This window comes from Streptantibioticus ferralitis (assembly GCF_029223525.1).
Lineage (GTDB): Bacteria > Actinomycetota > Actinomycetes > Streptomycetales > Streptomycetaceae > Streptantibioticus_A > Streptantibioticus_A ferralitis.
Map to the genome: position 1 here is coordinate 343509 of NZ_JARHTQ010000004.1, position 53726 is coordinate 397234.

General features: G+C 68.9%; 57 protein-coding genes and 3 pseudogenes (1 of these 60 only partly in view). 28 read left to right on the plus strand and 32 right to left on the minus strand.

The window, feature by feature from the left end; translation table 11 throughout:
- The 4 genes from P2L57_RS08815 to P2L57_RS08830 all read right to left on the minus strand — a co-directional run.
- Nucleotides 1-652 carry the 5' portion of a MerR family transcriptional regulator gene (locus P2L57_RS08815; protein WP_275810971.1) on the minus strand. The gene continues 53 nt to the left of window position 1, outside the view, so the window shows 652 of its 705 coding nt (coding positions 1-652); the start codon lies at nucleotides 650-652; its stop codon lies off the left edge, out of view.
- 89 nt (nucleotides 653-741) lie between these two features.
- Nucleotides 742-2322, minus strand: coding sequence for an acetolactate synthase large subunit (locus tag P2L57_RS08820; protein ID WP_275810974.1), 1581 nt, complete (start codon nucleotides 2320-2322; stop codon nucleotides 742-744).
- A gap of 101 nt (nucleotides 2323-2423) precedes the next feature.
- The gene (locus P2L57_RS08825) at nucleotides 2424-3467 is read right to left on the minus strand and encodes a fatty acid desaturase family protein (protein ID WP_275810977.1); all 1044 of its coding nucleotides are present in this window, start codon (nucleotides 3465-3467) and stop codon (nucleotides 2424-2426) included.
- Between the two features lie 159 nt (nucleotides 3468-3626).
- On the minus strand, nucleotides 3627-4289 hold the full coding sequence (locus tag P2L57_RS08830; RefSeq protein ID WP_275810980.1) for a nitroreductase family protein: 663 nt from the start codon (nucleotides 4287-4289) through the stop codon (nucleotides 3627-3629).
- Between the two features lie 326 nt (nucleotides 4290-4615).
- Here P2L57_RS08830 and P2L57_RS08835 point away from each other — a divergent pair, with 326 nt between their 5' ends.
- From P2L57_RS08835 to P2L57_RS08845, 3 genes are all read left to right on the plus strand, one after another.
- Nucleotides 4616-6223: an ABC-F family ATP-binding cassette domain-containing protein gene (locus P2L57_RS08835; protein ID WP_275810983.1), complete on the plus strand. Its 1608-nt coding sequence runs from the start codon at nucleotides 4616-4618 to the stop codon at nucleotides 6221-6223.
- A 69-nt stretch (nucleotides 6224-6292) separates the two neighbouring features.
- Complete coding sequence (locus tag P2L57_RS08840; protein WP_275810986.1) at nucleotides 6293-7207, plus strand: pseudouridine-5'-phosphate glycosidase; 915 nt, start codon at nucleotides 6293-6295, stop codon at nucleotides 7205-7207.
- Nucleotides 7204-8151 (plus strand): carbohydrate kinase family protein, encoded by a 948-nt coding sequence (locus P2L57_RS08845; protein WP_275810989.1) that lies wholly within the window; start codon nucleotides 7204-7206, stop codon nucleotides 8149-8151. Before P2L57_RS08840 ends, P2L57_RS08845 begins: the two co-directional genes overlap by 4 nt.
- On the opposite strand, the gene P2L57_RS08850 is transcribed toward P2L57_RS08845, so the two are convergent.
- The 3 genes from P2L57_RS08850 to P2L57_RS08860 all read right to left on the minus strand — a co-directional run bounded on the left by P2L57_RS08850 (nucleotide 8098) and on the right by P2L57_RS08860 (nucleotide 12245).
- Nucleotides 8098-9330: a phosphodiester glycosidase family protein gene (locus tag P2L57_RS08850; RefSeq protein WP_275810992.1), complete on the minus strand. Its 1233-nt coding sequence runs from the start codon at nucleotides 9328-9330 to the stop codon at nucleotides 8098-8100. The two genes, P2L57_RS08845 and P2L57_RS08850, sit on opposite strands and share 54 nt — an antisense overlap.
- Before the next feature lie 302 nt (nucleotides 9331-9632).
- Nucleotides 9633-10673, minus strand: a complete 1041-nt coding sequence (locus P2L57_RS08855; protein WP_275810995.1) for a family 2 encapsulin nanocompartment cargo protein polyprenyl transferase — start codon at nucleotides 10671-10673, stop codon at nucleotides 9633-9635.
- A 129-nt stretch (nucleotides 10674-10802) separates the two neighbouring features.
- Nucleotides 10803-12245: a family 2B encapsulin nanocompartment shell protein gene (locus P2L57_RS08860; protein ID WP_275810997.1), complete on the minus strand. Its 1443-nt coding sequence runs from the start codon at nucleotides 12243-12245 to the stop codon at nucleotides 10803-10805.
- A gap of 223 nt (nucleotides 12246-12468) precedes the next feature.
- On the opposite strand from P2L57_RS08860, the gene P2L57_RS08865 reads away from it, so the two are divergent.
- Complete coding sequence (locus tag P2L57_RS08865) at nucleotides 12469-13527, plus strand: asparaginase (RefSeq protein ID WP_303656112.1); 1059 nt, start codon at nucleotides 12469-12471, stop codon at nucleotides 13525-13527.
- A 14-nt stretch (nucleotides 13528-13541) separates the two neighbouring features.
- Here P2L57_RS08865 and P2L57_RS08870 read toward each other — a convergent pair whose 3' ends face one another.
- Entirely contained in the window at nucleotides 13542-13793 is a 252-nt protein-coding gene (locus P2L57_RS08870) for a hypothetical protein (RefSeq protein ID WP_275811003.1), read from the minus strand.
- A gap of 244 nt (nucleotides 13794-14037) precedes the next feature.
- Here P2L57_RS08870 and P2L57_RS08875 point away from each other — a divergent pair, with 244 nt between their 5' ends.
- The gene (locus P2L57_RS08875) at nucleotides 14038-14832 is read left to right on the plus strand and encodes an NlpC/P60 family protein (RefSeq protein ID WP_275811006.1); all 795 of its coding nucleotides are present in this window, start codon (nucleotides 14038-14040) and stop codon (nucleotides 14830-14832) included.
- A gap of 192 nt (nucleotides 14833-15024) precedes the next feature.
- On the opposite strand, the gene P2L57_RS08880 is transcribed toward P2L57_RS08875, so the two are convergent.
- On the minus strand, nucleotides 15025-15474 hold the full coding sequence (locus P2L57_RS08880) for a MarR family winged helix-turn-helix transcriptional regulator (RefSeq protein ID WP_275811008.1): 450 nt from the start codon (nucleotides 15472-15474) through the stop codon (nucleotides 15025-15027).
- A 125-nt stretch (nucleotides 15475-15599) separates the two neighbouring features.
- Here P2L57_RS08880 and P2L57_RS08885 point away from each other — a divergent pair, with 125 nt between their 5' ends.
- Nucleotides 15600-16496, plus strand: a complete 897-nt coding sequence (locus P2L57_RS08885; RefSeq protein WP_275811011.1) for an alpha/beta hydrolase — start codon at nucleotides 15600-15602, stop codon at nucleotides 16494-16496.
- A gap of 234 nt (nucleotides 16497-16730) precedes the next feature.
- A complete protein-coding gene (locus P2L57_RS08890; RefSeq protein WP_275811013.1) occupies nucleotides 16731-17816 on the plus strand; it encodes a hypothetical protein in 1086 nt (361 codons plus the stop codon).
- 247 nt (nucleotides 17817-18063) lie between these two features.
- Here the strand turns inward: P2L57_RS08890 and P2L57_RS08895 are convergent, their stop codons facing one another.
- Complete coding sequence (locus tag P2L57_RS08895; RefSeq protein ID WP_275811015.1) at nucleotides 18064-19059, minus strand: GIY-YIG nuclease family protein; 996 nt, start codon at nucleotides 19057-19059, stop codon at nucleotides 18064-18066.
- 305 nt (nucleotides 19060-19364) lie between these two features.
- Nucleotides 19365-19817 (minus strand): ATP-binding protein, encoded by a 453-nt coding sequence (locus P2L57_RS08900; protein WP_275811018.1) that lies wholly within the window; start codon nucleotides 19815-19817, stop codon nucleotides 19365-19367.
- Between the two features lie 157 nt (nucleotides 19818-19974).
- Here P2L57_RS08900 and P2L57_RS08905 point away from each other — a divergent pair, with 157 nt between their 5' ends.
- Both P2L57_RS08905 and P2L57_RS08910 read left to right on the plus strand, forming a co-directional pair.
- Entirely contained in the window at nucleotides 19975-20823 is an 849-nt protein-coding gene (locus P2L57_RS08905) for a helix-turn-helix domain-containing protein (protein WP_275811021.1), read from the plus strand.
- Nucleotides 20820-21026: a DUF397 domain-containing protein gene (locus P2L57_RS08910; RefSeq protein WP_275811024.1), complete on the plus strand. Its 207-nt coding sequence runs from the start codon at nucleotides 20820-20822 to the stop codon at nucleotides 21024-21026. The genes P2L57_RS08905 and P2L57_RS08910 overlap by 4 nt, the downstream gene beginning before the upstream one ends.
- Nucleotides 21027-21059: 33 nt before the next feature.
- On the opposite strand, the gene P2L57_RS08915 is transcribed toward P2L57_RS08910, so the two are convergent.
- Nucleotides 21060-21701, minus strand: coding sequence for a hypothetical protein (locus tag P2L57_RS08915; protein WP_275811027.1), 642 nt, complete (start codon nucleotides 21699-21701; stop codon nucleotides 21060-21062).
- Between the two features lie 821 nt (nucleotides 21702-22522).
- Here P2L57_RS08915 and P2L57_RS08920 point away from each other — a divergent pair.
- Nucleotides 22523-24367: a spherulation-specific family 4 protein gene (locus tag P2L57_RS08920; protein ID WP_275811030.1), complete on the plus strand. Its 1845-nt coding sequence runs from the start codon at nucleotides 22523-22525 to the stop codon at nucleotides 24365-24367.
- 265 nt (nucleotides 24368-24632) lie between these two features.
- Here P2L57_RS08920 and pdxR read toward each other — a convergent pair whose 3' ends face one another.
- A complete protein-coding gene (gene pdxR, locus P2L57_RS08925) occupies nucleotides 24633-26042 on the minus strand; it encodes a MocR-like pyridoxine biosynthesis transcription factor PdxR (protein ID WP_275811033.1) in 1410 nt (469 codons plus the stop codon).
- An 86-nt stretch (nucleotides 26043-26128) separates the two neighbouring features.
- Between pdxR and P2L57_RS08930 the strand changes: the two genes are divergently transcribed.
- Nucleotides 26129-26884, plus strand: a complete 756-nt coding sequence (locus tag P2L57_RS08930; RefSeq protein ID WP_275811036.1) for a metallophosphoesterase — start codon at nucleotides 26129-26131, stop codon at nucleotides 26882-26884.
- Between the two features lie 229 nt (nucleotides 26885-27113).
- Here the strand turns inward: P2L57_RS08930 and P2L57_RS08935 are convergent, their stop codons facing one another.
- From P2L57_RS08935 to P2L57_RS08955, 5 genes are all read right to left on the minus strand, one after another.
- The gene (locus P2L57_RS08935; protein ID WP_275811039.1) at nucleotides 27114-28226 is read right to left on the minus strand and encodes an ABC transporter substrate-binding protein; all 1113 of its coding nucleotides are present in this window, start codon (nucleotides 28224-28226) and stop codon (nucleotides 27114-27116) included.
- Between the two features lie 595 nt (nucleotides 28227-28821).
- On the minus strand, nucleotides 28822-29196 hold the full coding sequence (locus P2L57_RS40640; protein ID WP_372515660.1) for an HAD-IA family hydrolase: 375 nt from the start codon (nucleotides 29194-29196) through the stop codon (nucleotides 28822-28824).
- A gap of 3 nt (nucleotides 29197-29199) precedes the next feature.
- Nucleotides 29200-29481 (minus strand): hypothetical protein, encoded by a 282-nt coding sequence (locus P2L57_RS08945; RefSeq protein WP_275811045.1) that lies wholly within the window; start codon nucleotides 29479-29481, stop codon nucleotides 29200-29202.
- Nucleotides 29482-29534: 53 nt separating this feature from the next.
- Nucleotides 29535-30083: a carbonic anhydrase gene (locus P2L57_RS08950; RefSeq protein WP_275811048.1), complete on the minus strand. Its 549-nt coding sequence runs from the start codon at nucleotides 30081-30083 to the stop codon at nucleotides 29535-29537.
- A 14-nt stretch (nucleotides 30084-30097) separates the two neighbouring features.
- Nucleotides 30098-30841 carry an alpha/beta fold hydrolase gene (locus P2L57_RS08955; protein ID WP_275811051.1) on the minus strand — a complete coding sequence of 248 codons (744 nt, stop codon included), beginning with the start codon at nucleotides 30839-30841 and terminating at the stop codon, nucleotides 30098-30100.
- 65 nt (nucleotides 30842-30906) lie between these two features.
- Here P2L57_RS08955 and P2L57_RS08960 point away from each other — a divergent pair, with 65 nt between their 5' ends.
- Nucleotides 30907-31470, plus strand: coding sequence for a TetR/AcrR family transcriptional regulator (locus P2L57_RS08960; RefSeq protein WP_275811054.1), 564 nt, complete (start codon nucleotides 30907-30909; stop codon nucleotides 31468-31470).
- A gap of 374 nt (nucleotides 31471-31844) precedes the next feature.
- Here the strand turns inward: P2L57_RS08960 and P2L57_RS08965 are convergent, their stop codons facing one another.
- Nucleotides 31845-33101 carry a DUF3500 domain-containing protein gene (locus tag P2L57_RS08965; protein WP_275811057.1) on the minus strand — a complete coding sequence of 419 codons (1257 nt, stop codon included), beginning with the start codon at nucleotides 33099-33101 and terminating at the stop codon, nucleotides 31845-31847.
- Between the two features lie 232 nt (nucleotides 33102-33333).
- Between P2L57_RS08965 and P2L57_RS08970 the strand changes: the two genes are divergently transcribed.
- Entirely contained in the window at nucleotides 33334-34113 is a 780-nt protein-coding gene (locus P2L57_RS08970; protein ID WP_275811060.1) for a hypothetical protein, read from the plus strand.
- Nucleotides 34114-34133: 20 nt separating this feature from the next.
- Here P2L57_RS08970 and P2L57_RS08975 read toward each other — a convergent pair whose 3' ends face one another.
- Complete coding sequence (locus P2L57_RS08975) at nucleotides 34134-34430, minus strand: transposase (RefSeq protein WP_308292445.1); 297 nt, start codon at nucleotides 34428-34430, stop codon at nucleotides 34134-34136.
- A gap of 469 nt (nucleotides 34431-34899) precedes the next feature.
- Nucleotides 34900-35547 (minus strand): NAD(P)-dependent oxidoreductase, encoded by a 648-nt coding sequence (locus P2L57_RS08980; protein ID WP_275811063.1) that lies wholly within the window; start codon nucleotides 35545-35547, stop codon nucleotides 34900-34902.
- 88 nt (nucleotides 35548-35635) lie between these two features.
- On the opposite strand from P2L57_RS08980, the gene P2L57_RS08985 reads away from it, so the two are divergent.
- The gene (locus tag P2L57_RS08985; protein ID WP_275811066.1) at nucleotides 35636-36052 is read left to right on the plus strand and encodes a winged helix-turn-helix transcriptional regulator; all 417 of its coding nucleotides are present in this window, start codon (nucleotides 35636-35638) and stop codon (nucleotides 36050-36052) included.
- On the opposite strand, the gene P2L57_RS40645 is transcribed toward P2L57_RS08985, so the two are convergent.
- The 3 genes from P2L57_RS40645 to P2L57_RS08990 form a co-directional block, all read right to left on the minus strand.
- A complete protein-coding gene (locus tag P2L57_RS40645; RefSeq protein WP_372515658.1) occupies nucleotides 35948-36430 on the minus strand; it encodes a helix-turn-helix domain-containing protein in 483 nt (160 codons plus the stop codon). The two genes, P2L57_RS08985 and P2L57_RS40645, sit on opposite strands and share 105 nt — an antisense overlap.
- On the minus strand, nucleotides 36348-36581 hold the full coding sequence (locus P2L57_RS40650; RefSeq protein WP_372515659.1) for a helix-turn-helix domain-containing protein: 234 nt from the start codon (nucleotides 36579-36581) through the stop codon (nucleotides 36348-36350). The genes P2L57_RS40645 and P2L57_RS40650 overlap by 83 nt, the downstream gene beginning before the upstream one ends.
- An 80-nt stretch (nucleotides 36582-36661) precedes the next feature.
- Nucleotides 36662-37270 carry a TetR/AcrR family transcriptional regulator gene (locus P2L57_RS08990; RefSeq protein ID WP_275811069.1) on the minus strand — a complete coding sequence of 203 codons (609 nt, stop codon included), beginning with the start codon at nucleotides 37268-37270 and terminating at the stop codon, nucleotides 36662-36664.
- Nucleotides 37271-37409: 139 nt separating this feature from the next.
- Here P2L57_RS08990 and P2L57_RS08995 point away from each other — a divergent pair, with 139 nt between their 5' ends.
- Both P2L57_RS08995 and P2L57_RS09000 read left to right on the plus strand, forming a co-directional pair.
- Nucleotides 37410-37898: a nuclear transport factor 2 family protein gene (locus tag P2L57_RS08995; protein WP_275811072.1), complete on the plus strand. Its 489-nt coding sequence runs from the start codon at nucleotides 37410-37412 to the stop codon at nucleotides 37896-37898.
- Nucleotides 37899-37923: 25 nt separating this feature from the next.
- Nucleotides 37924-38874 (plus strand): quinone oxidoreductase family protein, encoded by a 951-nt coding sequence (locus P2L57_RS09000; protein ID WP_275811075.1) that lies wholly within the window; start codon nucleotides 37924-37926, stop codon nucleotides 38872-38874.
- Here the strand turns inward: P2L57_RS09000 and P2L57_RS09005 are convergent, their stop codons facing one another.
- The gene (locus P2L57_RS09005) at nucleotides 38875-39456 is read right to left on the minus strand and encodes a TetR/AcrR family transcriptional regulator (protein WP_275811079.1); all 582 of its coding nucleotides are present in this window, start codon (nucleotides 39454-39456) and stop codon (nucleotides 38875-38877) included.
- A gap of 67 nt (nucleotides 39457-39523) precedes the next feature.
- On the opposite strand from P2L57_RS09005, the gene P2L57_RS09010 reads away from it, so the two are divergent.
- Entirely contained in the window at nucleotides 39524-39925 is a 402-nt protein-coding gene (locus tag P2L57_RS09010) for a nuclear transport factor 2 family protein (protein WP_275811082.1), read from the plus strand.
- A complete protein-coding gene (locus P2L57_RS09015) occupies nucleotides 39925-40767 on the plus strand; it encodes an alpha/beta hydrolase family protein (RefSeq protein WP_275811085.1) in 843 nt (280 codons plus the stop codon). The genes P2L57_RS09010 and P2L57_RS09015 overlap by 1 nt, the downstream gene beginning before the upstream one ends.
- A gap of 186 nt (nucleotides 40768-40953) precedes the next feature.
- On the opposite strand, the gene P2L57_RS09020 is transcribed toward P2L57_RS09015, so the two are convergent.
- Nucleotides 40954-41682 carry a TetR/AcrR family transcriptional regulator gene (locus P2L57_RS09020; protein WP_275811087.1) on the minus strand — a complete coding sequence of 243 codons (729 nt, stop codon included), beginning with the start codon at nucleotides 41680-41682 and terminating at the stop codon, nucleotides 40954-40956.
- Between the two features lie 89 nt (nucleotides 41683-41771).
- Here P2L57_RS09020 and P2L57_RS09025 point away from each other — a divergent pair, with 89 nt between their 5' ends.
- Nucleotides 41772-42632, plus strand: coding sequence for an SDR family oxidoreductase (locus tag P2L57_RS09025; protein ID WP_275811090.1), 861 nt, complete (start codon nucleotides 41772-41774; stop codon nucleotides 42630-42632).
- A gap of 494 nt (nucleotides 42633-43126) precedes the next feature.
- Here P2L57_RS09025 and P2L57_RS09035 read toward each other — a convergent pair whose 3' ends face one another.
- Nucleotides 43127-43570, minus strand: a complete 444-nt coding sequence (locus tag P2L57_RS09035) for a MarR family winged helix-turn-helix transcriptional regulator (protein WP_275811093.1) — start codon at nucleotides 43568-43570, stop codon at nucleotides 43127-43129.
- 104 nt (nucleotides 43571-43674) lie between these two features.
- Between P2L57_RS09035 and P2L57_RS09040 the strand changes: the two genes are divergently transcribed.
- The 6 genes and pseudogenes from P2L57_RS09040 (at nucleotide 43675) to P2L57_RS40655 (ending at nucleotide 47695) form a co-directional block, all read left to right on the plus strand.
- Complete coding sequence (locus P2L57_RS09040; RefSeq protein ID WP_275811096.1) at nucleotides 43675-44067, plus strand: nuclear transport factor 2 family protein; 393 nt, start codon at nucleotides 43675-43677, stop codon at nucleotides 44065-44067.
- Between the two features lie 437 nt (nucleotides 44068-44504).
- Nucleotides 44505-45338: an alpha/beta fold hydrolase gene (locus P2L57_RS09045; protein WP_275811100.1), complete on the plus strand. Its 834-nt coding sequence runs from the start codon at nucleotides 44505-44507 to the stop codon at nucleotides 45336-45338.
- A gap of 42 nt (nucleotides 45339-45380) precedes the next feature.
- Nucleotides 45381-45770: a DUF6537 domain-containing protein gene (locus P2L57_RS09050; protein ID WP_308292446.1), complete on the plus strand. Its 390-nt coding sequence runs from the start codon at nucleotides 45381-45383 to the stop codon at nucleotides 45768-45770.
- A gap of 88 nt (nucleotides 45771-45858) precedes the next feature.
- Nucleotides 45859-46572, plus strand: coding sequence for a GntR family transcriptional regulator (locus P2L57_RS09055; protein WP_275811107.1), 714 nt, complete (start codon nucleotides 45859-45861; stop codon nucleotides 46570-46572).
- Between the two features lie 351 nt (nucleotides 46573-46923).
- Nucleotides 46924-47229: pseudogene (locus P2L57_RS41105) on the plus strand (transposase); the annotation flags it as partial.
- Nucleotides 47183-47695 carry a transposase gene (locus tag P2L57_RS40655; protein WP_425574897.1) on the plus strand — a complete coding sequence of 171 codons (513 nt, stop codon included), beginning with the start codon at nucleotides 47183-47185 and terminating at the stop codon, nucleotides 47693-47695. The pseudogene P2L57_RS41105 and the gene P2L57_RS40655, both read left to right, overlap by 47 nt.
- Nucleotides 47696-47771: 76 nt before the next feature.
- On the opposite strand, the gene P2L57_RS09070 is transcribed toward P2L57_RS40655, so the two are convergent.
- Complete coding sequence (locus P2L57_RS09070; RefSeq protein ID WP_275811111.1) at nucleotides 47772-49244, minus strand: FAD-dependent monooxygenase; 1473 nt, start codon at nucleotides 49242-49244, stop codon at nucleotides 47772-47774.
- Nucleotides 49245-49368: 124 nt separating this feature from the next.
- On the opposite strand from P2L57_RS09070, the gene P2L57_RS09075 reads away from it, so the two are divergent.
- On the plus strand, nucleotides 49369-50052 hold the full coding sequence (locus P2L57_RS09075; protein ID WP_275811183.1) for a TetR/AcrR family transcriptional regulator C-terminal domain-containing protein: 684 nt from the start codon (nucleotides 49369-49371) through the stop codon (nucleotides 50050-50052).
- Between the two features lie 722 nt (nucleotides 50053-50774).
- Here the strand turns inward: P2L57_RS09075 and P2L57_RS09080 are convergent.
- Nucleotides 50775-51311: a hypothetical protein gene (locus tag P2L57_RS09080; protein ID WP_275811113.1), complete on the minus strand. Its 537-nt coding sequence runs from the start codon at nucleotides 51309-51311 to the stop codon at nucleotides 50775-50777.
- A 230-nt stretch (nucleotides 51312-51541) separates the two neighbouring features.
- On the opposite strand from P2L57_RS09080, the gene P2L57_RS09085 reads away from it, so the two are divergent.
- Nucleotides 51542-52201: a DUF1707 SHOCT-like domain-containing protein gene (locus P2L57_RS09085; protein ID WP_275811116.1), complete on the plus strand. Its 660-nt coding sequence runs from the start codon at nucleotides 51542-51544 to the stop codon at nucleotides 52199-52201.
- Nucleotides 52202-52214: 13 nt separating this feature from the next.
- On the opposite strand, the pseudogene P2L57_RS40660 reads toward P2L57_RS09085, so the two are convergent.
- Nucleotides 52215-52333: pseudogene (locus P2L57_RS40660) on the minus strand (peptide-methionine (S)-S-oxide reductase MsrA); the annotation flags it as partial.
- A gap of 133 nt (nucleotides 52334-52466) precedes the next feature.
- Here P2L57_RS40660 and P2L57_RS09090 point away from each other — a divergent pair.
- Nucleotides 52467-52986, plus strand: a pseudogene (locus P2L57_RS09090) (HAD domain-containing protein).
- Between the two features lie 13 nt (nucleotides 52987-52999).
- Here P2L57_RS09090 and P2L57_RS09095 read toward each other — a convergent pair.
- The gene (locus P2L57_RS09095) at nucleotides 53000-53314 is read right to left on the minus strand and encodes a C40 family peptidase (protein WP_275811119.1); all 315 of its coding nucleotides are present in this window, start codon (nucleotides 53312-53314) and stop codon (nucleotides 53000-53002) included.
- A gap of 33 nt (nucleotides 53315-53347) precedes the next feature.
- Complete coding sequence (locus tag P2L57_RS09100; RefSeq protein WP_275811122.1) at nucleotides 53348-53587, minus strand: hypothetical protein; 240 nt, start codon at nucleotides 53585-53587, stop codon at nucleotides 53348-53350.
- Nucleotides 53588-53726: the final 139 nt, after the last annotated feature.

Sequence of the window (53726 nt, forward strand, 5' to 3'; positions counted from 1 at the left end):
GCTGGAAAGCGGTGACCAGCGCCTGAACGACCAGGGGCTGCATGTGCGCGGAAAGCGACTTCACATCGCGCAAATTCTCCTGGTCCCACACCTCGTCCCGGAAGATCCGGCTCAGTTCCCGTGCCGCGGCACGGGAATGCCGCAGCATGACCTCCCGCGCCGCCAGGATCGCCTCCAGCGCGATCGGCACGTCCAGCAGCCGAACGCCCAGCTGCAGAAGGCCAGGATCCACCTCGAAGACGTCCGGGTCATCGGTGCGCCGCAGTACGTTCATCGCCGCCAGCCGATCCACGTCCTGCTCCAACAGCGCCCGGCCGACCCGCCGCTCCAACTGCTCACGCGTCGTCTCCTGTGCTCCCTCCGGCAGCCAGGAGGCGACGAGCGCGCGGTGAATGGCGAGGTCATGGGCGGTGATGTCGGTGGGAAGCTGTTCCAGATACCGTTCGATGGCGGCCAGCGTCAGACCCTGGTGCTGTAGTTCCTCGATCAGCGCGAGCCGGGCCAGATGCTCGGGACCGTAGTGCCCGACCCGGCGCGGCCCCAGCACCGGGGGCGGCAGCAGCCCCTTGGTGCTGTAGAAGCGGACGGTCCGCACGGTCACCCCGGCCCGCGCGGCCAGCTCGTCCACGGTGAGGCTCGGTGACGGAGTCATCGGCCGGCCCTCGCTCTCTGTTCGGCGACCTCTGCGATCTGGTGAGACAGTATTGCTGTCTCAGCGAGGTTGCGAAACAGTTCGCATGTTCACACCAGCGGGGGCACGACCGCCTCGATCAGATGCGGGCCGGGCTCGGCGAGCGCGCGGCCCAGCGCCGCGCCGAACTCCTCGGCGGTCACCGCGCGTTCACCGGGGACGCCCATGCCACGGGAGATGCTGACGAAGTCCAGCCCCGGCCGGGACAGGTCCAGCAGTTCCCGGGCCTTGGGGCCGGGCTCACCGGCGCCCACCCGCCGCAGCTCCATGTTCAAGATCGCATACGAGCCGTTGCTCAGCACCACCGTCGTCACATCGAGGCCCTGGTGCGCCTGGGTCCACAGCGCCGAGATGGTGTACATCGCGCTGCCGTCCGACTCCAGGCACACCACCGGGCGGTCCGGGCAGGCCACGGCCGCACCGGTGGCCACCGGCAGCCCCTGCCCGATCGCCCCGCCGGTCAGGGTCAGCCAGTCGTGCGGCGGCGCGCCCGCGGTGGCACCCGGCAGCCATGGCCCCGAGGTGTTCGACTCGTCCACCACGATCGCCCGTTCCGGCAGCAGCGCGCCGACCGTGTACGCCATGGTCTCGGCGGTCAGCGGCCCGGACGGCGCCGACGGCCGCCCCGGCGGGGCCAGTTGGGGCGCGGTGCCCGCGGCCGTGCGTTCCGCCAGGTCCGTCAGCGCGCGGGTCAGGTCCTCCGGGCCGCGTGCCAGGATGTGCACCTGGCAGCCCTCGGGCACCAGGTCGCCCGCCACACCGGGATAGGCGAAGAACGACACCGGCGAGGCGGCCCCGGCCAGCACCAGATGCCGTACCCCCGCCAGTTGACCGGCGACCGCTTCCGCCAGATACGCCAGCCGCTCCACCTCGGGCACTCCCGCCCCGCGCTCCAGCCGGGCCGGGAACGTCTCGCACAGCAGCTTCGCACCGGTCGCCGCCGCGATCCGGCTGGCCGCCCGCAGCCCTTCGCCCCGGGTGGCCGCGCCTCCGATCAACAGCGCCGCGGGCTCACCCGAACGCAGGACGGCGGCGGTCTGCGCCACCACCTCGCCCGCCACCGGGGCGGGCTCGACCACGTCGACGGATCCGGACAGGCCGGTCCCCGCGGCTGGCAGATCGCTCCATGACACATCGGTCCAGGACATGTCAGCGGGCAGGATCAGCGTCGCGATCCGCCCGGGTGGGCTCAGCGCGGCGGCGACCGCGTCTGCCGCGTCGGCGGCCAGATCATCCACCGCGGCGGTTCGCCGCAGCCAGCCGGACACCGTCGCGGCCACCGAGTCGATGTCCGACTCCAGCGGCGCGTCCAGCCGTTTGTGGTACGTGGCGTTGTCGCCCACCACGTTGACCAGCGGGGTCGACGCGCGGCGCGCGTTGTGCAGATTGGCCAGACCGTTGCCGAGACCCGGGCCGAGGTGCAGCAGGGTCACCGCGGGACGGCCCGCCATCCGCCCGTACCCGTCCGCGGCCCCCGTCACCACGCCCTCGAACAGACACAGCACCGCGCGCATCTCGGGGACCTGGTCCAACGCCGCCACCAGGTGCATTTCGGAGGTCCCGGGATTCGCGAAGCAGACGTCCACTCCGGCGTCGGCGAGGCTGCGGATCAGGGACTGCGCGCCGTTCATCCTGGTCCTCCTGCGGTGCTGGGCGCTTGCGTCAACGTCGTGGCTCCGACGCTATCGGCTGGCCGGGGGCCGGGTGAGCAGGGACGCGATCCACCACCCCGTCACCTGGAGCGCAAGGGGGCACCAACGGCGTGCATGTGCCGAAGAGCCTGCGTGTACGACTCGACGAGCCCCGCCTCGGCGTAGGGCACCCCGAGGCGCCGGCAGTGCTCGCGCACCAGCGGCTGCACGAGCCGCAGATGCGGGCGCGGCATGCTGGGGAACAGATGGTGCTCGACCTGGTAGTTGAGCCCGCCGAGGAACCAGTCCGTGATCCGGCCGCCGCGTACGTCGCGCGAGGTCAGCACCTGGCGTCGCAGGTGACCCCACCGCTCGCCGTCCCCCTCGGGCATCTCCATGCCCTTGTGGTTCGGTGCGAACGAGCAGCCCAGATGAAGACCGAACAGCGCGTGGTGCAGCACGGCGAAGACCACCGCGGTCCCCACCGGCATCGCGGCCAGCAGCAGTGCCATGTATCCGGCCAGATGCGCGGCCAGCAGCGCCGCCTCAACGGCCCGGTCACGCGGGGGCCGCCGCTTCAGGTCCTGGACCGTCGCCACCTTCAGCGCGAAGCCCTCCAGCAGCAGCATCGGAAAGAACAGCCAGGCCTGATGCTTCGTCAGGAATCGGGCGAACCCCTGCCGTTCCACCGCCTGCGCCCGGGTCCACACCAGCGCGCCGACCTCGACATCGGGGTCCTTGCCCACATGGTTGGGGTGGGCGTGGTGCCGGTTGTGCTTCTCGTTCCACCAGCCGTAGCCCATCCCCAGCAGAAGGTCGCCGTGGATCAGCCCAAGGGCCCGGTTGACCGCGCGGCTGCGGGCGATCTGCTGATGGCCCGCGTCATGCCCGATGAACGCGGTGCGGCCACTGAAGACCGCCAGCGGTACGGCGAGCAGCAGCACCCACCAGGAGCCGCCGAACTCCAGCACGCCCGCCCAAATGCCGACCAGCGCCAGGGAGTTGGCGGCCAGCGTCCGGATGTAGTAGCCGGTGCGGCGGTCCAGCAGGCCGCGCTCCTTGACCAGCCGCAGCAGCGGCGCGAACTCACTGGCCCTGGCTCGGGTCGGGCTGGGCGACTCGGCGAGCGTGCTGGTCGGCGGCATACAGGACTCCAGTCGGGGGTCGGGAAGCTGACCCCTTGAACCTAGGAACCCGCCGCCTTCCCAACCATGGAGTCACCACCCGGCCCGCCCGGGGGAGCCCACCCCTCGGATACGGGGGACACCCCCCGTACGCCGCCGGGATCCGCCCGCCCGACCAGGTCAGAGCCGCACCAGAACCTGTTCGAGCGCCTTGCGGCGGATGTCGGGCACCTGCGCGCCGTCCGCCGGATAGCCCACCGGGATCACATACGAGGCCCGCTCCTGCGGTGGCCGGTCGCACACCTCGTTGAGGAACCGCATCGGGCTCGGTGTGTGGGTGAGCGTCGCCAGCCCCGCCTGGTGGAGCGAGGCCAGCAGCAGCCCGACCGCGATCCCCACCGACTCCTTCGTGTAGTACGGGCGCGGGGACGCGGGCCCCTTGTGCACCTCGAACACCACGATCACCGCGGGGGCCTGCTCCAGGAACGGCTTGTGCCAGTCGGTGCCCAGCGGCGCCAGGGCGTCAAGCCACTCCGGCGAGGCGCGGCGGGTGTAGAACTCGCGCTCCTCGGCCTCCGCCGCCTCACGCAGCCGCCGTTTGCGCTCCGCGTCGGTCAGCACCACGAAGCGCCACGGCTGCACGTTCGCGCCGCTGGGGGCGGTGGCGGCGGTACGTACCGCCCACTCCACCACCCCGTCGGGGATCGGCCGGGAGGAGAAGTCACGTACCGTGCGGCGGCGCGCCATCACCTCGTGGAACGCCCTGCTGCGCGGTTCCGCCTCGTCGGCGGGGACGGTCATCGGATGCAGCGGCACCGTGGGGTAAGCGGAGTCGTCGGCCATGGCCGACAGCACAGCACACGGGATGCGGCCGCGGAAGGCCGCCGCAGCGGCACCCGTACCGCCGGAAAACGCTCTTGCCGCCCCTGGGGGCCTTGCGTACCGTTGTGCCTGGCCCTGTTGTCGTCGATCGGAGAAGGCCGTTGCTCTACTGAGGTCCTAGCAGACACCGCGCCCGCGTACTTCCCGCGTGGCCGTGTGCGACCTCAGCAGTGAGCCGCCTTCCGCATCCCGGGGCGTTTTCCTTCCCTCCCGCATGAGCGTTGCCGCATGCCGCGGTGTCTCCACGTGTTGCCCACCCGCATTCTTCTGAGCAACCGGAGGCCCTTTTGTCTACCGCGTCCCCTTCCATCACCACCGCCGACCTGGGCTTCTCATGGCCGGACGGAACGGCCGTCTTCGACGGCTTCCAGATCGCCGTCGGCCCCGGCCGCACCGGTCTGGTGGGCCTCAACGGCTCCGGCAAGTCCACCCTGTTGCGGCTGATCGCGGGCGAACTCCAGCCCTCGCGGGGTGCGCTGCGGATCACCGGCGAGGTGGGCTACCTGCCGCAGAACCTCGCCCTCGACACCACCTCGCGGGTGGACGAGGCGCTGGGCATCCACCGGGTACGGGCCGCCCTGCACGCCATCGAGCGGGGCGACCCGAGCGAGCGGCACTTCACCGCGGTCGGCGACGACTGGGATGTCGAGGAGCGCGCCCGCGCCACCCTCGACCAACTGGGACTCGGTGGTATCAGTCTCGACCGGACCGTCGGCGAGGTGTCCGGCGGGGAATCGGTACTGCTGCGGCTCGCCGCGCTGCTGCTGCGCCGACCGGACGTACTGCTGCTCGACGAGCCGACCAACAACCTGGACCTGGCTGCCCGGCACCGGCTCTACGACGCCGTCACCGCCTGGCGCGGCGTGCTGGTCGTGGTCAGCCACGACCGGGAACTGCTGGAGCGCGTCGACCAGATCGCCGACCTGCGCGACGGAGAGGTCCGCTGGTACGGCGGCAAATTCTCCGCCTACGAGGCGGCACTCGCCGTGGAGCAGGAGGCCGCCGAACGCATGGTCCGGGTCGCCGAGTCCGATCTGCGCAGGCAGAAGCGCGAACTGGCCGAAACCCAGGTGAAGTTGGCCCGCCGGGTCCGCTTCGGGCAGAAGATGTACGACACCAAGCGCGAGCCGCGCATCGTGATGAACGCGCGCAAGCGGGAGGCCCAGGTCTCCGCGGGCAAGTACCGCATCATGCAGACCGAGAAGGTGGCCGAGGCCAAGGCACGCCTGGACGACGCCGTCTGCGCGGTACGGGACGACGACGAGATCCGCGTCGACCTGCCGCATACCGCGGTACCGCCCGGCCGCACCGTACTGACCCTGCGCGAGGCGGAACTGGTGCACGGTGCGCGGGCCCATCTGGAGATCCACGGCCCGGAGCGCGTCGCGCTGGTCGGGCGCAACGGGTCCGGAAAGTCCACCCTGTTGCGCACCATCGCCGGTCAACTCGCCCCGGCAGCAGGCGAGGTACGGGCCCAGGTGCCGGTGCGGCATCTGCCGCAGCGGCTCGATGTGCTGGATGACGCGCTCACCCTCGCGGAGAACGTCGCGCGGTACGCGCCGAAGGCGGGGAACAACGTGATCCGGGCCCGCCTGGCGCGGTTCCTGTTCCGCGGCGCCCGCGCCGACCAGCCCGTCGGCACCCTGTCCGGCGGCGAGCGGTTCCGGGCGACCTTCGCGGCGCTGATGCTCGCCGACCCCGCGCCGCAGCTGCTCCTGCTGGACGAGCCGACCAACAACCTGGACATCGCCAGCGTCCGGCAACTGACCAGGGCGCTGGAGTCCTACGAGGGCGCGCTGATCGTCGCCAGCCACGATGTGCCGTTTCTGCGCGGTATCGGTGTCACCCGCTGGCTCCAGCTGGACGGTGAGCTGACCGAAATCGATCCGTTGTGATCGGCACGGCGGGTTTGCCGCGGCCGAGCGCGTGCCAGACATGGGGGAGTCGAACGCAGGAGGCCGCGCATGTCCGTAATCGAACTGTCCGCCGAGGTCCGGGCCGCCGTGCAGCGAGGGGCGCCGGTGGTCGCCCTGGAATCGACGATCATCGCCCACGGCCTGCCCCGGCCCCGCAACCTACGGGTCGCGGGTGAGCTGGAGGCGATCGTACGGGCGGGCGGAGCGGTCCCGGCGACCATCGCCGTCCTCGACGGCGTCCCCCATGTCGGGCTCGACGCCGCCCAGTTGGAGCGCGTCGCCAACGACGCCGCGATGCGCAAGCTGGGCCACCGCGACCTGGCACCCGCCATCGCGGCCCGGGCCAGCGGCGCGACCACCGTCTCCGCGACGGCGTTCCTCGCCGCCCGAGCGGGCCTGCGGGTGTTCGCCACCGGTGGGCTCGGCGGCGTGCACCGCGACTGGACCACCACCCAGGACGAGTCAGCCGACCTCCGGCTGCTGGCCCGCACCCGGATCACCACGGTGTGCGCGGGCGTGAAGTCCATTCTCGACATTCCCGCCACACTGCAGCGCCTGGAGACCCTGGGAGTGGGCGTGATCGGCTACCGCACCGCCACCTTCCCCGGCTTCTACCTGCACAGTTCGGGCCAGCCCATTGACTGGACGGTCCGCGAACCGGCCGAAGTCGCGGCCGTGATGCGGGCCCAGGACGCACTCGACGGCCCGGAGTCCGCCCTGATCGTCGCCAATCCGGTGCCGGAGGACGAGCAACTCGACCCGCAACTGCACGACCGGGTGCTCGCCGAAGCGCTGCATGCCGCGGCCCGCGAAGGCATCACCGGCCAGGCCATCACCCCCTACCTGCTGGACCACCTGGTACGGCACACCGGAGGCGCCTCGCTGGAGGCCAACCTCGCCGCGGTGCGCGGCAATGTGCGGCTGGCCACCGCCATCGCCGCCGAATGGGCGCGTGCCGTATGACCGCCGGGCCGGGACTGCTGGTCATTGGCGAGGTCGTCACCGACATCGTGGCCCGGCACACCGGACCGCTCGCCCCGGACACCGACACACCCGCCCGTATCGCGGTACGGCCGGGCGGCGCCGGGGCCAACGCGGCGGCCTGGGCGGCGCACTGCGGCGCGGACGTCGCACTGCTGGCCCGGGTGGGCGCCGACGACGCCGCATGGCACCGCACCGCACTGCTGGCCGACGGGGTACGGCCGCGACTGCGCACCGACCACCGCCTGCCTACCGCAGTGGTGATCGCCCTGGTGGACACGGCCGCCGAACGCACTCTGGTCACCGACAGCGGAGCCGCCGTCCACCTCGGCCCCGACGACTGGGACGACCAGCTGCTGGACGGCGTCGGCCACCTCCACCTCTCCGGCTACCTGCTCTTCACCGCAACCGGCCGACGGCTCGCCGCACTCGCCATGTCCCGAGCCCGGGAACGGGGAGCGACCGTGAGCGTCGATCCCGCATCCACCGGCTTCATGACACGGACCGGAGTGACCGTCCTACGCGACGCCACCCGCGGCGCCGATCTGCTGCTGCCCAACGCGGCCGAGGCTCAGCTGCTGACCGGCAACCCCGAACCCGCCGACGCGGCCCGGAAGTTGAGCGAGGACCACCGGACGGTCGTGGTGACGCTCGGCGCGCAAGGCGCGCTTGTCGCGCGACGAGGCGCGCCCGCCGTCCGCATACCCGCGGTCCCGAGTGACGCGGTCGACACCACCGGCGCCGGTGATGCCTTCACCGGTGGCTTCCTGGCGGCACTGCTGCGCGGTGCGGAACCGGCGGAGGCGGCCGCCGCCGGGTGCCGTACCGGCGCGCAGGCCGTCGCCACGGTGGGGGCGCGCCCGCCCGGTCGGCTACCGGGAGAACAGTCCGATGCCCTCGGGCACTGGACGCTCGGCCCCACCTGACGGATGGTTGCGCACGGTCACCCGGTGGCTGCCGGGCGACCGTGCGACCAGCGTCGAGGAGCCGCCGCCGTCGAGGTCCACCGCCGAGTCGGCACCGAGCTGCCGCATCAGGCTCGCCAACTCCGCGATGGTCAGCCCGGCCCCGCGCTCCGCGCTGCCGTCCAGGGCCAGCAGATACAGCCGATGCCCCTGCGGACCAAAACCGGCCGCGGTCCGGGTGGCCGCGGTCACCCCGTCCAGACCGCCGAGCGGCGCACCCCCGCGCAGCACCGGAAAGCCGCCGACCGCGAATCGCAGCGAGCCGTCGCCCGACAGTCCCGAACTCATCCGCAACTGGGCCCCCGGACGCAGCCGCCGCAGCGCCCGCGCCCCACCTTCCCGCCCCACCAGTACGAAGCCATCACGCGATACCGCCCCGGCACCCGGTCGGTTGGACACCGCGGTCACCCGGTCCCGGCGTACCGTCACCTCGTAGGTGTCGCGACTGCACGGAGCGGACCGCAACTGGTCGCTGCCGCACACCGCTCGTTCGCGGGACGTCCTGCCCCACAGCGAGGTGTAGGCGCCGACTCCGCCCACCGGCACCGCGTACTGGTTCAACCCTCGCAGCGGAATCGTTCCGCCGGAGGTGGACACCGAACCGGTGAGTGTCAGCCGGTCCAGCCTCGCCACCCGGTCGTAGCCCACGCCGATCACATCCCGCGTCGAGGTCCCCGGCGGCGGGGCGGGGCCGAAGCGCTGGCCGTACGGCACCGCAGCCTTGAACGGCACACCGTCCGCGATCGCCGGGCCGACCGCCGCACCGGTGGAGACCACACCGGGGTGCTGCGCCTCGTCGATGTCGAAGAAGTCCCCGTTGACCCCGGCGACCGCGCCCTGCGCGTCGGCCATCCGGGAGACCGGCTCCCGGGCCGCCACCACACCCGGCGTCAGCAGGTCGACCGAGACATGACGATTGGTCAGGTCAGCGACCAGCAGATGCCCGTACACCGTGCCGTGCGAGGCATGCACCGAAAACTCCTCGTACCGCACCCCGGGGGCGATCACCCCCTGTGCACCGGCCCGCAGACTGACCGCCGGAGAGGCCTGAGCCGTGCCCACCCCCGCCTCCGCCACCAACGCGCCGCACGCGGCGAGCACCGCCAAAGCCAGTCGGAGTCTTCGTGGTCGGTGTCTCATGATGCCCCCTGAGGTCGTCTTCGCTGCCGCTTCCGGGGTCGATTCTGACGCTGATTGAATGATTGGCTGACTCATGGCATGTCACCACGCTCTCGGACAACGCCCGGGGTACAGACACTGTCTGTTCGAGGAATTCCCCACCGACGACCTACGGTTGGCGGCTGTTGGGAGGTCAGAGTTCGAACACCGCACGACATGGACGCGACACGGCAGTGGCGATCACGCCGTCTGCGACATCTCGGCGGTACGGCCGCCGGTTGGGCGGTGGGGGAGGGGTCCTGCGCAGCCGCTCGGGGGCACCTCTAGTGGTTCCGCCGGGTCACCAACTCGGCCAGGGCGAGCAGGTCTCCGGCGGCCACACCATCGGGGACGACTCCCGACAGATGGTCGATCGCTCCCGCCATCCGGTCGCACGCCTGCATCTGGGCCCAGTCGCGGCCGCCCGCCCGCTCGATGGCCTCCGCGGCACGCTGCAGCTCATCCGCTGACAGTGGGTCATCGCAACCGTAGACACGAGCCAGCTCGGCACCCGCCGACGTCCCCGAACGCAGCGCCGCCACCACGGGCAGCGATTTCTTACGGGCCGCCAAGTCCGCCCCGACCGGTTTGCCGGTGACGGCCGAATCCCCCCAGATGCCGATCAGATCGTCGATCAGCTGGAACGCCAATCCCGCCTGGCGGCCGAAGGCGTCCAGCGCATCGGCCGTCGCGTCATCGGCCCCGGCGTACAACGCGCCCAGCGCACAGGCGCAACCCAGCAGTGCCCCGGTCTTGGCCTCGGCCATGGCCAGGCATTCCTCCAGCGAGACATCCGTACGCTGTTCGAACTCCCAGTCGGCATGCTGGCCGTCGCACAGCTCGATGACGCACTCGGACAGCCGGGTCGCGGCCCGACCGGCCGCCGGATGCGGATCCTCGGTCAGCAGTCGTAGGGCCAGGGCCTGAAGGGCGTCACCGGCAAGGATGGCATCCTCGGTGCCGAACACCACCCAGGCCGACGGCCGGTGGCGGCGGGTGGGGTCGCGGTCGATCACATCGTCGTGCAGCAAGGTGAAGTTGTGCACCAGCTCCACCGCCGCGGCCGCCGTCGCCACCCGCCCGGCCGTGCCGCCGAGGGCATGTGCCGCGGCCAGTACGAGCGCGGGACGAATCGCCTTTCCCGCATCGCCGTACGCCGGGGATCCATCGGCGTTCAGCCAGCCGAAGTGGTATCCGGCGATGCGCCGCATCGAGTCGGGCAGCGAGTCAACCGCCGCACGTAAGGCGGGGTCCACCGTGAGCCGGGTACGGGCCAGAACCGCCGCGGCCTCATGGCCTTCGCGGTCGAGCGTAGACGTTCCCATGGTTGCCACACCTCGATTTCGTCAGTGAGCGGACTTCGTCAGTGAGCGATTTCGTCAGTGAGCGCTGGGACGGAACGGGTTGGACCGGCTGGGCGCGGGCGGTACGCCCAGCGGTCCACCCGATTGCTCTCAACTGTGGGCGCGAGCCACCTCAACGTTCTCCAGGATGCCGATCGCGTCCGGCACCAGGACCGCGGCCGAGTAGTAGGCACTCACCAGGTACGAGATGATGGCCTTCTCGTTGATGCCCATGAAGCGCACGGACAGCCCTGGCTCGAATTCGTCCGGCAGCCCGGTCTGGTGCAGTCCGATGACGCCTTGGTTGTCTTCGCCGAGCCGCAGCACAATGATCGAGCTGGTGTGACCGCCGTTGATCGGAATCTTGTTGCACGGCAGGAACGGCAGACCGCGCCAGGACGGCACGGCATTACCGTGGAAATCGATGCTGTGCGGATAGAGGCCACGCCGGTTGCATTCCCGGCCGAATGCGGCGATGGTTTGCGGATGCGCCAGCAGGAACTGGGAGTTGCGGCGTCGGCTGATCAGCTCATCGAGGTCGTCCGGGGTCGGAGGGCCGGAGTGGGCGTGAATCCGCTGGCTGTAGTCGGTGTTGTACAGCAGCCCGAAGTCACGGTTGTTGATGAGTTCGTGCTCCTGGCGTTCACGGAGCGCTTCGATCGTGAGCCGCAACTGGTGCTCGACCTGGTTCATCGGCTGGTTGTACAGATCGGCGACCCGGCTGTGCACGCGCAGCACGGTCTGCGCGACGCTCAACTCGTACTCCCGTGGGGAGATTTCGTAGTCGACGAAGGTGCCGGGCAGGTCGGGCTCGCCCTCATGGCCGGAGGCCAGATGAATAGCGGCCTCACCGTGCTTGTTCTGCGCCAGCTGGGTGCCGCTGAGGAACCGCTGGATCTGCTCCCGCAGCGAGTCCGACTGGTCGACGACCGCCTGGAAGGCTTCCCGCGGCAGCCCGAGCAGCGTCACCGCGGTGGCGGCCTTGGCGGTGAAGTCCCAGGTGCTGTCCGACTGCGCCAGCACCTGGTTGCCGAAGTGGTCGCCGTCCGCAAGCACACCGAGCACGGCCTGCTCGCCGTACTTGCCAGTGCCGATCTGGTTCACCTTGCCGTGCACGACCAGATAGGCATGGTCAGCGGCGGCGCCCGCCTCCGAGATGACCTGCCCCGGGGTGAACTCGCGCTGCACGAACCGATCCGCCAGCGCGTTCAGCACATCGATGTCGTCGTAACCGCGCAGCACCGGCAACTCGCCGAGTTCTTCGGGGATTACCCGGACCTCCGACCCGGTTTGGATGAACGTCACCCGTCCATCACCGACCGTATAGGTGAGCCTTCTGTTCACCCGGTATGTGCCGCCGGACACTTGAACCCACGGAAGGATGCGCAGCAGCCAACGTGAGGTAATGCCCTGCATTTGTGGCGCGGACTTGGTCGTGGTCGCCAAGTTCCGGGCTGCCGCGGTTCCGAGGCTCAACCGAGCCTGTCCATTCGGCGCAGGAGCCCCGCTGGATTCCCCACCTGATTCCACGCCAAGGCCAGCATCGACCGACATCGAAAGTCCCTCCCCTGACTCATGTGGTCTGCAAAACAATGGTGACGGCCGCCGGAGAGGATTGTCATCACACGTTCAGGTGAAACGACGGTACAGTTGCACGATTCATCATGTGCCCCTCGCAGCGCCCTGGTCAGGGCAGACACGCATCACGACCGGCCGGACGGATACGGATGTGAAGTGCAGCGACACCAGTGGTAGGAAGAACAGCGGTATGCGCGCGATGGACGAGACCGGAGCCGAGGCGATCGATGTGAATGCGGAATCGACGGAACCGCGCGACCGGAGCGTCGCGGTCTTCTCTCTCGGCGGCACCATCGCCATGACCACGGATCCCGCGACCGGCGCCGCGCTACCCGCCCTGTCCGCCCGCCAACTACTGGAATCCGTCCCCGGTTTGGCCGCTCTCAGTGTGTCATTGCGCGTCCACGACGTCCGCAACCTGCCCGGAGCCTCGCTGTCGCTGGCCGACCTGGACGCCCTGCACAGTGCCATCGCGGCGGAGACGGCGGGCGGCACGGACGGCATCGTCGTCGTCCAGGGCACCGACACCATCGAGGAGACCGCCTTCTACCTGGATCTGCTCCACCGCGGCGACATCCCCGTCGTCGTCACCGGCGCGATGCGCAACCCCACGCAGCCCGGCCCCGACGGCCCGGCCAACCTGCACGCCGCCATCCTCGCCGCGTCCTCCCCACTGCTGCGGGGTGCCGGATGCGTGGTCGTGCTCGGCGACGAGATCCACGCGGCACGCACGGTCACCAAGAGCCACACCACCAGTCCCGCCGCGTTCACCTCGCCGGGATCCGGCCCGCTCGGCCTGGTGGCCGAAGGCCAGGTGTGGCTGCACCACGGCCTCCCGTACCGCACCGCGCTGCGGCCCGCCGACGAGGAGGTACGCGACGGTGTGCGGGTCCTGCTGCACACCGTCACCCTCGCAGACGACGGCCTCCTGCTGGACCTGCTGCTGGACGGCACCGAAGACCGCTGCCACGGGCTGGTCGTCGCCGGGTTCGGTGTGGGCCACGTACCGCAAGGCCTGGTGCCGTCGCTGGAGCGACTGGCGGCACGCATCCCCGTCGTCCTCACCTCCCGCACCGGCGCGGGCCCGGTCCTGGCCGGTACCTACGGCTTCCCGGGCTCCGAGCGCGACCTGCTGTCCCGGGGCCTGATCCGCGGCGGCGACCTCTCCCCGTACAAGGCCCGGCTGCTGCTGCACCGGCTGTTGGCGACCGGTCGCCAACTCCCGGACATCGCCGCCGCGTTCGGCCGTCGGGGCTGAAGCGCCCTTAGCGGTCAGTGCCACGCGGGGCGGTCGTCGATGACGATGACCGTGCGCTCGGCCTGGCCGTCCGCCCACTCCTGGGGCCGGGGCCGCACCGTGTCCACCACCTCCGCGATGCGTTGGTAGAGCTTGCCGGCCAGCGCCCAGTTGCCGAGATCGCCCTCACGTTCCCGCAGCATCACCGAATGGAGCGCGGCGAGGATCGCGATCAGGGTACGGCCGGACACCGCCACCCGTGCCTCGCCGTCCTGGGCCGCCGTCACCTCGCCGGGCACCCGGAAGTGCGGGTCGCCCGCCGCCTGCCAGGACTTGGCGGGCGGAGCGTTCAGGGCGTCGATCGGAGCGCTGGCCTGGACCGGGTGCGGTCCTGCCGGGGTGAGCGGCCGTCGAGTGCCACGGGTCCGGGTGACGTCGGGTCAGCGGTCCGGTCAGCCGCGTCTCCAGGGTGATTCGCCACGCCACTTCTGACCAATTACCACATTTCTCCGCTTTTTCGGGATAGTAACCATGCCTGTGCCCCCCAGCGTCTGCAAGTTCCTCGTACTGTCCGTCACCGTTGCAGCGGGCGCGGACGTCGCACTGAGTGGCCCCGCCACTCATGCCGCCACGCCCGACCAGTCGGCAGCCGCCAAGCCTTCGGCCGTAGCCAAGGCGAAGCCCCAGGCGCACAGCACTCGGTTCAAGCCGACCGTCGCCGACCCCACCACCGCCACCCCGCGCCAGCTCGCGAGGGGGGCTCGGTCCGCCTGGCGGTCCAACCGGTTCCACATCCGGCGGCTGGATGCCCCGGGCATCACTCGGGGCACTGTCATGGCGCGGGCCCAGAGCTGGATCACCGAAGGCGTCCCCTACAACCGCTACGCGTACAACACCGACGACAACGGCACCTACCGCCAGGACTGCTCCGGCTTCGTCTCCATGGCCTGGCACCTGCCGTCCAGTTCCGCCAACAACTACGGGGAGACCACCGGCACGCTGCCGAACTTCGCCACCGAGCTGAACAGCTTGGACGACCTGCGGCCCGGCGACATGCTCGACAACATCTCGACGCATGTCGTGCTCTTCAAGGGCTGGGCCGACTCCAGCCACACCACCGCCATGATCCTGGAAGAGGCCCACGCGGGCACCAACGCCCGTGAGGACGGCCGTTTTTACACCCGGCGCTATCTCGCCACCAGGGGCTACCGGCCGTACCGCTACAACGGGATCCAGGAGACACCGGATCCGGACTCGCCACAGTCCGCCACGGCTGATTCCGACAACTCCGGTGACGAGGCGGATCACGACCGGACGGCGGACTAGGACGTGTTCCTGGTGGCCCGTCGGCGGGAACGGCTGGAGCAACTCCCGCTCGGCGCCGATGGGTCAGGCACGTGCCACGCTGGCATTCCGCCGGACATTCGAGTCACCCCTACGTCCGCTTGAGGCGGTGTTCCGGCATCTGCGGGCGGCACTGCCAAGTGCGTGTGTACTCCCTCGGGTTGCGGTCCGCCGTCAGGGCTTTTCGCCGGGCGACGCGCTGTGCGGTGTGGCGGCGCGGAGTGTGGCGAGCGCGGTGCCGAGGTGGCCCAGTGCCGACGCCGACAGCGGTCCGCCCAACCGTGCCGCGAGTTCCTCGTCGAAGATCCGTCCGGCCGATTCCGTCAGCTCCCGGCCTGCCGCGGTGAGCTGGACGATCGAGGAGCGGCGGTCGTCCGGATTGGGCTGCCGGGTGCACAGGCCGCGTTTCTCCAGGCGGTCGACGGCCTGGCTCGCGCCGCCGATCGTGATCGACAGGGCCGCGGCGATGTCGTTGACCCGGCAGGCCTGCGTGCGCGCGACGACCAGCATCACGTTCAGGCTGCCCAGGGGGAGGTCGCCGTCGTGCCGGAGCCGGGCGTCGATCCCGTTCCACAGGTCGGTCTCGAAGCGCACCAGGTCGTCGAACACCTTCCGCAGGTCCACGGAGTCTCCTCTTGCTATATGGATTAGCGCTAACTAGATTAGCACTATCTGCATTAGGGCTATAGTAAATCTCGCCTCCATGAGCCTACGGCCGCACAGCGACCGCGTCGGAAGGAAGCCGAACCATGAGTCAGCAGCAGCGTGAGATGGTCGATCAGATACTGCGCCGGTCGCCGGTCGACCTCGGCGGCGACGTCACCGAACAGCGCGAGCTGTTCCAGCAGTTGGTGTCCGCGCGCCCGGTTCCCGACGACGTGATCGCCGAGCCCGGGGTGCTCGGCGGCATCCCGGTGGTGTTCGTCCAGGTCGCCAGTGCCGTGACGAACGGCGTCGTCCTCTACTTTCACGGCGGATGCTTCGCGGTCGGGTCGGCGCAGGCCTCGGTCGGCCTGGCGGCCGACCTGGCCCGCAAGGCCGGCGTCCGTGTCGTGTCCGTCGACTACCGGCTCGCCCCGGAACACCCCTGGCCCGCGGCGCTCGACGACGCTCTGGACGCCTACCGGGCCCTGGTGGAACGCGAGCGAGGCGCGGAGCCGATCGCCGTCCTGGGCGAATCGGCTGGCGCCAACCTCGCCACCGCCGTCATGCTCGCCGCTCGCAACGAGGGGAGCCTGCCCCAGCCTTCCTGCGCCGTCCTGTTCTCGCCATGGGCAGACCTCACAGTGCCCGCGCGCACCAGCGACGCCGGAGTCGACCCGGTGATCAACGCTGCTGCCCTGCGTGTGCGCGCCGAGGACTACCTTCAGGGCGCCGACCCGCTCGACGGCCTGCTCAGCCCGGTTCACGCGGACCTGACCGGCCTGCCGCCGGTGCTCATCCAGGCGGGCTCGCACGAGTACCTTCTGGACGACGCGGTGCGGCTGGCGGCCCGCGCCGCCGCCCACCACGTGGCAGTCACTCTCGATGTCACACCCCAGGTCCTGCATGTGTTCCAGGCCTTCGCCGCCGTCCTGGACGAGGGCGACGCGGCCCTCACCCGCGCCGGCGAGTTCCTCCGGGGACACCTGGCCGACCGCGCATGACAGCGTGATCGCCATCGCCCAAGGCGGCGGCGGTGGGCGACCGCCGCCGCCCGGGCACACGCCGACGAACCGCCCGCTCCGGAGTGTGCCGGAAAACAGAAAAAGCCCCAGTTCACCTGGGGTTTCTACTGGTGTCCGAGGGGGGATCGAGCCCACTCGACCTGGGTGGGTGGCCGGGCGGTGAGCTGGATCTACCGTAGCCCGCGGCTTGGAACCCCGCCATCATTCATGAGAGTGGCAGCAGCAGCCATCGCCAGCATGGCGGCTGGTCTGGCAGCGCTGCCGATCCCGGGGCCTGGTGGTGGAAGTCCGCGCTACCGCCGCCGCTTCCGGCGGGGCGATTGCCTGCTCGCCGGGCGCGTTCGGGCCCGCGGCGCGCTGGAGCGGGCACCGTGTGCGGTCTGCGGGCGGATAGGCTGGGCGGCTGTGAGCGAGTACCAGTACTACGAATTCCTTGCCGTCGACCGCCCGTTGACCCAGAAGGAACTCCAGAGCGTGCGGGCGCTGTCCACGCGGGCCCGGATCACCTCGACACATTTCAGCAACGAGTACCACTGGGGCGACTTCCGGGGCGATCCGCACCGCCTGATGGAGCAGTTCTACGACGGCCACCTGTACCTGGCCAACTGGGGCACCCGGCAAGTCATGTTGCGGCTCCCCGCAGCACAACTCCCGCTCACCGCCGTGGAACCGTACTGCTGCGAGGACGCGTTGGAAGCGTGGACGAACGACCGGTACACCATCCTCGACCTGCGCTACAGCCCCGATGAGGGGGACGACTGGGACGAGGGCGAAGAGTCGGCGCTGTCCGCGATCGTCGGCGTGCGGACTGAGCTCGCTGTCGGCGACCACCGCGCCCTCTACCTGGCCTGGCTGGTCGGTCTCGCACTGTGGGAGCTGCAGGACGACGACGAGACGGCATACCAGAACGAGCACGAACCCCCCGTGCCCGCGGGACTCGCTCAACTCACCGGCCCGCAGCAGGCGCTCGCTGACTTCCTCCATCTGGACGCCGACCTGCTCGCCGCGGCCGCCGAAGCGAGTCCGTCGCTGGACCAAACCCCTGGCAACGATCCCGGGCTGGCCCACTGGATCGCGAAGTTGCCCGCTCGGGAAAAGGACGCTCTCCTGCTGCGCGCCGCCCAGGGCTCGGCCCCGCACCTTGGCCCCGAACTGCTTGGCCGCTACCACACCGAAACAGCGACGCCTCTCGCCGTGCATTCCGAACGCCGCACGGCCGCCCAGCTGCTCGACGCCGCCGCGGCCCGTCGCACCGTACGCGCGCGGGCGCGGACCGCAGATGCAGCGCGCGGCCGGTGACTGCGGATTCCGCCTCACCGTGACGGCTGCGGTCCGGAGGCAGTCGGCCGGGGCAAGGGAAGCACGGTTCCTCACCGCGGGAGACATCGCCTCGGGGCGCCCTGCCTCCGGGACGGGGCCGGGCCCTGAGGATCCCGTGCGCTGCCCACCGGTCCGGGCAGGCGACATCCTGCTTCCTGCGATGGCACGCGAGATTCTGGCCCGTGTTGCCACCGACGAGGATGCGGGAGCCTATCCGAGCTCCGGCCTACACCATCTGCGCGTCACGGACCCCGAACTTCTCGACCCCTGGTACCTCGCCGGACAGGGGACGGCGGCTCGACTTCGGTTGCAGCTGAGGCAGCCATCGTTCTGGGCCGGGCACGGGGAAGGCTGGTTCCTCACGTACCTTGGGGCGAGGCCCCCACGTCCGGGGTCCCGGCAGGTCGCACGCGCTGCGGCCCGCGGAGATCATGGCGGTTGACGGCTCACGACCGAGCGCGTTGAGGACCAGTGGGAAGCCCTCGGGTGTGAACTGGGGGCTCCAGGTACGGCAGGCCACCTGGCAGTAGGCCTTCGCCTCGAACAGGACGCTGGTGCACGAGTCGGGGCCATCCGCGTCGCGCAGCCAGAGCAGGCGGTCGCCGGGAGCGAGTCGCTCCTTGCCGTTGAGCACCCCGTTGGCGACGAGCCGCGACGCGTCGAGGTAGGGCACGGGGTCGACGTCGCCCCCGGCGTCCCCGTCGCTGAACCCGGCGGTGTCAGCGGGACGTTCCGCAGCGTAGATCTCCAACTGGTCGCCGGTGGAATGAGCTTGCCAGAGGTCGAGGGGCTGCCAGCCGCCGCCGGTCAGCGGTGCGGGCTGCGCCAGCAGTATGAACACCTCTCCTGCTTCCAGCGGCAGTACGATCCGATCCTGGCCCCCAATGGTGCGAATGTCTTCCGGCACCCAGGCATCGATCCCGTTGACCTCCAGCACGCATTCACGGACGGTCTCCACGGCCGACTCGATGGACGTGGTGAAGAACTCTCGACGTGGCGAGACTCGTTGCCCGTCCAGGCGCCGATGCACCAGCCGCTCGACGGCTGGCCAGCGCATGGTGAGCGCCCGGAAGCGGACCTCGAACGGCAGGGGCACGCCGCTGTGGTCGGACAGCTTCTTGGCACGCGCCTCCGGCAGCAGGGTCGTGAACCCGATCTTCACCATGTCAGGCATCGCCGGGTTGCTCATGACGTAGACGAACCCGGTGTCGTGTGCGGTCACCTGCGTATTCTGAGGTCAGTGCGACCACTGATGAAGGCGGTTCGCATAATTCCGGCCATGGCTGGGGTCGTTCATTGCCTAAGGGCCGGTTTAGGAACCGCGGCTTCGGCTCGGCTCCGAAGCCCGTCGCGACGCCCACCGAGACCGAGCTGTCGGCGATCCCGTCCTCGTGTGACGCCGGCGAATAGGCCGACCCTATCGCCATTGCTGACCGCGAGGCGGAGCTCCCACCGCGGCTGGAACTCGCAACTGTAGGGCCGATCTCGCGGGCGGCTGCGCGGGTAGCGCGCTCCGCTGCCCTGGTGTCACTGTGCGCCGGGGCCCACCTCCGCCCAGACGGTCTTGCCGCCCGGGGGATGCGGCTGGGTTCCCCAGCGGTCGGCCAACGCGGCGACGAGGAGCAGGCCGCGTCCGGACTCGCCATCGGGATCGGTGACGTGGACGGGCGAGGGCATGCGGTCTCCACGGGCGTCGGTCACCTCGATACGGAGCGTGCTGCTTGCCGCGTCCAGGACGAGCTCCACTCTGAAGTCCCGGCCCCGTACGCGGCCGTGCAGTGCGGCATTGGCGGCGAGCTCGGCGACGATCTGCTCGGCACGGTCCGCGATGTCGAACGGAACCTCCCAGGTGCGGAGTTGCTCGACCGTGAGCAGGCGGGCGAGGCGGGCTCCACGGCGTGTGGGGGAGAGGAGGACCGTGAATCGTCGAGCGGTCGAGGGTGCGGTGAGTGGTTGAACTTCCTGGATTCCGTGGTTCACATCACTGAGCGTGTCCGAGTGGGCCTACCCTGACCAGGAGTGATTCGGGTACGCCGGGTGACTGTCCGGGTGCGCAGGGGTAGCTGTACGTGCGTACGGCCGTTACCCTGACACCGCTCCTCGGACGGCCCCGGTCGGTGGAGGGGACGGTGAAGAGGTGGCAGACCCGACGGACGAGGACGCGGGTGACGGCGCGGTGGATCTGTTCCGCGCGCTGGGACGACAGATCAAGCTGCTGCGCGAGCGAGCGGGGTTGACCCAGCGGGAACTGGGCCAACGGCTCGGGTATGGGGAGGAGACGATCTCCTCGGTCGAGCGGGGACGGCGGATTCCGCAGCCGGAGCTGCTGGACGCGGCGGACGAATTCCTCGGCGCGGGCGGGCTGTTGAGCGCGGCCAAGGAGGACGTGGAGCGGGCCAAGGCGAAGGCACGGGTTCGCCATCCGGCTTGGTTCAGGGATTATGCGCGGTTGGAGTCGGAGGCGGTTGAGCTTCACGAGTACGGCAACCACGTGGTCCCTGGTCTGCTCAAGACCGAGGCGCACGCGCGAGCCTTGTTCGGTATGCGGATGCCGCTCCTTGACGAGCAGACGATCGAGCAGCGCGTCACCGCACGTCTGGCTCGGCAGGAGCTACTGACCCGATGGCCCGCGCCCATCGTGACGTGCATCATCGAAGAGTCCGTGCTGCGGCGCCCAATCGGCGGACGCGAGGTACACCGAGGACAGCTGGAACAACTCCTCCAACTGGGCCAATTGCGAAGCCTGCAGCTCCAGGTGACGCCAATGGACCGCGCCGAGCACGCGGGCATGGGCGGGCCCTTCATCCTGCTCACCCCGAACGGCCGCTCGCAGGTGGGATACCTGGAAGTCCAGAACGTCAGCAGGCTGATCACGGATCCGGAAGAGGTCCGTATGCTGGCCGCACGTTACGGCAGCATTAGGGCCCAGGCCCTTTCGCCCCGTGACTCCCTGACAGCGATCGAGAAGTTGCTGGGAGAAACATGAGCACCGAGCATCCCGCACGTGTCCAGGCCGAACTCACCTGGTTCAAGAGCAGCCACAGCAGCAACGAAGGCGGGGCGTGTGTCGAGGTGGCCGTCACCGAAGAGACTGTCCATATACGGGACTCCAAGGACATGACAGGGCCTCAACTCACGGTCGGGCGAACGGAATGGGCGCGGTTCGTGCGCTTCGCCGCGCGCGGCTGAGCCCGCCCGTGGGCTCAGCCGCGAGGTGCGTCCTCAAGCGGTTTCGGGCCGTGCCGGATGGCGAGGGCCGTGGCCCGGGGGCGGAGTGAGGGTGGATGTGTAGTTCTCGGCGTCGACTAGCGGGGTGTCGAGGGAGACACCCAGCAGGGCCATCCGGTCGTACTCGGCGAGGACCAGGTCCTTGGTGCGGTTCGTGCCGTACTTGGCGTTCTCGTTGTTCTTGAGGCCACCGCCTGAGTCGGACTGGAAGATCGAAGAGGTGTGCCATCTTCCCCTCGTACAGCGGCAGCATCCGCTTACTGTTCCGCACGAACACATTCCCGTCGAGCTCCCACCTCTCGTCGGAATGATGCACCCGAAGCGCCCCTTGGGTGCCGCAATTGACGCGAACCGCTCCGCGAAAAGCTGGTCGGTCTGAAGGGAGTTGACACCCTTCACTGTCAAACCCTTCCTACACAACGGAAACGCCCCCGAGCTCCCCGCGAACAAGAACGTCGACTTAACCTTCCGCCGCTCGGCCCGACCCCGCTTGCCCGCCTCCGGGTTCTCCTCCTCCCACTCCGCGATCCGTGTACGCCGCGCCGTACCCGAGCTCTCGGCGATCGACGGCACAACAACGCTGAAGTACTTCTTGTCCTCGAAGTCGACCTTGTCCCAAGGCGGATTGCCGATCACACACGAGCCCACCCGGCCCACCCCGTAGCCGGGTCCACGTCCACGTCCACGTCCACACCCGCGCCAGCGCCGTCGCCCTCGGGAACCGTGAAGACCTCCGGAAACTCCAGGTGCCAGTGGAAGAACCGGTACTCCCGCCTCAGCCGCCGGATCTCAACGTGGGTCGCATCCGAGGCGGCCGTACCAGCCGGGTCCTGAAGTGCCCGGACACATCCTGAGTGATCGCGGGCGGCGCGTCCTTGGACTTGTGCCACATGAACGCCGCGCACCACGCGTCGGCGACGTGCAGGGGTTCGGCTCCCGCCGACTACCGCGTCATCGGCTCCCGCTCGGTACGGGACGAGACAGAGCGCCACTGGGACATGGCCGCGGCGTTAAGAGTCGCGCTCAGATCCCCGGCATCGAACGTGTGCAGCCTCCACTCTGCACATCGATTACCTGGCCACGGTAATTGCGCGTCGTTGCAGTTGATGGAGTCGGTCAATCTGGACCTCGACCTCCTCGGCGCGTGCGGTTCGCTGGTTCCAAAGGATTGCGAGCCACCGCAACGCGCAGGTGCGCTGTGCGACGTAGAACCTCCGCGCAGTCGCCGGGGTGACGGCTCCGAGCTGAGCGCCTCTTCTTGGAATCGATCGCCTTCTCCCTGGTAACGGGCTTGTCGGCGGCTCACAAAAAAACCACAAGAACGCTGCCTACGGTCGGTCAGCCCGCCACGTGCCCGCGGGCGGGCCTGTCCATGACGGGTCGTCCGCACTCAAGCTGGGGCGAGGCTCAACAGAGCGCAGCCCGTTCAGCCGCGTAGCGCAAACCTGGAGGACCGCATGTCGCACCTACTCTCGCGATGGCGCCGCCTCGGCGCCGCCGTCATCGCCAGCGCACTGACGGCCTGCGCGGCACCAGCCGCCGACACTACGTCCATCCTCGGTCAGCGCACCCCGACGCCCCGCCTTGGCCAGCGCATCGCGGTTCCGGCCTACATGCCAGCCAGCGACACCACGTCCTGGAACGAGCTGTCCAACGCCGGATCCCAACTCGGGCTGCTGGATGGCGGCTTGGGCTCTAGCGCCATCAGTACCATTCGACACCACGGCACCAAGGTCGTCGGCTATGTCGACACTGGGTGGTTCGGCTTCAGGGGCAAACCGACCGCTGACGGCAGAACGGACGCGACCTCCTGGCTCGTGCAGGCCGAACAGGGCGTCGACGCGTTGTACTCCCGCTACGGAAGTTCGCTCGACGGCATATTCTTTGACGACGCCACCACCACCTGCGGGCCCCGCCCCGGCAGCTATGAGTACGTTGACTACTACCGTCGGCTCAATGACTTCGTGCACACCACCCACCGCGGCAGTCTTACCGTGGCCAACCCCAACGCGCCGGTCCCGCAGTGCTACGAGAACGCCGCCGACGTGCTGGTCACCTTCGAGGGCACAGAAAGGGAATACCTCAACCCGTCTGCCGCCAACGCCCCCGTGCCCTGGCAACTGCACGGCGACCCAGACAAGTTCTGGAACATCGTCCACGACGTGCGGCAGAGCGACCTGCCCAAGGTCATCACCAAGTCCAAGCAGAACAACGCCGGTTACCTCTACGCCACCGACCGCGCTGGGACGTCCGCGCCATACCAAGCGATGCCGACTCCGAGCTACTTCAACACCGAACTCGCGGACTCCAAGGTCCCCGACAGCCAGACCCCGGTGACGCCTGGCGGGCTCACCGCCTCGTACGCCACCGCCACCACGGCGACCCTCAGGTGGGCTTCGGCGCCGACCACGGGCGCGGTCGGCTACGACGTCTACGCGAACAACGTAAAGATCGGCTCGTTGCGCAATTCGTCCCCCAGCGCGGAGCAGTTCACCGCCACCGGACTGACTCCCGCGACCCGCTACACCTTCACCGTCCGGTCCCGCGATATGGCCGGCACGCAGTCCTCGGCCAGTCCCGGCACCACAGTGACCACCAGGTCGCCCGACGGCGTCGCGCCCACCGCGCCCAGAGGGCTGGCCGACAGCGACCTCAAGGCCACGAGTACCACCCTCAGCTGGGCCGCTTCCACTCCCACTCCTTCCGCCGCCCTCGCCTCGTACGACGTCAGCGAGAACGGCACCCACCTGCTGACTCTCGCCCCCTCAACCACCAGGATCACCCTCGGCGGCCTCAACCCCGCGAAGACCTACTCCTTCACCGTCACCGCGACCGACACCACCGGCGCGGCCTCGGCCGCCTCCAACACCCTTTCGGTGACCACTCCGCCGCAACCTGCGGCACACATCGTGAACCCGTCCATCACCCACACCTCCAACGCCATCACCTTCCAGGCGAAATACACCCTCCCCTACACCGTCAAGAACGTCTTCATCGACACAGACGCCAACACCTCCACCGGCTGTGCAATCGCCACCGGAACAGCAGACATCGGTGCCGACTACCGCATCGAGAACAACACCCTGTACCACTACGCGGGACAAACCGCCTCCTCCTGCAAATGGAGCCCCGTCACCTCCGTCACCCCGGTGATCACCGACACCGACGGCCTGCACACCTGGACGATCCCCATCAGCGCCCTCCACTTGCCAGGCAGCTCGATCAGCGCCATCTTCAACGGCTCGGACAGTTCCAACTCCCTCGGCGACTACAGCACCACGACTACGCTCACGCTCAGCTGACCCGCGCTGCGTCCGCACCTACTCGGTGCGCAGCGCAGCATCCGGTGCGCACCGGCTCGCCGATGCGGCGGACCGTTGCACTCGGCCCGGCCGACCTGGTAGTGCCAGCTACGTCCTGACGTGGCCGTCTCGGCCCAAGCCGGATCGGCGGTCTTGACCGCCCACCGGGCCGCGTACCGGGGCGGGTGTGGAAGGAGCCGTACGGAAATGACGTCTGGGCGCTGGTCGACGCCAGCCGCACTGCGAGCCACAGGGTCTTGTTCGGTCACTCCAGGTCGGACACCAGCTTGAGGACGGTTTTGAACAGTGCGTTGAGAGCTGCCCGGTAGGCGTGTTCGGGCGGGGCTGCGAAGCCGACGAGCAGGCCTGCGGGGCGTGCACTGGGGTCGACATAGAGTTCGGCAAGACCACGCAGAGCGAGTCCGTGCTGGGCGCAGACGGTCAGGATCTCTTGTTCCGGTGGCCAGTCGGAAGAGACGGTGAGCAGGGTGTGCAGGCCAGCGGGGACGCCGTGGGCGGTCAGTCCCGCGACGGTGGCCGCGTGTTCGAGAAGTAGTTCGCGCCGACGGCGGTAGCGCAGGCGGGCGGCACGGATGTGGCGGTCGTAGGCGTGGGTGGTGATGAAGTCGGCGAGGACGAGTTGGGACAGGGTCTCCGTGTACAGGTCGGCCTGCTTCTTTGCTTCTACGATCGGGTTCACCAGCTGGGGCGGCAGGGCCATCCAGGCCAGGCGTAGCGCGGGGCCGAGGGTCTTGGAGGCGGTGCCGCAGTAGACGGTTCGGTCAGGGGCGATGCCCTGGAGAGCACCGACGGGTTGACGGTCGTAGCGGTACTCGCCGTCGTAGTCGTCCTCGATGACCAACCCACCGGATGAGCGCGACCAGGCACAGACGGCCTGCCGCCGGCCGGGATGGAGGGGGACTCCGGTCGGGTACTGGTGGGAGGGGGTGAGCAGCACGGCATCGATGCTTTGCGTGAGTGCGTCCACGCAGGCGCCGTGGGCGTCGACGGGCAGCGCTGGAGTGGTGAGTCCGGCGCGCTGGACGACGGCGCGGAAGAGGTTGTGGCTGGGATCCTCCACCGCCACGGTCCTCGCACCGTCCGCGGCCAGCACCCTGCTGAGCAGGCACAGGCCCTGGTAGTAGCCGGAGGTGATGACGATGCGGTCGGGAGTGGTGATCACTCCGCGGGTGCGGCCGAGGTAGTCAGCGACCGCGGTGCGCAGTTCGATCCGGCCTTGCGGGTCTCCGGCGCCGAACATCTCGGGGCGGGAGTCGGCGAGTACCCGGCGCGTGGCGGCGAGCCACGCTCGGACGGGGAAGGTGCTGACGTCGGGAAGTCCTGGGCGCAGGTCATGACGGGGACCTGTCGCTGCGGGGGCAGCGGATTCGGGCGGCATGGTGTTCGGTGGCATGTCTGCCACGGTGGTGCCCGACCCCGGCCGGGTGGTCAGGTATCCCTCCGCGACCAGTTGGTCGTAGGCGGCGGTCACCGTGCCGCGGGACAGTCCGAGTTCCGCAGCAAGCCCTCGGGTGGACGGCAGGAGCGTCCCGGCGGCCAGACGTCCCTGGCGGATTGCCTTGCGCAGCGCCGACTGCAGGCCGACGCGTCGGCCGCCTGCCGCGTCGAGATCGATATGCAGGTCCATCCGGGAGCCGGACCAAGATTTCGGCATGGAACTGGATCTTATATCTGGTCCAGTTGCCACCTAGCTTGAGACCGAAGGGATCAACAGACCCACTGTGACAAGGACTTACCGCGATGACCGTGATCGCTCATCTCAGCGACACCCACATCGACAACTGGCCGCTCAGCATCGCACGCACCCGAGCCGTCGTGGACTACCTCAACGACCTGCCCTACGACCTCGACGCGATCGTGGTCACTGGAGACATCACCGACCATGGCCTACCGGCCGAATACGAGCTGGCCCGTGAGCTCTTCACCTGCCGGCACCCGGTGATGTTCTGTCCCGGCAACCACGACGAGCGTGACGCCTTCCGCAGACACCTGCTGGGCCAAGCCGGTTCGACGGCGCCGATCAATCAGGTACACCAGACCGCCGGCGCGGTGATCGCCCTGTGCGACTCATCAGTGCCGGGCAAGGACGAGGGCTTCCTCTCGGACGAAACGCTGGCCTGGCTGGAAGACGTGCTGGCCCGAACCTCGGCCGGAGTGCCCGTGGTCGTCGGCTTCCACCACCCACCGGCCCGGTTGCACGTCCCCTTCATCGACAGCATCCGCCAGTTCGGGGCTGAGCGGCTCGCCGCACTTGCCGGCCGTCGTCGCAACCTCACAGCCTTCCTGTGCGGGCATGCGCATACAGCCGCGGCGACCGTCTTCGGCGAACGACCGCTGCTGGTGGCTCCCGGAGTCGTCTCCACACTCCGTCTGCCCTGGGAGCAGCACGCCTCTCCGCATGACCATGTCCACCTGGACCATCTGCCCGCACTCGCCTTCCACGTCCTCGGCGACGCAGGGGAGTTGACCACCCACTTCCGGCACGTCCACTTGTGACCGAACAACGCCGGTGCCGGAGAGCCGACTTGATCATCCACCGAGACGACAGGTACGAACTCGACACCATTGCCGAGCGGATCGGCCTTGATCGTGTCCACCGATGCCTCTCGACCGATACCTTCTGGGCGATCGGCCGGAGCAGGGAAACCGTCGAGCGCCGTACCCCCGGCACCGTAATCCAAAAAGTGCGCGGTGAGCGGGCTCGATGCGCGCACTCCGTGCTCTCTCAGCAGGCGTGAAGGATCCGAAAGCGATCGGGTTCCGCCGGATCTCGATCAACGACTTGGATTGGCGTCCAAGCCCATTGCCAAACACTGATGTCTGGCGTGCGGGAGAACTGGATCTGCCCGCGGGTGCCTTCGACTGCAACGCGCGGCCAGGATTCGGCAATGCGCGCCCGGTCCTCGCCGTAAGAACGCAGCACATCGGCGAGGAAGGCGACCGTGTCGTAGCCCTCGAAGGCGACGAAGGAGGGCGCTTCGGCCAGCCGCTCGCGGAGGGCCGTCTCGACTCGTGCACCGAGTGGGCTGAGGCGCTCGGGCAGGTAGCGCAAGAACGGGATCGCGGCGCTGTCGTCGCCCAGCAACGTCACCCATTCGGCGAACTCCGGTTGCCCGGCCGGAGCACCAATCATGATCTCGGCGAGGCGCTGGTCGCGGCGGACAGACTTGACGATCGACACCGCCGGCTCCGGGTGGCCGACCAGAAGAAGGAGGGCTGTCGCGCGATTGTCGACGAGCTCGTCGCACACGGCCGTGGGGTCGAGCGCGCGCATGTCGAGTTCGATGACGGTGCCGCCGCGTGGCGCGAGGTAGTCCCGCAGAATGCGGGCCCCAGACGCCCAGTAGACACTCGGGTCGGCTGCTACGGCGATTCGACTGTGGCCCGCGCTGAAGAGGAAGTCTGCGTAGATCTGCCAGCCGTGGGACTGCGCCGGGGCGAGGCGCGCGACCCATTCCGTTGGCTGTTCGGTGAGCGCGTCGAGAACCGCTGACGAGCAGAGGAAGGGCAGGCCGAGGGCGTCGGCCCTGGCGGCAGCAGCGCGAGCGACGACGCTGTGATACTCCCCCGCCAAGGCGGCCACGCCCAGGCGAGCCAATTCATCTACGGCCGCCACGGCCCTCTGTGGATCAGCCGCGGTGTCTCTGACCACCAGCTCGAGTGGTCTTCCGACGATCCCGCCGGAGTCATTGACTTCGCGAACGGCCAGCTCGAGTCCAGCGAGCAAGTGTTGGCCGGCCTCTACCCAGCCAGGCCGAGTTAGCGGAACGAGAGCGCCTATCTGGACGGATGATCCGTCAGTCCGCTCCGCTCCAGATGGCGATGGTGGCGTATTCATGCGTTGGCGTCTCCGGTGTGACGGTTCGGTTGCAGTTTATCCGGATCGCAGAGCGGCAAGGCCCGGTAGTACGCGTTCATCCCATCTCGCCGTGGCGGGCGCACCTGGGTGACCATGCCGGACATTGCATCCACCACCATCGCCAACAGGCAACCGATTGTTTGATTGCTGAGCTGCCAGGCCGCTCGATACGGGGACCGTGACTCTGGCGTTACAGGGCAGGAAGGCCAGGGGCGTTGGGGTTCCCGAGGTGATCGCCGTGTAACAGGAGGTGGGTGCAGCGACGAAGCTGATCGAGGTGGAGCGCACGGCATCGCGTGAACGGGGGGTGCCATTCGACTGCGGACGCAGTCGATGGCACGGCATTGTTCGAGGCACTGTCCACTCGTGAGGATCCGTCTGCGAGGCGCTCCTGTGGCTGGTGTTCTTGAGCATCGTCCGGCTCTCCTTAATCCCGGTCCCTCTCCAGTGGCGGGGGTCAGCGAAGATCGTCGACCGCGGGCCCGTCAGGGTGGACCAGGCGCCCAAGAAGCTGATCACCGGCGCTGACGGACGCGTGCGCGTATTGCCGGGCCACCGGTGATGTCCAGGTGCCTCATGGGCGTGCCTTCTGGCCGGTTTTCGCAGCGAAGGTGAAGGAGAGATGCAAGCCATCGAGATCGGATTCTGCGTGAACGCGGCGCAGGTCATCGACATGCGCGGAGAGCAGGGCGTCAACATCGGCGAGGGCGCCGCCGACGCCGATGCACCGCATGCCTGCTGCGTGGGCGGCATGCACGCCGGCCGGTGCGTCCTCGACGACTACGCATTGTGCTGGTGTCGCGCCGAGCAGTTGAGCCGCGGTCAGGTAGCCCTCGGGGTTGGGCTTGCCACGCTGGATGTCATCGGCTGCCCCCAGGTGCATTGGATGCGGCAGCTGGGCTGCGGCGAGTCGCCCTTGGGCAACGGCGCGAGTGCCTGAGGTGACGATGGCTCACGCATCCCGCGGAAGCGTGCCCAGCAGCCGAGCCGCTCCCGGGGTCGCTGTCAGCCCATCGAAGTCGCGTTCCTCTCTCTCGACAATGCGGCGGGTCTCTGCCTCGGCATCCAGGTGCGGGGCGATGAGACGGACAACATCGAGGTTCTCCGGCATCTGGCCGGTGGTGATGTCGAGGTGCGCGAGGACGCGCGGGTCAGACACGGGCGTGTCCGCCGCCTCGGCGGCTCCGGCCAGCAGCACGGTGGGCGAGAGGCCGGTGACCACCTTCTTGAGCATGTGTCCTACTTCTCTGCGGCGCAGAGGAGTTGACGTGCGCCGGTGGTGTGGGTTCAGCCCGGGTCGACCACCGTGGTGATCAGGCCGGTATTGAGGTCGTAGGCGTAGCCGCCGACCGTGATCTTGTCGATGCTGGCCGCCAGTTCTGGCGCGGTGCGTAGCCGTTCGACGTCCTCGTGCACGGTCGTGGCAGGGTCGAGGACGGCCATGGCGGCGGCCGTCTGCTCGTCATAGCCACCGCGGGCGGCGTAGCCGTGGCGCAGTTGCTCGTCGGCGAGCAGTCCGGAGCCGCAGTCGGTGTGGTGGACGACCGCGACTTCGAACCAGTCGGCGTCCGGGGTCTTGTTCTCGTGCAGGTGGCAGATCCAGGCGAGGTCCTTGATCACTGACGGGGTGACTCGGCCGCCGACGTTGCGGGCGACGATTGCCTCGCCCAGCCTCGCGCCGAGGATGGCCGCCGGCTCGACGCGGGGGTCGATGCAGGTGATGATGTAGAGCTGGTTGAAGGGGATGAACGGGATCGCGGGGACCTCGTCTTTGGCGTCGGTGGCGGCGAACCGGGCGTTGCGCTCGAGATGAGTGGCGAAGTGTGAGACAGGCATGACGGTGGCTCCGGTCAGCGGGATGGGCGGATCGCCCGGGCGGCGGTGAGGATGAGGTCGGCGACTTCGGCGGGTCGTGCGACCGGCACGGCGTGCGCGGATTCCACTTCCACGAGTTGGGATCCGGCGCGCTCGGCCATGAAGCGCAGGATGGCGGGCGGCAGTGAGCGGTCCTGCGTGGAGATCAACGCCCACGAGGGCAGGGTGCGCCAGCTCGGCGTGCCGGGCAGCGTCTCGCCCAGGGCGGCCGGGTCGATTGGTCGTTGGCAGGCTGCCATCACCGCGGCGTGGGTGGGCTCGACGTCGGCGGCGTAGACCTCGCCGAAGCGCTCCGGTCGCAGGATCAGGTCGTTGCCGCCCAACGGGTTCGGCGTGACATCGAGGTTGTCGGGGGTGAGCAGGCTGCCGGGGAACTTGGCGTTGAGCTCGCCGGCGCTCTCCCCGGTGTCGGGCTGGAACGCGGCGACGTAGACCAGCGCCGCGACGGTCCCGCTCGCGGTGACGGCCGGATGTGAGATGACGGCGCCGGCGTAGGAGTGCCCGGCGAGCACCACCGGACCGGGCACTCGGTCGAGGAACCCGCGAAGGTACTCGGCGTCTTGCGCCAGGCTGCGCATCGGCAGGGCCGGGGCGTGCGCGACGGCGCCGGCCGTGTGCAGGCGCCTGGCCACCCCGTGCCACACGGACGCGTCGGTCAGCGCGCCGTGCACGAGGACGATGGACGGCAATGCACTAGACAGAACGTTCGTTCTTCCCATGCGGCTGACTGTACGAGACATGGGCCGTGGGGTCAATAGAACGTTCTGTCTTCTATGCTGGGGGCATGATGAGCGCCGCTTCGAGCCCGCGCGACCGGCTGCTGGAGACCGCGCGCCGGCTGTTCTACGCCGAGGGCATCCACACCGTCCCGGTGGACCGCCTGATCACCGAGGCCGGCGTGACCAGGGCGACCTTCTACCGGCACTTCCCGGCCAAGGAGGACCTGGTGGAGGCCTACCTGCGCGCCACAGACGCGGACCTGCGCGCGGCGGTCGCCGACACGCTGGAACAGCCGGACCCGCAGCAGGCCGCCGCCGCGCTGCTCGACCTGATCGGCCAGGTCACCTGCTCGGCGGGATTCCGCGGCTGCCACTTCATCAACGCCTCCGCCGAGTACCCCGACCCCGCGGACCCGGTTCGCGTCGCCGTGGCCGAGCACCGCGCCTGGTTCCAGGAGACGGTGACGCGCCTGGCCGCCCAGACCGGGCACCCCGATCCCGACCACGCCGGCCGCGTCCTGGTGCTCCTGCACGACGGCGCGCTGTCGGCAGCCGAACTCGACGACCCGCAGCAGGTACGGAAAACCGTGATCCGCGCGGGCAAGGACCTACTCGGACTCACCGCGTGAGCAGCTGATGCGCGGCACCCCCGCCAGCCATGACGTCCAGCTGCGCGACACGCCGGCCCCCGGCCGGCGACAGGCGTGAGCGCACGCTCATTCCGGCTGGGCAACCACGTCACACACGCACATCGGCAACTTGTTTGCGTGTGCCACGGCCGATGCCCGGCCAGGCTCGGTCGAGGTGTCCGGCGGGACGCTCTCAATTCGGCTGCCCACCAGTGGTTTGGTGTGGCTCACTTTTGGCGTGTGTCCTCGCTGGGTGCCGTGGCGGGGTTGTGGGTCAAGAGGGGTCTGCGCAGCCCGAAGTGGCCATGCGTTGGATCCTGGCATGGGCCCGCGCATGGGAGCGCCCGGGGCGGTCTGGGTCGGGTGAGTGGTGGTCAGCGTCCGATGCGTTGCTGTGGATGGTGGTGGGCGAGGTGTCGGCGTAGCAGGTCGCGTCCGTAGTCGCCGCCGTTGGGGGTGCGCACGATGGTGTGGACGTGGAACGGTTCGGGTTGGTCGTTGTCGAGGAAGACGCCTTGGTGGCAGTCGTATTCGATCAGGACGACGGGGCTGTGGACGCGGTAGTAGAAGGCGTCATCGTCGCCGCTCCCGCCGATCCAGGCGATGTGCGTGTCGTCGAGGTGCCGCTCGACGCTGTCCATGAACGCGGCGGCGGGACCGTCCGGGAGTCGCCGCGCGTAGGTCTTCACCAAGTGGAGCAGCGACTCCCGTTGCCTGTGGGAGAGTCCGCCGGCCGGTAGCCCCGCGTAGGGGATGACGCGGTTGTCCTGGGCGGCGCCGCCCAGGTGCCTGCCGTTGACCGGGTCGGCGAGTTCGGCGGGCAGGTCCTGCGCCCGGATCGATGTGTGGAGAACGGCCTGACGTGCCTGTTCAGGGTGCAAGCTGCGCCGCAGGTCGAGTCCGGCCGTCCGCTGCTCGTCGAACAGGCGCAGGCCCTTGTGGGTACCGCGGTCGGCCTCGGTGGGCTCGGCACCGATGAAGGTCGGGGTGAGGACCATCTGCCGGCCGATGATGAAGCAGTGCACGTCGAGGTGGTGGCCCCACAGTTGCCATCCCCACGGCTGAGTTGTCGAGGGGGTGCCGAACACTGCGAAGGAATAGCAGTATTCGGTGAGGGTGTCGCGGTACTGGTCGATCAGCTCGCCGAGCGCGGCGTTGAGTTTCATCGCCGTCCGAGCGTCGGAGAAGCCGGTGGCGGACAAGGACGCCTCGAGGATCGCGAGCGCACGCTCGCGCTGCGCGGGCTGAAGGTCCTCCAGGCGCAGGCCGTGCGGATCCCAGTTCGGAAAGGCATTGATCCACATACGCCATTCGTCCGCGTCGACGGCGAACAGGACGTCGTCGCGCTGCGCGGGAGTGAGGCAGTCGAGGAAGGCGGTCGCCGCCTTGCTCGCGGGCTCGGGATTCCAGCCGGTGTCCTGGAGGGCGAACAGGTCGGGTACGACGTGCCCGTCCGTCGTGATGCCGACCAGCGGCTCCTTCGCCCTGCCCAGCACGGGCGGGAAGAACTCCCGCGCTACCGCCTGGAGATCCGGGGGAAGGGCCGAGAGATCCACCCGGGCGTCCTGGATCGGCAGTCCGAGGACGGGTCCGAATCCCCGGTAGCGCGTCTTCTCATCTTCATCATCCATGATGGGACATGCCTTCCTTATGCTCAGGCGCCAGTCGGCCAGGCCGCGGCGAGCGGGGTTGTCGGCCGTCCGGACAGGCGGGTGAGGTCGCCGCCGTCGGTGTGGCGGCCGCCGCGTCGGAGGCCCTGGTCGGTGTCGGCCAGTAACTGTGCGATGGGTTGGGGTGGGCCCGTTTCGGCGAGGGTGATGGCGCTCGCGGAAGTTGGTTCTGGCCGCGATTTCGTGAAGGATCTTGCAGTCGCTCGACCCGGTGCGGTCCGTCCAGAGCGCCTGGTTGGATGAACGCATGACGGATTGGTCGACGCTCTCCGACGTGTGCGGTTCCGCGGAACACGTGCCTGGTCTCTTGGCCCGGTTCGAGGCCGATCCGAGCGGTGTGTCGTCCGAGTTGGTGGACCACCTGTGTCCGCAGCTGGATACCGCCTTCACCGCCAGCTTCGCAGCCCTTCCGCGCCTGGCCGAGATCGCGACCGCGGGCAGCCGGGAGGCTCTGGGCTGGGTGCTGCTGGCGGCGGGGGCAATCGCTGCCTGTTCGCCTGGGCTGTCCGAGCCCGACAGCCCTCTTACGGTCTTCTCGGCTCCGATTGCGGTTCTGCGCGACCTCACCGATCGCCGCTTGAGCCAGACGGCCGAAGCCGGGGAATACGTGAACCTGCTGCAGGCCCTGCTTTCTTTCGAGGGCGTTGAGATCTGGGATCGCTGCCTGGACGGCCTGGAGACTGGTGAGTACGAGGTCGACTGCCCGTACTGCGGGGTCGACGTGTTCGTCGTAATCGGGCAGGAAGACTTCTTCTGTTGCACCGAGGACTACGCGTTGCGAGATGTGCAGAAGTCACCCCTCCAACCCTCGCGAATGCAGGAGTTGGAAGGGCTGCCGCAGAGGTTGTTCACGCGGGCAATGGCGGATGGGCAGGAGGGCTTCGCTCATGGCGTCCGTTACCTCTTTGGGCGAGCCGCTTGTCCGGACTGTGGGACCGACTTCTCGGTGGCCGAGCGGGTGGCGGCCGGTTGAATTCCGTGACCGACCCGGGGCTATGTGCCGGCGAGGATTCGGGTCCGTAGTAGTCGGAAGCTGGGTCGGCCGTACATGGCTCTCTTGACCGTTTTAAAAGTTACGTGGCCTTCGACCTTGCCGGAGCTCCACTCGTGGGTGAGTCCGGCGGTGACGGCGTCGAAGTCCTGACGGAAGAACGCGGCGAACTTGGCGACCGGGGCAACATCGGACTGTTCGGCCTGGCCGATCCAGGCGGGCAGTAGTTGGCCTCGGCGGTTGCGGACCAGGTCCGGGCAGGCGCAGGCGAGGCCACACCCCTCGCGATGTCCGGGCAGGCGAGGCGGGCCTGGTCGAGGTGCTCGATCTCCTCGGCGCCGAGGCGGTCACGGTTCCGCATGATCCAGGAGGTGATCTTGCGCGGGCTCGGGATTTCCGCTGGCGCGGCTGAGGCCGTTCCGGTTCGACAGAGGAGGCCTCATGATCGAGAAGTGCCCCGAGTGAACGTTCCTGCATTCGGCCCCTGATCTGGGCGTTCACGAAATCGCGGCCAGAACCACTTTCAAAGAGCGCCGACAAGGGCGCGGGCGGTTTCGAGCACGTCCCTGTAACGCACTTCGGTTTCGGACTACCTGCAGCTGTGGCTGGGCCCCGGGGCGCTTCATCCCGCGCGGCCTGCGGTGCCTCGGCGAGCGCTGGAAAGCGCTCGGCCACGTCACGATCAGTCCCTAGAAAGATCATTCAGATCGCCCTGGTCATCACACGCTTCGAGCGCCAGGCAGCGAACTGGGTCTCGCTGGGATCACGTCAGTGGCCGAGGTTGACTTGTGCCCTGTGGTGGTCGCTTCTCTCGATCAGGTCGACGAACCCGAGGGCGTAGTCCGCGGCGGAGATCGCGCCGCCGTCCTCGGGCTGGACCGCGACGTCGGCGCCGAGGCGATAACGGCCGAGTCGTTCGCCGGGCATCCGCGCGCCGAACCTGAGCGCCGGGCTCACAAAGACCCAGTCGAGTGTCGCGGGCGTGGCCGGGAGGTCCTCGATGATGAGCGCCGCCCCGGCGCGGATCTCGTCGTGGAGCTCGGCGGGTATGTGGCTGAGGTCGGTGACGAAGCGGTCCGCCCCGGGCGCAGGGCGCAGCGATGAGTAGCCGCCGACGACGAACAGGGGCACGCCCGCGGCGTCGGCCAGACGCGCGATCGTGCGGTAGACGTCGCGGAAGGTACCGGCCAACGGGCTGCGTGGGGCGAGTGCGCCCACGACGACGTCCGCGCTCTCGATGGGTGCTGAGAGCGTCGCCTCGTCGGTGGCGTCGCCTTGGACATAGGTCACGTTCGGGATCGGCGCGTCGGGGAGCGAGCGGCTCAGCGCGGTGACCTGGTGGCCGCGATCAGCGGCCTCCGCGACGATGGCCGAACCTGCGTAGCCGGTGCCGCCGATGACGGTAATGCGAGACACGACGTGCCTTTCCACGGGACGGGTGGCGTCGGACGACGCGCTGCGATTACCGTATGAGCGCAGCTCTCTGACGGGAAGAAGGCACTTTGTGGTAACCACTCAGTCCGAGTCGGTGCTGCGCGGCAGCCCCTACCGCGCGGACTGCCCGACCCGCCACATCCTGGATCGCATCGGCGACCGTTGGACGGTGCTCATCGTGGGCGCCCTCTGGGACGGCACCGCCCGTTTCTCAGAGTTGCGCCGACGCATCGAGGGCATCTCGCAGAAGATGCTCGCCCAGACTCTCCGCGGGCTCGAACGGGACGGGCTCGTGCGCCGCACCGTCCACCCCGAAGTCCCGGTCCGCGTCGAGTACACGCTCACCGAGGCGGGCCGCACTCTGCGCGAGCCGCTGCGCGCACTACAGGAATGGTCGATCGCGCACCTCGGCGACGTGACAGCGTCGCAGGAAGCCTACGACCACGCGAACCGGCCTCCTCCCGACTCCGCGGATCGCGACAAGTAACGCTGCGATATCCGCGCTGCTGGCTGATGGCAAGTCACCTCTCCATCGTCTAGGTCCGGCTCGGGGCGTCTCGACGGACCCTGCCAGGCCATCGGAGCCAACCAGGACGAGAGAACCAGCCCGGGGGCTGCGAGAGCTCAGCGTCCAGCGCGCCGGACCGCCCTCCACCGCCGCCTCCAACTCGCCAGTGGACTGCCGAAACAACCGGCCCGATGGTTGCTCGGTGCGCGCCATCGCCACGACCCGGCTGCGCTCGGTCTCGGTCAGCCGAGGCCGCCGCCCCGAACCCGGACGGTCACCCAGGCCATCGATCCCGTGCGCGTTGAACCGGTGCGGCCGCGCGCACGGTCTGCGGATGACAGCCCACTTCGGCGGCAATCACCTTGGTGGGCTTACCTTCCCAACCGGCCACGATAATCTGCGCTCGGCGAATCCAGTCCCCCGGAGCGTGGCGCGCGCTGGACAGCCTCCGGATCGCTCGCTCCTCCTGCTCCTCGACTGGCAATCGCGCGACAAGCGCCTTCGGCACGTGACACTCCTCGTCGATCCATCGAGATCAACGATCAAGACACGTGATCTTCAAGGAACGCGGCACTAACAGCGTCGCCCTCATTCGGCGAAGCTGTTCGTCTGCAGGCCTGCCAGGCGCTGAGCGGCCTCTACGACGAACGCCCGCCGCCGTGCTCGCTCACCCGGGTCGTCAGCCTCGGCGCCGGTCATCATGGTGGCCAGTTGCGGGACGCTGAACCACCACGCAGCGAGCCCGATGATCATGAACATGAGGTGGCCGGCGTCGATCTGGCTGTCGATGACACCGTCCCGCTGCGCTTGCGCCGCCGCGGCGACTTTGCGGCCGTAGTGCTCCACGCGCGCCGTGGCGTTCACCGGTGGCGCTCCTCGCAGGCCTTCCCATTGGAGCAGGCGAGCCAGCTCGGGGTGCTGCCCGTAGTAGTCGAAGGTGCGCCCGGCGAACTCGCCCAGGTCGTCGAAGCGCAGGCCGTCCGGGGCCACGGCGTGGGAGAGTTCCTCGAGCGCCTCGGTGAGCACCTCGTCGAAGAGCGTGTCCTTGTCGCCGAAGTAGGCGTAGAGCCGTTCCTTGTTGACCCCGGCTCGGGCGGCGATGCGAGTCACGGTGGTGCCGTCGGCCCCGTGTTCGGCGAACTCGGCGGTCGCGGCTGCCCGCAGCTGCTGGCGCGTCTCCTCGACGGTGCGCTTCATGACTGGAGGGTACCGCCGCCAACGTTGTGGTTGGTGGTTCGCGGTGCTAACGTGCGTCATACCATGCTCCAACGCCAACGTTGGCGTTGGCGTGCGCGGGCATCGTGTGCCACTTGATCGTGAGAGATAGGGGCTTCCAATGAATCTGACCGAGACGACGGCGTTCACAGACCGAGACGGCATCGTGGACGCGGTCACGCGAATTGTCGAGGGAATCGACTTCGGCAACGAGGACCTGCTGCGTTCCGCCTTCACCGAGGACGCCGTGTTCGACCTCGGCGGCATCGACCACAGCATCCACGCGTTCGAGCCCTACGTGGGTCGCGACCAGGTCGTTCGGACCTTGATGGAGACGGTGGGAAGGGGGATGGACACCTTCCACGCGCTGTCCAACATCCGGGTGCGGGTGGATGGTGACACCGCCCAGTCGACCTGCTACCTGATCGGGCAGCACCACCGCGCCGGCCAGGGGCCGTCAGTTGAGTTCCAGGACCACCTCCTGCTGGGCAACTGGTTCGAGACCGACCTGGTCCGCGATCACGACCACGTGTGGCTGGTTCGCCGCAACCGGGTCAGCTCGCGTTGGTCTGTGGGGAATCCCGCGGCTGGCGCAACAACAACTCGATGATGGACCTGGAAAGGAGGCAGTGGTCATGCGCGCGATCGGCCTGACCGAGTTCGGCGGACCCGAGGTGCTGCGGGTGATCGAGTTGCCCGATCCGGCGCCGGGCGCCGGCGAGGTGCGTGTTCGCGTGCGCGCGGCGTCGGTCAACCCCACCGACACGATGTTGCGCGCCGGGGCCGCGCGCTCCTGGTTCAACGGCCGCCCCGGCCCGTACGTGCCGGGCATGGACGCGGCGGGCGTCGTCGACGCGATCGGCCCGGACACCGACACCTCGCTCCGGCCAGGGGACCCGGTGGTCGCGATCGTGGACGCCTACGGCCCACACGGTGGCGCCTACGCCGAACTCATTGTGGCGCCAGTGGAATCGGTCGTGCCGATCCCGTCCGGCGCGGACTTCGCGGCCGCTTCCACACTGCTGATGAACGCCCTCACCGCCCGGGTCGCGCTGGACCTGCTGGCCGTGCCCGCCGGTGGGATTGTCGCGGTGACCGGCGCGGCCGGGGCCTTCGGCGGGTACGCGGTGCAGTTGGCCAGAAGCGACGGGCTGCGCGTGCTCGCCGACGCCTCGGCCGCCGACGCGAAGCTGGTGATGTCATTGGGCGCGGATGAGGTCGTGCCACGCGGCGACGACGTCGCCGACCGGGTCCGCGCACTCGCGCCGGACGGGGTGGACGCCGTGCTCGACGGGGCGGCGCTGCACGAGCTGATCCTCCCGGCGATACGAGACGGCGGCGGGTTGGCAGTCGTCCGCCGCTGGGCCGGCCCAGTCGACCGCGGCGTCCAGCTGCACCCGGTCTTGGTCACCGAGGCGGTCACCGACCATGCCCGCCTGCTTCGGTTGCGGGATCAGGCGAGCACGGGCGAACTGACGCTGCGGGTGGCCGACGTGCTGCCGGCCGCCCAGGCCGCCCAGGCGCATCGACGACTGGCAGAGGGCGGAGTGCGAGGCCGTCTTGTGCTGGATTTCACCGCCTTCTAATCAGGGCTGGTGCAGTCCCCTGAGGAGGAGGGCTAGCAGGCGGTCGGCCTGGGCGGCGCTGTCCGGGCTGTCTTGGGCGGCCCAGGCGATGGCGCCGATCATTCTCAGGATGTCCGCGTCATCAGCGTCGGGAGTAACGGCCCCTGATTGCCGTGCCCGCGCGAGCAGTGCCGCGCCCGCGTTGAACATCTCGGTGTGCCAGGTCGACACCAGGTCGGCCTCGCGGTCGAGGGCCGAATTCAGCATGGCGGCGGACAGGCCTCGGTAGGTGAGGCCGTGGGTGATGGCGGCACGCAGCCAGGTGGACAGCGCGTGGAATGGGTCGTCGGCGGTCAGCAGGTCGCGTCCGAGGTCGACGAGGCCGGCGATCTGCTCGGCGAGGACGGCCTCGATGAGTTCCAGGCGGCTGGGGAAATGGCGGTACAGCGTCCCGCTGGCGACGCCGGCCCGGCGGGCGATCTCGTCCAGGGAGGCGTCCACGCCGGACTCGGCGAAGGCGATACTGGCCTGCGCCACCAGGTTCTCGTAGTTGCGTCGGGCGTCCGCGCGCATCACCACCACCCCCTTGCTAACCGGGGACACAGTCCGTTACTGTGCCCACATAAACGGACTCAGTCTCATCTTATCTGGACCATGGAGGGCGACCCCGATGGCACTGGCGGGACAAGACCGGATCGACATCACCGACCTGATCAACCTTCACGGGCACCTCATCGACGCGGGCGAGTGGGACCGTGCGGGTGAGCTGTTCACCCCGGACGTCACCTACGACCTGGACGATTTCGGCCTCGGCTCGTTGCATGGGATCGCGGCCGTGCGGGAGGCCGCGCTCGCGTTGGGCGACGCCAACCCGGTCGGCCACCACGTCACCAACATCATGATCACCCAGCTCGATGAGCGCTCAGCGCGGGTGCGGTCCAAGGGCATCGGCGTCATGGCCGGCGGGATGGTCAACAGCGTGGTCTACCAGGACGTCGTCACGCGCCAGCCGGATGGCTGGAGGATCAGTCACCGCAAGATGATCGCGCCCGGCGGGCAAAAGGCAAGCTAGTGACCCACGAACCGATCTCCGGCCTGGCCGCCGGCGTACCCTTCACCGCGCTGCCCCCGACCGCGCCCGGCCCCGCGTCGATGGTCGTCACCTGGCACATGATCGGCGCGCCCCGCACCGACGCCGCCTTCGCCGCCGCGCTGCCCATGGCCGGGGTACCGGCGTGGCGGGTTCACCTCGGCATGCCGCTGTGCGGCGCCCGGATGCGCGACGGCAGCATGGACGCCGTTGTCGAGCTGACCCGCGAGGACGCCGTCCTGGCCTATGAGGACCCGTTCGTCCGGCAGGCCGCCGAGGAGTTCCCCGCCGCGCTGGGTGAGCTCCGCGAGCGGCTGTCCCTTCCGGACGGGCCGATCGGCGTCGTCGGCGGATCCCTCGGCGGCGCCGTCGCCCTGCACATCCTGGCCAGCGCCCAGACACCTATCGCCGCAGCAGCAGTGGTCAACGCGGCGATCCGGGCGAGGTCGGTGGTCAGCCTCATCGAGCAGGGCAGCGGCCAGCCGTACACTTGGACGCCGGAATCCCGCGCGGCCGCCGACCGGCTGGACTTCGTCGCCAACGCCGACGCGATCGCCGCCCGGACGCCGCAACCACCGTTGCTGGTGGTCAGCGGCGATCTCGACAGCGAGTCACTGCGTGCCGACGCCGTCGAGCTGGTCGACGCCCTCAAGCGGCGGTACGCGAAGCCGGACCACGTCGAATTGCTGACCGTGCCCGGCCTGGCCCACGCGTTGGCGGAGCTGCCTGGGCTGGAGCCGGCCCCGCAGACCCCGACCGCCAAGGTGGTGGATGAGGCGATCACCCGGTGGTTCGTCCGCCACCTCGCCGGCACGCCTGTCTAGTTGTATTGACCACGTGCGTTGTCAACAGTGGGCGGCGGAGACGTGATCAAGGTTGGCGGCGCGTTATGGGCAAGGGGAAGCCGGCCGGAGCCGTGTGGTCGCCCACTGTCTCATCTCGTGGACGCCGCCTCATCGCACAATCTCTCCTCGGGAGGTTCAACCTCCACGAAGGCGCCTGAAGCGCGATCAGGCATGCGGCGCGCCACCGTCCGCCGCCAGGCGCGTGAGCCACTCACGCAGCAGGCGCTGCTCGGCGTCGCTCAGGACATCGGCGTCATCGGGGAGGGCGGCGCGTAGCGCGCGGGCCGCCGCGGCGGGACCGGATTCCGCGGCGGGGACCGCCGGCTCAGCGCGAGTGACGGCCGTGACCATGGACTCGCGCAGGACGGTCAACAGCGCCGGATTGCGGCGGTCCGCGGGGGTGGAGTGCCAGGTGGTGACCGCGCCCTGGCCGGTTGCCTGGATGATCTGGGCGGCCAGCTCCTCGTCGACCCGCAGCCACCCCCCGGCCGCCAGCCGACGCACCCGCCCATGGAGGATCTCCAAGCCCGCGCGGTGTGCTGCGTCCGATCCCCGGCCGATGGCCCGGTTCATCACCGCGAACAACTCGGGGCGGGAGACCCCGAACTCGACCACCATGTCCCAGCCGCGGCGCAGCTCCTCCACTGGATCCTGCGGGGCGGGGTCGAGCTGCGCGCGCTTTCTCTCCAGGAACTGCGCGTAGCCGTGCTCGGCGACGGCCTCAAGGAGCCCCTCCTTGTCGCCGAAGAGGCGGTAGATCGCTGGCGGCTGCATTCCGGCCGCGGCGGCGACCGCGCGGGTGCTCACCGCGTCAGGGCCGCCGTTCTCCAGTAGCTCGACGGCTGCCTCGACGATGCGGCGCCGAGGGCTGTCGGTTGAGTCGCGCGTAGCCATGAACCGATGGTACCGAAGATCTGATTCCATCGGAATTTCCAGTGTTACCATTGGAATGATTCCAGCGGAAGCAGCGTCGGGAGAACCCAATGATCATCGTTACCGGAGCCACCGGAAAGCTCGGCCGCCGCACCGTCGAGCGCCTCCTGGAGCGCGTCCCCGCCGGCCGCGTCGGCGTCAGCGTCCGCGACCCCCGCAAGGCCCAGGACCTCGCCGGCCGCGGCGTCCGCGTCCGGCAGGGCAGCTTCGACGACCCCGCCTCGCTCGTGCACTCCTTCGAGGGCGCCGAGCAACTGCTCCTCGTCTCCCTCGACCGCACGGGCCAGGAGTGCGTCAGCGGCCACCGCGCCGCCATCGACGCCGCCGTGCAGGCCGCCGTCGGCCGCATCCTCTACACCAGCCAGATGGGCGCCGCCCACGACTCCCGCTTCCAGGCATGCCGCGACCACGCCCAGACCGAGGACCTGCTGCGCGCCACCGGCCTGCCCTGGACCGCGCTGCGCAACGGCTTCTACGCCTCCAGCGCCCTGCAGTTCCTGGAGTCCACCCGCCACACCGGCGACATCGCCCTCCCCGCCGACGGCCCCGTCGCCTGGACCGGCCACGACGACCTCGCCGAGGCCACCGCGGTGATCCTCGCCGAGGAGGCCCGCTTCGAGGGGCCCACCCCGCCGCTCACCGGCCCGGCGGCGCTCGACTTCGACACCGTCGCCGAGATCGCGTCCCAGACCACCGGACGGCCCTTCACCCGCACCGTCGTCCCCGACGGCGCCTTCCGCGAGCAGGTCCTGGCGCACGGCGCCCCGGCCCCGATCGCCGACCTGATGCTGAGCATCTTCGGCGCGGCGCGCAATGGCGAGTTCACCGCTGTCGACTCGACGCTGGCCGAGCTGATCGGGCGAAAGCCCGCCACCTTCCGCACCCAGCTGGAGCGTGCCTGGGCCGAATAGATCCAGTGGGCAGGGCTTCGGCGAAGTGTCGTGATGCCCGGTTCGTGTTCATGTGAGCCCGAGGAGTGCGAGCGGTCGGCGGCTGTCGCGGGCGTTGTGCCACAGTGCGGAGGCAATGTTCGTCCTGCCGGCCAGGCGGAGGGCGCCGATGGCGGGGTTGCGCCAGGTGGCCTTGGCCCGAGGTGTGGTGCTCGTCCGCGGTTGTGAAGCGTCCTCGGCGAACGTCACGTCTCGGGCATGGTGCAGGGCCTTCGCACCCGGCGCCAATGGCCTGACCGTCGCAGTCACGGTCGTGGACTGCCCGAACAGCAGTCAACTCCCCCTGCACTCGGCCGACCGCTCGGGTGATCAACCGGACACGCCAGCGGGTGAGCCCATGGGTTGGCGCAGTAGCGCGCTTCAGTTGACGGAGCCGCACTTGGACACTCCGACTGCGACGCCGGAATCGAGCCGGCGCCTCAACTGGACTGCGACGGCCCGGTGGTGTGAGGCGGCTATACGAAGGGGCCTTCGGTGATGAAGCGGCGGAGGTGGCGGGCGAAGGTCTGGGCGTCCCCGGGGGGCCAGGAGTTGAGGCTTGCGGCGATGTGGGCGGCCAGGCGCTCGCGTAGTTCGGCCACGGTGTGTTCTCCCTTGTCGGTGAGGACCAGTAGGGATGCGCGACGGTCGGTGGGGTCCGGTTCGCGGCGGATGAGTCCGGCGGCCTCCAGGCGGGAGGCGCGGCGCGTGACGCCGGACCGGTCGAGTCCGGCGTCCGGAGCCAGGTCGGCGGCGCTGCGAGGGCCGGTCCTGGCCAGTGCGCTGAGGATCGGGTAGGTCAGCTCGTCCACTGCCTTCCCCATGCCTTCGGTCAGGTGCTTGTGCAGCTGGGTGCGGGTGGTGCGTTTGAGCAGGATGCCCAGCGCATCGGCGATCTCGTGTCCTACCTCGTTCTCCATACCCACACAATAGCGTGCGCCGCGCACGCATCAGGTGCTACAGTCAAAGCGGAGCGTGCGCAACGCACGCACTTACTTGGTGTTCAACGTGAAAGGAATCCCCCATGAACCCCACTGGCGTCGCCGCCGCCCTCACCGACCTGATCTTCAACACCGACATCACCGTCGAAGAAGCCGCCGACCGCCACTTCACCCCCGGCTACCGGCAGCGCACGGACGGGCAGTGGGCCGACCGCGCCGGCTTCATCGAGCACATCACCCACGTGCGCACACTCGTCGCCGAAGGCTCTGTCGAGGTCCACGACGAGCTCTACGACGGCACCAAGTACGCCGACCGCCACACGGTCAACATCACGAAGAAGGACGGCTCGACCGTGCGCACCGAGGTCTACGTGTTCGCCGACCTGGCAGCCGATGGCCGCTTCAGCCGCATAGAGGAGACCACGCTGATGCTCCAGGGCTCCGAAGCGGACCGCAACATCGGCAGCGCCCGCTGAGCTCGCCGCTCACCGTCCAGTGACGAACGCGGCCTGGACTTGGCATGTTTGACGACCAGGGCCTCGGCATGGCCGCTTGACGCCGGGTTCATGAGGACCTGTCAGCCGGGCGAGGTTCCGGGACGAGACAGGCACGGGCTTCCAAGATCATGGAGTTCTCGACGCTCTGTGATCCGAGTGGAAGGCCGTGCCTGTCGACGCATCATCGCCGGTCCCGCCTGTCTTTGGCCAACTCCGCCAGCATCCCGAGACCGCGCCCGAGGAGCTCCCGGGCCTGCTGGAGCGACTGGGCGAGGCGCCCGACCGTACGCTACACCCGCAAGTGATATCTCATTAGGCCTGCTGATATCTCAGATGTGATGTGTGATATCTTAGCGCCGTCAACGTGTCATGGTGGGAGTTCTTCCCTGCGTGTGGCCGAGCAAGGAGTTGAACTCATGACGATCTTCGAACCGATCACGGGCCGCTATGTCACGGTCAATGGCGCGCGTACCTATTTCGACGAGGCCGGGGAAGGCGCCCCGATCGTGTTGATTCACCCCGGGGCCACGGACTCTCGGGTCTACAGGCATCTACTGCCGCTGCTCGCCGAGCGCGGATATCGTGCGATCGCGCCCGATCTTCCCGGGCACTGCCGTTCCTACCCCGCGCAGTGGAAGCCCGGGACGTCCATACATGACCATGCCGAATTCGTGGACGCATTCGTGAAGACGGTTCTGACCGGAGAGTGGCCCTTTGTGCTCGGCGCCTCTGTGGGAGGCCTGACGGCACTGGATCTCGCCGCTCACCACGGTGAGTGCTATCGAGGTGTCATCTCCATGCAGGCCGCGTCATGGACACCGCTGTCGGCCGAGGCCGCTGCGTTGCTGGCAGGTCGGACGGCCGCGCCCGATGCCGGCTGGACTGATCACCTCGAGCATGCGGCGGTGGCCTCGGCGAGCAAGAAACTGACCTCTGAGCAGGAAATGGAGCTGAGGTGGCTGCAGCGCAGTACCTCCCAACAGGCGGGGAAGTTCGATGGCCAGGCGTGGGCCTCCCACGATCTGCGTGGTCGGCTTGGCGATGTGCGGTGCCCGGTCCTGATCGTGCAGGGCGCCGACGACTTCCTCGTGCAGGATGAGCTGGTCGATGACACGGTCGCAGAGATGGGCTCGGTGGCGCAGCTGCTGAGGGTGCCTGACATCGGGCGCTACCCGCCGTTCGAGAACCCGGAGTGGGCTGCGCAGGTCGCGGACGATTTCATGAAGGCAGTGACGGTCACGGCGGGCTGATCATTTGTCCTGGACCGCCGGTAGTGCCCGACCGTGGCGCTGATGGCGTCGACTCCGCCCGCCGGCCTCCTCATCGAGGACTACCGCTGTACCGTCCGCAACGCTCTGAGTAGCGCCCATCCCGATCTCGATGTGGTCGCGCAACTCGCTGAACTTCCCGACATGGTGCGCGGTTACGAGCACATCAAGTTGGACAATATTGCCGCTTACCACCAACGCCAAGCTGAGCTGCTGGGCAAGCAGTCTCTGTCGCCGCACGCCACGCTGACGGGTGCCTCCCAGGCGTCAAGCAGGCCGCGCCCCGGCGGGCGCCGCGCCGCCCGGCGCGAGCGCCCGCGAAGGCAGGCTCTTATCACCTTGGGCGCAGGTGGTGCGCCACCAGTCGCGGCCGCCGCCTGGGGGCGGACAGCCCTCTATTGCGCCACCTGGTAAGCGGACAGCGGCTGCACCAGTCCCCCAAGTGCAAGTCTGAGATCTAAGAGAAGCAGAGTAAGATCACAGACTGCTGTAGGATGGAGGTGTGAAGTATCTGCCGGTCATCCTCAGCACGAGCCACTCCAGCCTGAACGCCACCGAACGCGCGTATCTTGCGATCAAGCGGCGGATCATCGAACTAGAGCTGGAGCCGGGTGCCCATGTCACCAAGACGGACCTGACGCACCTGGCAGGGGTCGGCGCGATGCCGGTGAGGGAAGCCCTGACCCGGCTGCAGCGCGATGGGCTGGTTCAGGCGCTGCCCCGCTCGGGTTACCGCATCCTGCCCGTGACCTTGAAGGGGGCGCGGGAGCTCTGCGCCTTCCGGCAGCTTCTGGAAACCGAAGCCGCCGGCCTGGCGGCGAAGCTCGGCTGCCCGGATGACGATCTTGCCCGGATGGAAGAACTTCTCAAAACCACTTATGAGTTGGGGAATGCGGAGAGCGTCAACGCCTTCCTTCGCTCCAATTTCGAGTTCGACGCGATCATCGCCAACAGGTGCGGGAATGACATGCTGGCGCAGTCGATCATTCGAGTCTTCGACGAGCTCGAACGCATCTTGCGGATCACCTTGAAGTCGCTCGCCTTCTCGGCGTCGGCTGCGCATGAGCGGCAGGCGATTTTGGATGCCATCCGCGAGCGTGATCCCGCTGCGGCCCGGGAGGCCATGGAGGCCCGGACGCGGGCCTCACAGGACCAGATCATCAACGCGCTCATTTCCAGCTCGTCGATCGCCGAGGCCAGCATCCGGGTCTCCTGAAACTGGCGAAGAGCGGTTTCGTGACCAGGAGGGTTGACGTCGGGGTACGCCGATGGCCCGCGCCTGGGACCACTTCATCAGCGAGATCCGCGAGAACCTCCTACCACCCCGCCGCCTGCGCAGTCGGCCCCGCGTTCTCAAACGGAAAATGTCCAAGTGCAAGGCGTAGGCCAGTCACCACCGCCAATGGCCCCAGCCCACACGACCACTTCACGAAGCCATCTCCGTCCAACCCCCATAACTCAACGACATGACTCTGTTGGCGATCTTTCGAGGGGTGCTGACGGCAGGGTTGGTTGGTGCTTCGCTGGAAGGGTGCGGGGTGGCCTCGGGTTCCGGGGGGTGGGTGTGGTGTCGTTGCGGCCGAGGAGTTTCCAGCGGATCCCGGTCAGGACGGTATGTACCGCGTGGGCGGCGTGTCCGAAGGGGACTCCGGCGATGCTCGTGCGGGACCGGCTGGACGTGCTCTTCGAGGACGAGGATCTCTCGGACCTCTACCTGTCCGATGGCCGGCCGGGTTTCTCACCGGGGCAGTTGGCGCTGGTCTCGGTGCTGCAGTTCGCGGAGAATCTCTCGGACCGCGCGGCGGCGGAATCGGTGCGGACGAGGATTGACTTCAAGTACGCACTGGGGCTGGAGCTGGAGGATCCGGGATTCCCGACCACAGCCACCAACATGTCCCCAGGGGTCGGCCGGCAGGGAATGGAGGCCACTGCGGATCAACGGACATGACTACATCCAGGTCAAGTTCGCCAAGGCAGACTGCCTGGCCTGCCCGGCCCGCAGCCAGTGCACCAACTCCGCAGAACGCCCCAGAGCCCTCGCACTGCTGCCTACCCGCGAACTCCACGAGATCCAGATGCGCAACCGGCTCGACCAGCAGACCGAGGAATGGCAGCGACGCTACGCGATCCGTGCCGGCATCGAGGCCACCCTCTCCCAGAACGTCCGCACCTGCGGACTACGTAGAACCCGCTACCGCGGCCTGCGCAAGACCCACGTCCAGCACGCCCTGACCGCCATGGCCTGCAACCTCACCCGCATCGCCGACTGGATCACCGAACCCCGGACAACCCATCGCCGGTCAACGCACTTCCACGCACTCTGCACCGCCACAGCATGACCCCGAAAGATCGCCAACAGAGTCACGACATTGGGCCTAGCCGAGCGGGTCCGGCGTGTGGGCTCACCGAGCGCGCTCAGCGGCACAGGGTACGCAGGGCGGTGAGGCAGTCCGCGGCCCGGCGCTGCGGGTCGGTGTCGGTGCTGGCCCAGGCGATCCGGGCGTCGGGCCGGATCAGGACGGCGGTGACGTCCCGCCAAATTGGGTCCGCCGCTTTGGTGTTGACGGTGACTGCCCGCTGTTCCAGATCACTCGCGGGGCACGGCGTCCGCGTCCCGCCTAGGTCCAGCAGCAATGGCCGGCCGTAGTGCATCAAGGGGTGGGCGGTGGGTGCCTGTGCCGTGTCCAGGGCGAGGCCGGCCAGGCGGGTGCCGTTCAGCGAGTGCGCGCCGGGCGTGGTGTCGGCGGGGAGCGGGTCGTCGAAGCCGGCGATCCGGCGAGCCCACTGGCGGTTGGTCTGCGGTTCGGCCAGCGCGGCGGAGCAGACCTCGCGCAGCGCGATCTGCTCCGGGCTCGCCGCGGCGAACAGGGCGAGTTGCGCGCGGGTGTTGTCGATGACGGCGCGGGCGGCCGGCCGGCGCTCCGTGTCGTAGCTGTCGAGCAGTGCGCTGGGCGCCCGGCCCTGGAGGGTTGCGGCGAGCTTCCAGCCCAGGTTGGTGGCGTCCTGGATGCCGAGGTTCATGCCCTGGCCACCGGCCGGGAAGAACATGTGCGCCGCGTCCCCGGCCAGCAGTACCCGTCCGGCCCGGTACCGTGCGGCCTGGCGGGTGGCGTTGCCGTAGCGCGACAGCCACCGGGGGTTGCGGATGCCCAGGTCCCGTCCCAGTAGCGTGCGGGTCTGCTCGCGTACCTCCTCCAGGGTCAGCGGTTCGCCGGTGCCGTGGTGCATGGTGGCCGTGGACAGGCCCGCCAGCCGGTGGACGCCGTCGCCGATCGGGGCCGCCAGGAACGAACCGGCCGGCCCGGTGGCGGCGAGTGGCGCGGTGGGCGGATCGTCGAGTTCGACGTCGGCGAGCCACCCGGTCAGTGTGGTGTCCTGACCGGGGAAGTCGATGCCGGCCGCCTGGCGCACCGCGCTGCGGGTGCCGTCGCAGCCCACCACCCAGCGGGCCCGCACGGTCCGGTGGGTGCCGCTGGCTCGTATCACCACCTCGACGGCGTCCGGCCCCTGGGTGAGCGAGACGACTTCCTCCCCGCGCAGCACCCGGGCGCCCGCGGAAACCGCGTGCTCCTCCAGGAGCTGTTCGGTGACGGACTGACCGAGCGCCAGCATGAACGGGTGCACCGCCCCGACCGTGGAGAACTCCAGCCGGGTGGTCGCCGCCCCGAAGTGGCCGGTCGGCACGGGGGTGCCCCGTTCGATGAACCGCTCCGCGAGTCCTCGGGTGGCGAAGGTGTCCAGTGTGCCGGCCTGCATGCCGACCGCGCGCGACCGTCCGTCCGGTGCCGCCCGGCGTTCCACGACGGTCACCTCCACCCCATGCAGGCGCAACTCCGCGGCGAGCCAGAGCCCCACCGGGCCGGCCCCGGCGATGAGCACGTCGAGCATGACAACCACTCCCTCTCACTCTTGTCCGTTGGACAAGGGTGAGCATGCCCTAGAATTGTCCATTGGACAACAGGGGTTGGGCAACGGGACACGGAAGCCGATCGGAGAGGCGCATCGGGTGGGCATGACACGGGACGAGATCGTCGCCGCCACACTGGCGGTCCTCGACGAGCACGGGCTGGACGGCGTGACCATGCGCGCCGTCGCGGCTCGGCTCGGCGTGCAGCACAACACCGTCCGCTGGCACGCCTCCAGCAAGGGCCGCCTGCTCGAACTGGCCTCCGACGAACTCCTCGCGCACTGTCTCGATGCGCCGCTGCCCGAGGCGTTCCCCGACCGCCTCAAAGAGCTGAGCCGCCGCTGCCGCGCGGCGCTGCTCTCCCACCGCGACGCCGCCAAGATGGTCGCGGGCGTCTTCGCAGCCGAGCCCCACACGCTGCGCTACGCCGACACCGTGATCGCCACCTTGCTGGCAGCCGGCCACCTGCCACGCACAGCCGCGTGGACCCACTGGTCGATCTTCTACCTGACCCTGGGCCTCGCCCAGGAACAGCAAGCCGCCCAAGAGACCGCACCGGCCCTCCCCCCGGACCAAGTCCCGGCCAGCACCTACCCAGCCCTGACCGCGGCCCTGCCCTACGTCGGCCCCGACAACTTCGACCAACGCTTCGAATTCGCCCTCGATCTGATCATCGCCGGCCTTCCCCGAACCGAGAGACCAGCCAGCCAAAGCCCTACTTCCACACCGGCAGGCGGACCAGACGAAGACTCTCGCGATGCGCAGTCCGGACCTGGCGGGACCGGCTGAGGTGCCCCGAGCCTGACGGACACGGCTCCCAGGGCCTCGGCGTGGTTGCTTGACGTCGGGGCGACCGAGAAGACTTGCCGACAGCGATGGAAGTCATCCGCACGCTGCAGGAGGAGTATGGGCTGCCCGGCGTGTTGGACTTCTCGGCTGTGCTCTTGACCGTCGTTGCCCGGAACTGCCCGCTCGACCGGTACCGCACAGTCAACGGCCGCTCGGATGCTACTAGGTTGACCCTCAACGGCACGGTGGACGCTGTGCGCGTCCTCCACGCCACTGCGCTGGCCAACTGCTACCGAGGGCGAAGCCAGACCACCGCCGCCGACATCAGTGACACGGAGCAGCAGATCGCGGCCACGGACCACGTACGGCACCTGATGCAGGACGCGCTGGACGTCGCACCGTTACCTCGACGCCATCACTGCCGCGCTCGGGCCGGCTGTCGACTCCCCTCGTACGGTCTCAGCCATTGTCGCCTTGGCCACAATCGCCCTGCAGAACGTCACTCCTAAAGGGAGAAGCGCCATATAACTCCGCCCGGTTCCCCGCCGATGCGCGCCTGCTGCGCACTTCGGTTGATCATTCTGGCCAGAGACCCTGTGCGGAGCCGACCACGCCTTCGGGGCTTTGGAAGGGCAGGGGGACAGGCTCAGGGCGAGAGCGCAGCGGTGAGCAGGTGGGATAAGGCTGTCGTCCCGAGAGGGCTCTCGCGAAGATACTGCGCGTCAGTCCTGGTTCGAGCTGGACAGCGCTTCGGTGACCATGCGGGAGGCGAAGTCGCGGTCGCCAGTGAGCCGGTTGATGTGCTCCGCGAGCAGCAAGGCCGTGGCTTCCAGGGAATTCATCTCGTCCCCAGTCCAGTCTCCGTACTGCTTGCGCCACAGGTTGGGGCTCAGGCCGGTACCGGCCGCGACGACCAAGCCGGCCATGGTGGGGATGACCTCGGGACGGAAGCCCTTGGGCATCATCCGCATCGAGGCCACGAAGCTGGGCACCACGTACTCGATGACGTCCCTGTCGTGGTCCTCGTAGGCCATCCGCAGCCACTGCATGAACATGTAGATGAGCGTGCAGGCGCCGTCCACCACGTCATTGGCTTCCTTGGGGTCCAGTGACGCGGTGAATTGGTCGATCAACTGTTGCTGTTCGGGGTCGGTCCCGGCCTTGCCGTCGTAGATGGTTTTGAGCCGAGAGTCGATCATCATGAGCGCTACACCCACATCGCCGGCGGGAGCGTACTGGGGGTCGCAGGGCGATGACACAGGATTCCTCCTCGGATAGCCGGGGGCAACGCGGCGCGTCCGTACAGTAGCCCGCCGATGAGGCGACGGTCTGACGAATCCCGACGGAGGGCTTCTGGGTCATACCCAGCCGGGGGCGTCGTCGCGTCCAGGGCTTGGTCGGAGTCCCTGTCGCGATATAGCGTTAGTTTCCTGGTTGCGCTGCTGGCTGTATCTCGCGAAGTCGTTCGACAGGACTGGGGGCGGAAGGCATGTCGGGAGAGGTATCGCCCACCGAGAAGGGCTCTGGCCCCGGGTCGTCGCCCGAGCTTCGGGCCTCTCATGCGGACCGGGACCGGGTGGTGGACGTGCTGCGGATCGCGGCGGGGGACGGCCTGCTGACCGCGGACGAGTTGGATGAGCGCCTGGAAGCTGCCCTGTCGGCGCGGACTCGGAGTGAACTGACCGCGCTCACCGCTGACCTGCCGCCCGTATCGGCTACGGGTGGCGCGACTGAAGCAGAGGCCAAGGACGTAGTCCGGATCGAACAGGTCCACAGCGGCGCGGTCGAGCGCGTGGGGCGCTGGGTGGTACCGCGGAGGCTGGAGCTCGCGGTGAGCTGGTGCGACGTGACGCTCGACTTCACCGAGGCCGTGATCACGCACGACACCCTGCGGATCGACGTGGACATGGCGGGGAAGACCCTGGCGCTGGTCACGAGACCGGGCATCGTGGTCGATGCTGATGGTCTGCGGCTGGCACACAGCAGGGTCAAGTACCGTCAGGCTCCGACGGATCCTGATACGCCGGTCACTCTGCGAGTGGAGCTGGTCGGCCAGAAGGCCTACGGCCGCGTGGTGGTACGGCCCTCGCGGCGGACGCTCGGGCAATGGCTGTTGCGGAAGCCCGGTACCCCGCGTGCCGGCCACTGACCCGCTCGGGCGATCACTCAACAGGCGCGAAGCCGGTCGGGCAGGCGCCACCATCCGATGGGTCACTCAGCTTGACGCCCGTCCCGCCCAACCCGCAGTAACCACCGGGTTCTTGTCCAGGTACTGCTGGTGGCAGCAGTTCACGGCCCCGCTCCTCGATCAGCGAGCCCATCGCCGCCCTCCCATCGAAGCGGTATCGAACTGCCCAGAACTCCCGCACCCGTGACGATGCCTGCTACGACCGCCCGTAGGCCGCTACGGTGCCATCGTGATCGCTTCCACGCTGCCCCTACTCTTCCTCGATGTCGATGGGCCTCTCATTCCCTTCGGGGCAACACGGCAACAGCTTCCCGACGGCTACGCGACCCATCGGAGCGCGAGCGAGCCACAAGGAGCCGACACCAACCCGCTCATCACCCGGATCAATCCCGCACTCGGGCCCCGGCTGCTCGCCCTCCCGTGCACCCTGATCTGGGCCACGACTTGGATGTCCGACGCGAACGACTGCATCGCCCCCTGGCTCGGCCTTCCGGGGCTGCCACTGGCCCGACCCCACCGACGACGAGGCGGCGGACGGACTCCACTGGAAGACCCGCCCCCTCCTGGACTGGGCAGCCGGACGCCCCTTCGCCTGGATCGACGACGAGATCACCCATCGCGACCAGCACTGGATCCAGACCCACCACCCCGTACCAGCCCTCCCGCACCGCATCGACCCGCGACACGGGCTGACAGACCAGGACTTCGCCACCCTTGACCGGTGGCTACAGCTCCACCAGGGCTGATCACCTGTGGAGATCAGGGCGTCCCTGCAGAAGAGCTACACCGATAGGTCTCAACCCTGATGGGCACATGGGGCCTTGGGGCGTCGATCATTTGTCCGTTTCCGATGTAGAGGCCGACGTGATGGATGCCGCCGTCGGGGTGCCGCAGAAGACGAGATCGCCCGGTTCGAGCGGCTGGCCTGCCGGGACGCGGGGACCCGCGTTGAACTGGTCCTGGGCGGGTGCGGGGCAGGGTGATGCCAGCGGCTTGGTAGGCGGCTTGGGTTAGGCCGGAGCAGTCGAATCCGGTGTCTCCGGCTGCGGGTTCTCTGAACTTCTTGTTGATCATCCTGGCGGCCTCTTGGTTGGGAGTGTGCGTGTGTCAGGAGGGTGGGGAAGGTCTTCTTTGGCTTGGGAATAGGGGCATGCCGAGGTCGGTCTTGGGGGTATCGGTGCTGGTTGATGTCAGTTGCGCGAGTTTGGCGTTCGCTGCTGCGAGGCTGACCTTGAGTCCTTCGATCTCGCCGAGCCATCCCTCGCGTTCAGCTTCTGCAATGCGGTCCTGAAGGTTGTTGCGGATCTCGGTGAGCCGGTGCTGCTGGGCGGGGTCGGGCCAGAGCATGGAGCAGCGGATGCCCCGTTGACTGAACGAACTCTAGAGATTGCCCAGTTCAATGGGCGGATGAAGGCATCGAGCACTACGGTCACCGGTCGTGATGAACGATGCTCCCCGACGAGATTTGGCGGCCCTGGTGGTTCCC

Coding starts and splice junctions, on each gene's coding strand:
- P2L57_RS08820 (WP_275810974.1), bottom strand. CDS start 2,322: ATGAACGGCGCGCAGTCCCTGATCCGCAGCCTCGCCGACGCCGGAGTG.
- P2L57_RS08825 (WP_275810977.1), bottom strand. CDS start 3,467: ATGCCGCCGACCAGCACGCTCGCCGAGTCGCCCAGCCCGACCCGAGCC.
- P2L57_RS08830 (WP_275810980.1), bottom strand. CDS start 4,289: ATGGCCGACGACTCCGCTTACCCCACGGTGCCGCTGCATCCGATGACC.
- P2L57_RS08840 (WP_275810986.1), top strand. CDS start 6,293: ATGTCCGTAATCGAACTGTCCGCCGAGGTCCGGGCCGCCGTGCAGCGA.
- P2L57_RS08845 (WP_275810989.1), top strand. CDS start 7,204: ATGACCGCCGGGCCGGGACTGCTGGTCATTGGCGAGGTCGTCACCGAC.
- P2L57_RS08850 (WP_275810992.1), bottom strand. CDS start 9,330: ATGAGACACCGACCACGAAGACTCCGACTGGCTTTGGCGGTGCTCGCC.
- P2L57_RS08855 (WP_275810995.1), bottom strand. CDS start 10,673: ATGGGAACGTCTACGCTCGACCGCGAAGGCCATGAGGCCGCGGCGGTT.
- P2L57_RS08860 (WP_275810997.1), bottom strand. CDS start 12,245: ATGTCGGTCGATGCTGGCCTTGGCGTGGAATCAGGTGGGGAATCCAGC.
- P2L57_RS08865 (WP_303656112.1), top strand. CDS start 12,469: ATGGACGAGACCGGAGCCGAGGCGATCGATGTGAATGCGGAATCGACG.
- P2L57_RS08875 (WP_275811006.1), top strand. CDS start 14,038: ATGCCTGTGCCCCCCAGCGTCTGCAAGTTCCTCGTACTGTCCGTCACC.
- P2L57_RS08885 (WP_275811011.1), top strand. CDS start 15,600: ATGAGTCAGCAGCAGCGTGAGATGGTCGATCAGATACTGCGCCGGTCG.
- P2L57_RS08910 (WP_275811024.1), top strand. CDS start 20,820: ATGAGCACCGAGCATCCCGCACGTGTCCAGGCCGAACTCACCTGGTTC.
- P2L57_RS08920 (WP_275811030.1), top strand. CDS start 22,523: ATGTCGCACCTACTCTCGCGATGGCGCCGCCTCGGCGCCGCCGTCATC.
- pdxR (WP_275811033.1), bottom strand. CDS start 26,042: ATGCCGAAATCTTGGTCCGGCTCCCGGATGGACCTGCATATCGATCTC.
- P2L57_RS08930 (WP_275811036.1), top strand. CDS start 26,129: ATGACCGTGATCGCTCATCTCAGCGACACCCACATCGACAACTGGCCG.
- P2L57_RS08935 (WP_275811039.1), bottom strand. CDS start 28,226: ATGAATACGCCACCATCGCCATCTGGAGCGGAGCGGACTGACGGATCA.
- P2L57_RS08945 (WP_275811045.1), bottom strand. CDS start 29,481: ATGCTCAAGAAGGTGGTCACCGGCCTCTCGCCCACCGTGCTGCTGGCC.
- P2L57_RS08950 (WP_275811048.1), bottom strand. CDS start 30,083: ATGCCTGTCTCACACTTCGCCACTCATCTCGAGCGCAACGCCCGGTTC.
- P2L57_RS08955 (WP_275811051.1), bottom strand. CDS start 30,841: ATGGGAAGAACGAACGTTCTGTCTAGTGCATTGCCGTCCATCGTCCTC.
- P2L57_RS08960 (WP_275811054.1), top strand. CDS start 30,907: ATGATGAGCGCCGCTTCGAGCCCGCGCGACCGGCTGCTGGAGACCGCG.
- P2L57_RS08965 (WP_275811057.1), bottom strand. CDS start 33,101: ATGGATGATGAAGATGAGAAGACGCGCTACCGGGGATTCGGACCCGTC.
- P2L57_RS08990 (WP_275811069.1), bottom strand. CDS start 37,270: ATGAAGCGCACCGTCGAGGAGACGCGCCAGCAGCTGCGGGCAGCCGCG.
- P2L57_RS08995 (WP_275811072.1), top strand. CDS start 37,410: ATGAATCTGACCGAGACGACGGCGTTCACAGACCGAGACGGCATCGTG.
- P2L57_RS09000 (WP_275811075.1), top strand. CDS start 37,924: ATGCGCGCGATCGGCCTGACCGAGTTCGGCGGACCCGAGGTGCTGCGG.
- P2L57_RS09010 (WP_275811082.1), top strand. CDS start 39,524: ATGGCACTGGCGGGACAAGACCGGATCGACATCACCGACCTGATCAAC.
- P2L57_RS09020 (WP_275811087.1), bottom strand. CDS start 41,682: ATGGCTACGCGCGACTCAACCGACAGCCCTCGGCGCCGCATCGTCGAG.
- P2L57_RS09025 (WP_275811090.1), top strand. CDS start 41,772: ATGATCATCGTTACCGGAGCCACCGGAAAGCTCGGCCGCCGCACCGTC.
- P2L57_RS09035 (WP_275811093.1), bottom strand. CDS start 43,570: ATGGAGAACGAGGTAGGACACGAGATCGCCGATGCGCTGGGCATCCTG.
- P2L57_RS09040 (WP_275811096.1), top strand. CDS start 43,675: ATGAACCCCACTGGCGTCGCCGCCGCCCTCACCGACCTGATCTTCAAC.
- P2L57_RS09045 (WP_275811100.1), top strand. CDS start 44,505: ATGACGATCTTCGAACCGATCACGGGCCGCTATGTCACGGTCAATGGC.
- P2L57_RS09050 (WP_308292446.1), top strand. CDS start 45,381: ATGGCGTCGACTCCGCCCGCCGGCCTCCTCATCGAGGACTACCGCTGT.
- P2L57_RS09070 (WP_275811111.1), bottom strand. CDS start 49,244: ATGCTCGACGTGCTCATCGCCGGGGCCGGCCCGGTGGGGCTCTGGCTC.
- P2L57_RS09075 (WP_275811183.1), top strand. CDS start 49,369: ATGACACGGGACGAGATCGTCGCCGCCACACTGGCGGTCCTCGACGAG.
- P2L57_RS09085 (WP_275811116.1), top strand. CDS start 51,542: ATGTCGGGAGAGGTATCGCCCACCGAGAAGGGCTCTGGCCCCGGGTCG.
- P2L57_RS09095 (WP_275811119.1), bottom strand. CDS start 53,314: ATGATCAACAAGAAGTTCAGAGAACCCGCAGCCGGAGACACCGGATTC.
- P2L57_RS09100 (WP_275811122.1), bottom strand. CDS start 53,587: ATGCTCTGGCCCGACCCCGCCCAGCAGCACCGGCTCACCGAGATCCGC.